Source organism: Bradyrhizobium sp. Ken01, from assembly GCF_055807355.1.
The window spans coordinates 1-52,260 of the sequence record NZ_JBVVPC010000051.1 but is presented as its reverse complement, the minus strand read 5'-3'; the positions used below and the strand labels follow the sequence as shown (position 1 = coordinate 52,260).

Genomic DNA, 52,260 nt, shown 5'->3' with positions numbered 1-52,260 from the left:
TGCCGAGGAAGAAGGCGCCGCGGACGTTGGGGGCGACGAAGATGTAGTCGAGCGCCAGGAGCGCAACCGTAAGCACGGTCGCGACGCGGATGATGTTCAGCGCGTCGGGCAGTGAGATGAAGCGCCATTTCGTCGTGGTCAAGTTGAAGACGAAGAACACGACCACGCTGAAGGCGAGAAAATAGGGCAGGATCTGGATCAGCAGCGGCAGGCGGTCGAAGAAGCCGTCGCCGCCCTCGAACCGCAGATAGAAAGCGGCAAACAGCGCCGCCGTGGTCGCCAGCAGGTCGTGGAGCGCGATCATGAAATTGCGCAAGGTGAGATGCGAAAGACGCGTCATCCGCTGACCGAAAATCCAGTTAGATGCAACCTGATCGCGCTGATAACCCATCTCGGCCGGACATGCCAGTCAAGGCTTGCCAGTCAAGGTTTGCCGGTCAAGCTTGCCGGTCGAGGTTTGCTATCCGCCGCCCGTTCAGGAACCGGCTTCCGCCGGCTTCGCCCCGGCCTGCTGCGCCCGGATCACCATGCCGCCGGCAACGCCGACACCGATGACGTACATCCAGCCCTCGTGGAAGTCGAACAGATGGGAGTTGAACAGCGAGGTGAAGACGTTCTGGACCACGACCAGGAGGCCGACCCAGTTTGCGAGCCCGTCGCCGCGAAACAAAAGCAGATGCAGGATCCAGATGGCGTAAAGAGCGGCGACCCCGATGATGCCCCATTGCACGGCCACGTTCAGCGTCTGGTTATGCGGGTTGCCGATCACCTGGGCGGATGCCTGATACTGAGCGTCGCCCGGCGTCGCGGCACGTTCGAACAATCCGCGCGTCGAGCCCGTGCCGTGCCCCTTGACCGGCGCCTCCGCGAAGAAGCCGAGGGATTTCCGCCAGAATTCGAGCCGCAAGCCTGCCGAGGTCGGCGCGCCTTTTTCGACATAGCGCGTGTAGTCGCTGGCAAAGCTGTCGGCGGTCTTGCGCAATTGCGGCGAAGCCTGCCAGGCGAGAACCGCACCCACGAGCAGGGCGGCGGAGATGATCGCGATGCTGCGCCATCTCAGATGAAGCAACGCAAACACACCGAACAGGACCGGAATGGCGAGGAGCGCGGTGCGCGATACCACCACGAACACCATGTTGGCGAAGAAGGCGAGCGCAAGCGCCGTGAGCAGCGCGGCGATCCAGTAGCGCCTCTCGCGCAGCAACTGCACGATCGGATAGGCGAGCGCGACCGCGCAGAGCGTGAACTCCTGGCTCTGGTCGATGTAGTTCTTGACGAAGATGCCGCGCTCGACGCGGTCGGATTTGAGCGCGAGGTCGGGGTAGAAGGCGACGAGCCAGGACATCACCGACAGCAGCGCGCAGGACACCAGGAAGGCGACGAACACCCAATGTCCGCGCGGCGAGCGCGCAAAATGATAGAGCAGGACCGGCAACACCAGCAGCTTGACGGTCGGATTGACCGCGTAGAAGCGCGCGCCCCAGGCCGCGTCCGACCACAGCGTCCCGACCAGCGCGAGCAGGACCAGCGCAATCGGCGCCGCACAGATCGGACGCTTGAGCGATTGCAGGAACTCACGGACGTCGAGGAACGGCACGAGAGAGAGCAGCATCAGGACATTGAATATCGCCGCAAGAGACGTCGACCATGGCAGCGAGGCCGCAGTCAGGATCGCAAACAGATCGACCGTCTCGGACCAGGCCGCCGGACTGCGCAGACGCCGCCACAGCACCTGGCCGGTCGTCTCCCCGGCGAGCGTCGTCACTTGCCCTCTCCCCGCGCGCGATGAACCAGCGCGGTTGTGCTGAAGCCCTGGAGAATATCGACCAGCACCACCGTCCCGCCCGCGGCCTCGACGACCTCATGGCCGACCACCTGCTCGCGGGTGTAATCGCCCCCTTTGATCAGCGCACTCGGCTTGATGCGGGTAATCAGGTCGATCGGCGTATCCTCATCGAAAATAACGACGAGATCGACGGCTTCGAGCGCCGCCAGCACTTCCGCACGCGCTCGCTCGTCCTGAACGGGGCGGTCGGCGCCCTTCAGCCGCCGGACCGAAGCGTCGCTGTTCAGCCCCACGATCAGCCGGTCGCAGGCGGAGCGCGCCGCAGTCAGCACCTTGACGTGGCCGGGATGCAGGATGTCGAAGCAGCCATTGGTGAAGCCGACGCGCTGGCCTTGCTTCTTCCATTCCGCGAGCTGCGCGTCGAGCGCGCCGGGCTCGAGCACGATCTTCTCCTCGGCCGCGAGATAGGCATGCGGCAATATCTTTCGCTTCAGCTCGGCCGCGCTCACGCTGGCGGTGCCCTGCTTGCCGACGGCGACGGCGGCCGCGGCACTGGCCATGCGGAGCGCAGTGTCCCAGTCCGCGCCGGTGGCGAGCGACACCGCGAGCGCCGCGGCAACGGTGTCGCCGGCGCCGGAGACGTCACGCACCTTGACCGGAAACGCCGGAACGTGAACGGCCTCGCCGTTGCGCGGCACCAGCGTCATGCCGTGCTCGCCTTGCGTGACCAGGATCGCCTCGCAATCGGCGAGCCGCATCACGTCCTCGCTGGCATCGACGATGCTCTGCGGGGTGTCGGCGCGGCTTCGGGTCGCTTCCGAAAATTCCTTGCGATTGGGCGTGAGCAGCGTCGCGCCGCGATAGATCGCCCAGTTCAGGCTTTTGGGATCGACGATCACCGGCTTACCGAGCTTTCGCGCGGCGTCGATTGTGTGCCGGATGACCCGGGCGGTCAGCACGCCCTTGGCGTAGTCGGACAGCAGCACGATGTCGGCGCGCGCGATCTGCGGCAGGATCACTTCGATCAGCTTGGTCTCGATCGTATCGGAAGCAGGCTGTGACTGCTCCCAATCCGCACGCAGCATGTGCGTGGAAAAATGCTCGGAGACGAAACGGACTTTCCGCGTGGTCGGACGCGAGGGATCGCACACCAGCACGCTTTCGATTGCACCCTGCTCCGCAAGCGTCGAGGCGAGCTGCCTGCCCGCATCGTCCTCGCCGACGAGGCCGACGAAGATGCAGCGCGCGCCGAGCGCGGCGACGTTGCGCGCGACATTGCCGGCACCGCCGATATGGATCTCGCTGCGCTGTGCCGCGATGACCGGCGCCGGCGCTTCCGGCGAGATCCGCGACACCTCGCCATAGACGAACTCGTCCAGCATGATGTCGCCGATGCACAGCACCGTGCGGCCCGAGATGGCTTGTGCGAGGGCATCGAAATCGAGAATGGGCGTCGGCATGGTGATGGGCCTCAGCGGAAGCGGTCGGGCCGGTCGAGATAATCCCCGACATAGGTCTTCACCGCGTCCTCGAGCGTCGTGAAACCGCCATTATAGCCGGCGCGGTGGAGGCGATCGACCTTGCTCTGGGTGAAGTACTGGTAGCTGCCGCGGATCTGCTCGGGCATGTCGATGTATTCGATGTTGGGGCTGGCGCCGAGCGCGGCATAGGCAGCCAGCATCAGGTCCCTGAAGCTGCGTGCCTTGCCGGTGCCGACATTGTACAGCCCGGACACCGAGGGCGTTGCCAGCAGCCACATGATCACGCGCACGACATCGTCGACATAGATGAAATCGCGGCGCTGATCACCGTCGGCGATGCCCTCGCGATGCGACTTGAACAACTGCACGACGCGACCCGCTTTGACGTCGTCGAAGCGGCGCGCCAGCACGCTCATCATCGAGCCCTTGTGGTATTCGTTGGGGCCGAACACGTTGAAGAATTTCAGCCCGGCCCATTGCGGCGGCAGCTTCTCGCCGTTCGCTGCGCGCTCGGCGACGGCGAGATCGAACAGCTGCTTGCTCCACCCGTAGAGATTCATCGGCCGCAGTTTCTTCAGCGCAGGCACAGAGCTGTCGTCGTCAAATCCTGCCTCGCCGTCGCCATAGGTCGCCGCCGAGGAGGCGTAGATCAGCGGCACGGCATTCGCCGTGCACCAGTCCAGGAGACGCATCGACAGGCGGAAGTTGGTCTCGAACACCAGGTCGCCATCGGTGGCGGTGGTCGCGGAAATCGCCCCGAGATGGATCACGGCATCGAGCTTGCGGCCCTTCAGCCAGTCCGGCAGCTCGGCCGGCGGCACGATATCCACAAGCTGCCGCTTGGCGAGGTTGCGCCATTTGCCCTCGTTGCCAAGGAAATCACAGACGACGACGTCGCTGCGGCCGGCCTCGTTCAGCGCGGCGACGACATTCGATCCGATAAAACCGGCCCCGCCGGTCACCAGCAACATTCCAACTTCCCTGCCAGATTTTGCCTGCCCGAAGTTTTGCGGCCCGGTTCTGCCCTAGCGCATGATCCGCCAAAGTGTAAGCGGTTTTGGGATTGCCGCTTAGCCGGCTTTACCTGCCGGCCCGGAGCGGCTAACCGAACCGCCATATCAGCGCACCGCGGCCAATTTAACGAATGAACAAAGATTCGCAACTTAGTGGAAATGCAGATCGGAGCGACACGCGCCCGATCCTGATCGTCCCCTACATGTGGATCGGCGATTTCGTCCGGAATCACACCGTCGTGCGGGTCCTGAACGAGCGCTGGCCGAACCGCCCGGTCGATCTGCTCACGACCTCCCTGTGCGCGCCCCTGGTCGATTACATGCCCGGCGTGCGCGATGCGATCGTCTGGGACCTGCCGCGCGGCCGCCTCGCCGTGGGCCGCCAGCTCGGCCTGGCGAAGCTCCTGCGCGAGCGGAACTATGGCACCGCCCTGGTGCTGCCCCGGACCTGGAAGGCCGCCATTGCGCCCGCTTTAGCCGGCATCCCCGAAAGGGTCGGCTTCGTCGGCGAGTTCCGGTTCGGCCTGCTCAACCGCTGGCGCTGGGGCGAAAAGAAATTGCCGCGCTTCATCGACAAGAACGCCGCCCTCGCCCAGCCCGATGGCGCACCTCTGCCGGGGGAATGGCCGGTGCCGCAATTGCGGGTCCCGGCCGAGGACATCGTCCGCTGGCGGCAGGCCAACGGCCTCAGCGCAGGCGCTGCCGTAGCGCTCGCCCCCGGCTCGGTCGGCGTCTCAAAACGCTGGACCTACTATCCCCAGGCCGCTCGCTTGCTCGCCGAGCGCGGCCTCGAGGTCTGGGTTGTCGGCGGCCCCGGGGAAAAGGGCCTCGCCCAGGAGATCGTCGCGGCCGGCGGCGCCGGGACCGCCGGCGGCCCTGGGGTGCGGGACCTCACCGGCAATGATCTGCGCAACGGCGTGCTGGCCATGGCTGCGGCCGGCGTCGCGATCTCCAACGATTCCGGCTTGATGCACATCGCAGCCGCCCTCGGCACGCCGACCATGGGCATCTTCGGGCCGACCAGCCCCTATCTCTGGGCCCCCCTCAACAGCCTCGCCGCGACCGTGGTCCAGGACAAGAGCGTGCTCTCCTGCCAGCCCTGCCAGAGCACGACCTGCAGGATGAACGACCACCGCTGCATGCGAGATATCGCGGCGAGCGAGGTGGTGGAGATTGCGCAGCGGGTGCTGAGTGAGGTGGGAGCAAGGGCTGCGACGTGAAGGCCGTCGAAGCTACGCCGATGATGACATCATGCCAGTGTTTTGCCCGACGAGTCAAACAGATTTCGTAAAATCAGCAGATCATCACGCGAGCAGCCAAGCCGTTGATTTTGCTGTCTCCGGCTACTGTGCATGGGGTTGTTTTCGAGATTTTTTGTTTGCGGGCATAGAAGCGCCGGCTCAAAGCAGCGGCCGATACACCTCGCCGATCCGCGCCGCTTCCGCATCGAGGCTGAACCGTTCGAGCACCCGTGCCCGCCCGCGCTCGCCCATCGCGGTTGCCGTGGCAACATCGCGCATCAGCGGCTCGACCGCTGCTGCCAGCGCATTCGCATCACCGGCGGGGATCAGCACGCCAGTCACACCATCCTCGACCACGAGTTCGGCCGCGCCGGCGCGCGCGGCGACCAGCGCGCTGCCAGCCGCCATCGCCTCGATCAATGTCAGGCCAAAACCTTCGTTGCGCGAGGTGAAGGCGTAGATCGTCAGCCGCTGATACCAGCGCTGCACGTCTTCGATCGGTAGTTCGCCAGTGATGACGATGCGCGATTGCAGGCCGGCGGCCTCGATCCGCTTCTTCAGGTCGTTGGCAAAAACAGTTTGCTCGGGCGTGACCTGGCCGACGATGACAGCGGTGAAATCCGGATAGCGCGGCAGCAGGCGGCACATCGCATCGACGAACACGTCGGTGCCCTTCTGCGCGCGTACCCGGCCGAAGCAGCCGATCGCGTAACGGCCCGGCAGCGCGGTTTCCGCGAAGGCAGCAATGCGGTCGAGCGGCGGCGCATAGACGGCGGTGTCGACGCCATGCGGAATCACCGTCGACTTCACCTTCAGGAACGAGGCCGAAAGATCTGATGTCGCGATGATCGCGTCCATGCGCCGGATCAGCCAGCGCGTGATCCAGCTATGATGGCGCTGTGCCGCCGAGGTGAAGACGAGCTTGAGCGGCCAACCGAGCAAGCGCAACAGCACGCCGGCGATCATCTCGTTGTTGCGGCGCGCGTGCCAGATCACCGGCGCCTTGCGGCGCCACAATCTCAGGAGATCGGAACCGTTCAGGCGCGCGAGCCCCTCCGGCGCGTCGGAGCCGAACCACGCGGCGCGAAACAGCTTTGCCAGCCGCGGCGCCACCATCCGGTTGGTCGCGGTGACCCCGGAATAGCGCCTGTGCAGATTTGGCACGATCACTTCGAGATCGCTTGGGGAATTCGCCACGCCACGCTCCGTTTCGAAAGTCCCTATACGCAACATTAAGCATAGTGACCAGTTCAGCCGCGCCGATACCCACTCTTCACCACGTAAACGTTAGCTTGGAGCGTTGATCGAAGACGGGTGAGATCATGACTGTGCTTGTCACCGGCGGTGCCGGCTATATCGGAAGCCACACGGTTCTGGCGCTGGCGGAAGCCGGCGAGGACGTCGTCGTGATCGACGATCTCTCCACGGGTTTCTCGGCCTATCTGCCCGAAGGCGTGCCGCTGTTCATTGGCGATGCCGGCGACGAGAACCTGGTCGAAGGCGTGATCGCCCAGCACAACATCGAGAGCATCATCCATTTCGCGGGCTCGGTGGTCGTGCCGGATTCGATGCGCGATCCGCTCGGCTATTACCGCAACAATTTCACGACCGCGCGCAACCTGCTCAATGTCGCGGTCAAGCGCGGCATCGACCGTTTCATCTTCTCGTCGACCGCGGCGGTCTACGGCGATCCGGACCAGGTGCCGGTGCCCGAGCATGCGCCGACACGGCCGCTGTCGCCCTACGGTTCGTCGAAGCTGATGACCGAGATCATGCTGCACGATGTCGCCGCCGCCTACGGCATGCAATACGTGACCCTGCGCTATTTCAACGTTGCGGGTGCCGATCCGCGGGCCCGCATCGGCCTTGCCACCGTCGGCGCCACGCACCTGCTCAAGATCGCGGTGGAAGCCGCAACCGGCCAGCGCGCCAAGATCGACGTGTTCGGCACCGACTATCCGACCCCGGACGGCAGCTGCATTCGCGACTTCATCCATGTCACGGACCTGTCGCAGGCCCATCGCTCGGCGCTCGCCTATTTGCGCAACGGCGGCGCCTCGACGACGCTCAATTGCGGCTATGGCCGCGGCTACTCGGTGCTGGAAACCATCGACGCGGTACGCCGTGTCTCGGGCCGCAGCTTCGCCGTGCAATACGCCCCGCGCCGGCCCGGCGACATCATGACCATGGTCGCGGACACCAGCCGCATCCGCGGCCTGCTCGACTGGAAGCCGCAATACGACGACCTCGAGACCATCGCCGCCCATGCGCTGGCGTGGGAGGAAAAGCTGTTCCGCGAGCGCCACGGCGAGCTCCGCCACGCCGCCTCGGCCTAGATTCCATTCCAGCGCAAGCCCTTAATTGGGCTTGAAAAGCGCCGGCTTAGCGGGCACAGAGGCCGTTCGATCCCTGACGCGCGGGCAGGCTTATTCCTGTGCCGTCAATGGACTGCGGATGGCTCAGTTTCCAAAGAAAATCACCGACGATCCCTATGCGGCAGCGGTCCTGATTCGCCGCCTGGTCACGGAACAGGGGATCATCTATTGGCGGCGCTATCTCGTCGCCTTCGCGCTGATGGCGCTTGCCGCCGGGTCGACCGCGGGCGCGACCTACGTGCTCGGCCAGGTCATCAACCAGGCCTATGTCGACAAGAACATCCCGGGCATCGCGATGTTCTCGGGCATCACGGTGATCCTGCTCTTCATCAAGGGCGTGGCGACCTACGGTCACATGGTGATCCTGACCAAGATCTCCAACGCGATCCTCGCCACCAACCAGCGTCAGCTGTTCGCCAAGCTGATGCGCGAGAGCGTCGGCTTCTTCTCCGAGCGGCATTCGTCGGAATTCCTGGCGCGGCTGACGGCCGGCGCAAAGTCCATCACCGATGTCCTCAACATGCTGGTCAATGCGGTCGGGCGCGACCTCATGATGTTGCTCGCCATGATCGGCGTGATGGTGTGGCAGGATCCGGTGATGTCGTTCATCGGCCTCGTCGCGGTGCCGCCGGCGATGCTGGTGCTACGCAAGCTGGTCAAGCGCATCAAGGGCCTCGCCTACAACCAGTTCACCGGTACCGCCGACATTCTCGAGACGATGCAGGAATCGCTGCAGGGCATCCGCACGGTCAAGGCATTCACGCTCGAAGACACCATGCAGACCCGCATCGACGAGAACATCGCGATCGTCGAGCGCAACGCCAACAAGATGGCCCGCGTCGCCAACCGCTCCAATCCGCTGATGGAGATGCTGGGCGGCTTCGCGGTTGCCGGCTGCCTGCTTTATGGCGGCTACAGTGTGGTCGCGCTCAACGCCACGCCCGGCGCGTTCTTTTCCTTCATGACCGCCTTCCTGATGGCGACCGAGCCGGCCAAGCGGCTGGCGCGGCTCAACATCGACCTCAACAGCCAGCTCGTCGGCGCCCGCATGCTGCTCGAAGTCGTCGACAGCCCCGCGAGCGAGCATTCCGACGACGACAAGCCGGCGCTGAAACTGTCGACTGCGCGCATCGAGCTGCGCGACGTCAGCTTCTCCTATCGCAACGGTGAGACCGTCCTCAACCGCATGAGCTTTGTTGCCGAGCCCGGCAGGGTCACAGCATTGGTCGGCCCGTCCGGCGGCGGCAAATCGACCGTGCTGGGATTGCTGCTGCGCTTCTACGAGGTGACGCAAGGCGACATCGTGATCGACGGCCAGTCGATCGGCGCCGTCTCGCGAAAATCGCTGCGGGCCCAGACCGCCTATGTGGGACAGGACGTCTATCTGTTCCGCGACACCATCCGCAGCAACATCGCCTTCGGCCGCGCGGGCGCGACCGAAGACCAAATCATCGATGCTGCGAAAGCAGCCTGCGCGCATGATTTCATCATGGGATTCCCGCTCGGCTACGACACGCCCGTCGGCGAGCACGGCACGCAACTGTCCGGCGGCCAGCGCCAACGCATCGCGGTCGCGCGCGCGCTGATCAAGAACGCGCCGATCATCCTGCTCGACGAAGCCACCGCCGCGCTCGATTCCGAGTCCGAGCGGCAGGTGCAGGAGGCGATCGAGCATCTCTGCCAGAGCCGCACCACCATCGTGATCGCGCATCGCCTGCACACCATCATGCACGCCGATGCGATCCTGGTGGTCGAGGGCGGCGAGATCGTCGAGCAGGGCCGGCATGACGAGCTGCTGCGCCGCGGCGGCCGCTACGCCTCGTTCTTCCGCCTGCAACATCACGACGCCGGCGCTCTGGCGCCGATCAGCGCAACCGCATAGAGTTCCTTTCACCTCACGAGCAGCGAGATCGCACCATGAACGCCGCCTCCTACGTCATCCCGCTTCCGACCCAGGCTTCGCTTCCCGTCGTCGGAGAAAACGGCCGTTATCCCGTGCGCCGCATCTGGTGCGTCGGCCGCAACTACCTCGAGCACATCCGCGAGATGGGCAATGACGAGCGCGCGCCGCCGTTCTTCTTCGCCAAGCACGCCGACATGCTGGTGCCCGATGGCGCCACCATTCCCTATCCGCCGCTGACCAAGGATCTCCATCACGAGGTCGAGCTGATCGTCGCAATGAAGAGCGGCGGCCTCAACATTCCCGCCGACAAGGCGCTCGACCATGTCTACGGCTATGCCGTCGGCATCGACTTGACCCGCCGCGACCTCCAGATCGCCTCGCGCAAGAAGGAACGTCCGTGGGAGGTCGGCAAGTCGTTCGACTATTCGGCGCCCTGCTCTGCGGTGCAGCCGGCATCCAAGATCGGCCATCCTGCCAAGGGCAAGATCTGGCTCACGGTCAACGGCAAGGAAGCGCAGAAGGGCGACCTCACCGAGCTGATCTGGAATGTGCCCGAGATCATCTGGCAGCTCTCGCAGCAGGTGAAGCTCGCCGCCGGCGACATCATCATGACGGGCACGCCGGCCGGCGTGTCGCAGCTCCAGCCCGGCGACAAGCTCGAATGCGGTGTCGACGGCGTCGGCACGCTGAAGGTCTCGATCGGCCAGCCGGAGTAAGGCTTACGGCGGCTCGAAATAACGAGGCCCCGGACATGTCCGGGGCCTTTTGCATTTTGATGACGGACGATGCCGATCTACCAGGCCTTCACCGGCCGATTGGCGTGGCTTGCCTGCGGCACACCGCGATTGAGCGACATGTGGGAATGCACGCACAGCCAATCATCGCCATGTCTTGAAAACACCATCGTGGCCCGGCCGGGGCGCGGAAACGCGCTGCCGTCGGGATGATAGCCCGTGCTCGTCCACGGCACGATCACGGTCGCCATCGCGCCATCGGGAGACGCCAGGATCGAGGCCTGGTCGATGACGAAACGGAAGTCGGCCGTTTTCGGCCAGACGTTGTCCCATTGCGTGGCGACCCATTGGTCGAGGCCAGGAATGACGTCGTTGTGCGTGCCGAAGGCCAGCACATCCGGATGGAAGAGCGGCCGCGCCGAAGCATAGTCGACCTCGCGGACATAGCCCGCGAAGGTCTCCAGCCAGTGGAGAAAGAACTGCGTGATCTCGGTATTCGCGGTCGGCAAGGAGGCCATCGCCTGCTCCATGTTCGGCAACTCAATCACGGCAATCTTTGTTGCCATGAGGCGAACCGTCCAGCAAGATATGAAGAGCACCGGTGGAGATCGACGACGAACCGGGCCGATTTCATGGAGCCAGACTCATGAGACGCCTTCTCCTGCTTGCAGCCACGCTTATCGTCTCGTGCAACGTTGCCGGCGCGCAGTCCAGTCAGCCCTATGCCGGCCTCGAGCAGCGGCCCATCAAGGCGCTGTCGCAGCAGCAGATCGACGATCTGCGAGCCGGACGTGGTATGGGTCTGGCGCTTGCCGCCGAGCTCAATGGATATCCCGGTCCGAGCCATGTTCTCGAGTTCGGTGATCGGCTTGATCTGACCGCCGATCAGCGCATCCAGGTTCAGCGCCTCTTCGATGCCATGAAGCAAGAGGCGGTCCCGCTGGGTAACAAGCTGGTCGAGCAGGAGACGGAGTTGGACCGGCTCTTCTCCGCCCGCGCCGTGACATCGGAGTCACTCAAGGCGACCCTCGTCGCCATTTCGGAAACCCAGGCAGCGCTCCGCGAAAGCCATCTCAAATATCATCTGTCGACAACAGCCTTGCTCGACCGGAGCCAGATGCAACGATACGCGGAGCTGCGCGGTTACCAACGCCCTGATGGTTCCGAAGAACACAAGCACCATCATTAGACGCGATCACTGCAGTGCCGACAGCACGATGAGGCCGAGGACCAGGGCCGTCAGCGAATACTTGAGCGTGTAGTAGACGTTGCGATTCCATGCCTTGACCTTGCGGCTCGCAAGATGGACCTCGTAGAGCTTGCCGAACACCTCGTTGAGCAGGCCGACGCTCTCGCTGTCGACGTTCTGGGTCGCGGAAGCCTTGACGATGTGATGGCTGACCCAGCGGTTGATCGCGGTCATGAAGCCGTATTTCATCGGACGCTCAACGTCGCAGAACAGGATGATGCGATTGACGTCGGTGGCGTTCTCGGCGCTGTGGATGAAGGTCTCGTCGAACATGAAGGCCTCGCCGTCGCGCCAGACGCATTCGACGCCGTCGACCAGGATGCGGCACTTGTTCGAGTTCGGCGTGACGAGGCCGAGGTGATAGCGCAGCGAACCGGCAAAGGGATCGCGGTGAGCGCCGAGCCTGCCGCCCGGCGGCAGCATCGCAAACATCGCACCGTGCACGCTCGGAATGGAGTTGAGCAGGTCCACCGTCTTCGGGCACAGCGTGCGCGCCGAGGGCAGGAAGTCGTCGTACCATTTCAGGTAAAAGCGCTTCCAGCCGCTCTTGAAGAACGAGTAGAAGCCCCAGTCGTTGTTCTTCGCCGCCGCGCGAATGAAGCCTTCGTCGAACAGGCGAACGGCCTCGTCGCGAATGGTCTCCCAATTTTCGCTGAGGGCTTTCAGCTCCGGAAACTGATCGACCGGGATCACCGGCTTGTTCGGCACCGCCGAGGCCACGTACATCAGCACATTGTAGGGCGCGAGATAGGTCGAGTGGTCGCCCAGCTGGCGCGCGAAGCGCAGCCGCTGCTTGCCGCGGAAATGTACGTAGATCGTCGATGCCGCCAGCACATAGAGAATGACGAGTTGCGGCGCAAAAAGTTGTCTGAACATCTCCCCCGTTCCCCGGTGATTTTACCGGGGACGTGATCTATCCCGACGCGACCCGAGCGGCAAGATATTCACCGGAGGGTTGCAATCACGCTCCGGAGATCAGGGATTGGAAGTTGGAGCCGAAACGAGCCGAATCAGGCCCGTGACAGCGCCTGGAGACCCTTGAAGGTCAGGCGCTTCGGGTCGGTGACGCCGGCGAGATACAGGCGGCGGATGAACGCGATGACGGCGTCGCGGTCGCAATCGGTCAACGCGACGACGGCGTCGACCGCGATTCTCTGGGCTTCCATTGGGCTCACCTCGGCCTTGCAAGTAACCCCGGCCGAGACAGGCTAGGACTCCGCGGTTAATCCGGCGTTAACCGTTCGGGCAGCATGGCCGATTCACCCGAGCGGCCGTATACGCAAAACAACGCATTGGCGGTTGCGATCCTTAGCGGGCGCCGATGCGCTTCTTCAGGAGGGAAACGACGCCGGGTGCGGCGTCGCTCACCGCGGAGGAGACTTTCTTGTGCTGTTCGGGCTCGGCGGCGACGCAGTTGTTCTTGCGCTCGCGATCGATCTGAAGCTGGCGCTTACCACGCGCAAAACACGACGGCGGCGATCAGGAATATTGCATCACGCCATCGTCGATCCGGCCGAACCGCAAGGAGACGATGTCGAGCGCGTAGTTCTGGTAGAGCCGCCACGGCTGCTTCGAGCCTTGCTTCGGCATCTTTGCGACCGAGCGCTGCACATAACCCGAGGTGAAATCGAGCGACGGCTGGGCGGTAATCGTGGGATCGTCGTTATGCGGCATGCACTGCCGGAAATTGTGCCGGTCCATGTAGTTGATCAGCCGACAGACATACTCGCAGGTCAGGTCGCATTTCAGCGTCCATGATGCGTTGGTGTAGCCGAAGGCGGAGGCCATGTTAGGCACGTCGGCATACATCATGCCCTTGTAGGTCAGCGTGTTGGCGAAATCGACGGTACGGCCGTCGACGCTCACCTCCAAACCGCCGACCACCTGGAGCACCAGTCCCGTCGCGGTCACGATGATGTCCGCCGCAAGCTCGCTGCCGTCCTTCAGGCGGATACCATCGTGCGTGAAAGTGTCGATCTCTTTGGTGACCACGGAGGCGCGCTGCTCGCGGATCGCCTTGAACAGGTCGCCATCCGGCACGAGGCAGAGCCGCTGGTCCCAGGGATTGTAGCGCGGCGTGAAATGGGTCGCGACATCGTAGTCGGGACCGAGCGCCATCTGCACGCCCTTGAGAACCAGCCCCTTCACCTTCGCAGGGCGGCGCCGACTGAGCTGGAAGAAGAACATCCCCCACATCACGTTGCGCCAGCGGATCAGGTGATAGGCAAGCCGCGTCGGCAGATTGCGCCGCAATTTGTTGGCGACGGGATCCTGCGCCGGGCGCGACACCACATAGGTCGGCGAGCGCTGCAGCATGGTGACCTGCGCGGCCGTCTTGGCGAGCTCTGGCACCAGCGTCACCGCGGTCGCGCCCGAGCCGATCACGACGATGCGCTTGCCCGCGCAGTCGATGTCGTCGGTCCATTTCTGCGGATGCACGATGCGGCCGGCGAAATCCGCGACGCCCGGAAACTCCGGCGTATATCCCGCCTCGTATTTGTAATAGCCCGAGCACATGAACAGGAAATTGCAGGTGAAGCGCACGATTTCTGCCAGGCCCTCGCCGGTGACGCGCTCGGCCTCGACGGTCCAGCGCGCCTCACTCGTCGACCACGCCGCGCGCTTGACACGATGGTGGAAGCGGATGTGCTTCTCGATGCCGTTCTCGGCCGCGGTTTCGCGAACGTAGTTGAGGATTTGCGCGCCATCGGCGATCGCCTTCGGATCGGTCCACGGCTTGAAGGAATAGCCGAGCGTGAACATATCGCTGTCGGAGCGGACGCCGGGATAGCGAAACAGATCCCAGGTGCCGCCGATGCAGTCACGGCCTTCAAGAACGACGTAGGTCTTGCCCGGGCATTTGGTCTGAAGATGATAGCCCGCTCCGATGCCGGATAGGCCGGCACCGACGATCAGCACGTCGAAATGGTCTTGAGCCATTGCTTCCTCCGCCGCCAAGGATTGTCAGACCGGGATCATTGCTCGTCAACTGGCAATCGGCCCTGACACGACCACGACGAGACACGTGCGTCGCGCTCGATACAACAAAGCCCCGGATCGCTCCGGGGCTTTGCGTCGATAATAGATACGATCAGCGGATCAGTAGCGGTAATGGTCCGACTTGTACGGACCTTCCTGTTTGACTCCGATGTAGTCGGCCTGGTCCTTGCGCAGCTCGGTGAGCTTGACGCCGATCTTGGCGAGGTGCAGGCGCGCGACCTTTTCGTCGAGCGACTTCGGCAGCACGTAGACTTCCTTCTTGTACTTGCCGTCCTTGTTGTTGGCGAAAAGCTCGATCTGCGCCAGCGTCTGGTTGGTGAAGGAGGCCGACATCACGAACGACGGATGGCCCATCGCATTGCCGAGGTTCACGAGGCGGCCCTCCGACAGCATGATGATGCGGTGCTTGTCGGGGAACTCGATCTCGTCGACCTGCGGCTTGATGTTGGTCCACTTCAGGTTACGAAGACCCGCGATCTGGATCTCGTTGTCGAAGTGACCGATGTTGCAGACGATGGCGCGATCCTTCATCGCGCGCATGTGCTCGATCGTGATGATGTCCTTGTTGCCGGTCGCGGTGACGAAGATGTCCGCGCGGGGCGCGGCGTCTTCCATCGTCACGACTTCATAGCCTTCCATCGCCGCCTGCAGCGCGCAGATCGGATCGACTTCGGAGACCATGACGCGGCAGCCGGCCTGGCGCAGCGAGGCGGCCGAACCCTTGCCGACGTCGCCGAAGCCCGCAACCATCGCGACCTTGCCGGACATCATCACGTCGGTGCCGCGGCGAATGCCGTCGACCAGCGATTCACGGCAGCCATAGAGGTTGTCGAACTTCGACTTGGTGACGCTGTCGTTGACGTTGATGGCCGGCCATAGCAGCGTGCCGGCCTTCTGCATGTCATAGAGACGATGCACGCCCGTGGTGGTCTCTTCGGAAACGCCCTTGATGCTCTTGGCGATCTCGGCGAAGTAGCCCTTCGGCTTCTCCTTGAGCTGCTTCTTCAGAAGCGCAAAGAAGACCTCCTCTTCTTCCGAACCCGGCTTGTCCAGGAACTTGGTGTCGCCGTTCTCGGCGCGCAGACCGAGATGGACGTACATGGTGGCGTCGCCACCGTCGTCGAGGATCATGTTCGGGTGACCGCCGCCGTGCCAGTCGAACAGCTTGGCAGTGTAGTCCCAGTATTCGGTAAGGCTCTCACCCTTGACGGCGAACACCGGAATGCCGGCGGCTGCGATCGCCGCCGCGGCGTGGTCCTGCGTCGAATAGATGTTGCAGGAGACCCAGCGGATGTCGGCGCCGAGCGCTGCCAGCGTCTCGATCAGCACGCCGGTCTGGATCGTCATGTGCAGCGAGCCGGCGATACGCGCGCCCTTCAGCGGCTGCTTCGGGCCATACTCTTCGCGGGTGGCCATCAGGCCGGGCATCTCGGTCTCGGCGAGCGAGAGCTCCTTGCGGCCGAAATCGGCGAGCGAAATGTCCTTGACGATGTAATCGGTGAAGCCGGGCTTCGCATTCATTGCGGGCGTCCTGTTGTTGAATTGGTCGATCCGGGTCGCCCTGGAGAGGCGAACCCGGAATCTCGATGCGATGGATTAAGAATTCCGGGCTCGCCACTGTCGCGGCGCCCCGGAAATGACGTCGGCGATCAGACCGCGCGCTTGAGCGCTTCGACGAGATCGGTCTTCTCCCAGGAGAAGCCGCCCTCGTTGTCGGGGGTACGGCCGAAATGGCCGTAGGCGGAGGTGCGCGCGTAGATCGGGCGGTTGAGATCGAGATGGCTGCGGATACCACGCGGGGTGAGATCCATCGCCTTGGCGGCGGCCTTCTCGAGCTCAGCCTCCGACACCTTGCCGGTGCCGTGGGTGTCGATGTAGATCGACAGCGGACGCGCCACGCCGATGGCGTAGGCGAGCTGCAGCGTGCAGCGATCCGCAAGACCGGCCGCGACGATGTTCTTGGCCACGTAGCGTGCCGCATAGGCGGCCGAGCGGTCGACCTTGGTCGGATCCTTGCCGGAGAACGCACCGCCGCCGTGCGGGGCCGCGCCACCATAGGTGTCGACGATGATCTTGCGGCCGGTCAGGCCGGTGTCGCCATCAGGACCGCCGATGTAGAACTTGCCGGTCGGGTTGATGTGCCAGATGGTCTTCGCCGTAATCCACTCCTTCGGCAGCGCCTCGCGCACATAGGGCTCGACGATGTCGCGAATCTGCTTGGACGAGATGTCCTCGACCAGATGCTGGTGCGACACCACGATCTCGCGCACGCCGACCGGCTTGCCGTTCTCGTACTGCACCGTGACCTGGCTCTTGGAGTCCGGGCCCAGCACCTTCTCACGGCCGGAGTGGCGTGCTTCGGAGATAAGGCGCAGGATCTTGTGGGCGTAGAAGATCGGCGCCGGCATCAGATCCGGCGTCTCATTGGTGGCGTAGCCGAACATGATGCCCTGGTCGCCCGCGCCCTCTTCCTTGACTTCGCCCGGCTGCAGCGCATCGACGCCCTGCGCGATGTCGGCGGACTGCGGATGCAGCAGGATCTCGATGTCGGCCTTCTGCCAGTGGAAACCTTCCTGCTCGTAACCGATGTCCTTGATCGCGGCGCGCACGACACCTTCGATCTGCTCGTTGGTGACGGATGCGGGACCGCGGGTCTCACCGGCGATCACGACCTTGTTGGTGGTCGCGAGCGTTTCGCAGGCGGCACGGATTTGCCAGGGATCGATGCCTGCTTTCGGTCCTTCGCGGTAGAACAGATCGACGATCTCGTCGGAGATCCGGTCGCACACCTTGTCCGGATGGCCTTCGGACACGGACTCGCTGGTGAAGAGATAGGACGCGCGCATCAGTAACCCCTTGTTCCGCCGCTAGCTGGCGGGCGTTGCGATATTTAGCTTTGAATGATGTCAATCACGCCGGCGCGAGATGACGTAGGATTCGTCGAGAAACCAGAGCCCATTGTACTTTCGCAGCACGTCCCTGGCGGCATCCAGAGTGCGGCCGTTTTGAGTCATTTCCGTCAACCGGTCGTCCTCAATCTGAGCCACATACACCGCCGCATTCCAGGCTGCAAAGGCCGTCGAGGTTCCGATAGTGCCCGTCACCTCGTTGGGCAGCGCTTCCATATCATACCTGAAGATCGAGCGGTTATCTGCGTAAGCATTAAAATTTAGGTCGCGGCCCACCGAGCCGAGCTCGTACTTCACCGCGCGCAATAGCTCATGACGGCTCACCGAGAAAGGATTTTCTCCGGGCCAGATCGCCTGGATCATCTCCATGCCCGGATCTTGGCCGTGGGAGTGAATACCGATCAGGCGGCCGCCTGCCCGCAAAGCCCGCGCCAGGGGCGCAATGATCCGTTTTGCCCTAAAATTGACCGAGGACAGCGCGCGGTATGGCTGGGATGCAATAACGAGGTCGAAATTGGCCTCGGCCTGGCCCGGCCGTGGAATGGTCGAATCGAGCAGAAACCGCTGGTCTTCACGGTAGAGCACCAGCACGACAGGCCGCTCATAGAGCGGCATTCCCGTGCGCGGGCTGACCGCCGCGCGCCAGTTCTGCTCCAAAAACGGCTTCAACTCCGCGATCTGCGTCTCGAACTCGCCCGAGGAAGCCCCCCGCAGGGGAACCTCATGCCAAACGGTCGCGGCGGCCGCCGCGGGCGATGCCGGCGTGAGCCAGGGCGCCTCCGCGTAGAGCATGTTGGTAAAAACGAACACCGAGGCCGGATGCTCGAAAATGCGATCCGGCACCTTGTCCAGCGTCAGGCGGAGGTCCTCAAGACTGAGCTCCTTGCCGGCGACGTAGAACGGCATGTGCGGAAAGCGCTGATGCATCGAGCGCAGCACGCGCGCCAGCACCGTGCCGTCGCCAACGCCGGCATCGAACACGCGCAGCGCCGGCGGCCGGGGATGGATGCTGGCAAGCTCCAGGGCCACGCGCTCGGCGACCACCCGCTTCTCACTGCAAGTGTGGACGAACAGCAGGTATTTCTGGCGATTCTCGAAAAAGCGGAAATTGCCGCGCGGATCGCGCTTTTCCGGCGGCACCTGAAGCCCCCGGGGCGGAGGCACGCCGCCGGCCATCGATGCGGCCATGTAGGCCTGAATCCGGTCCAGGGTGTCGATCGTGATGCGCTTGCCCTCGCGCAGGCGGTGCACGAGCTTCCCATCGTTCACCGCGCGCCGGCCGAACGTCGACTCCGCCATGTCCGCCTTACGGCAGAACTCGGTGATTTGGCTCAGGATTTCGTCATTCTTCATGAAGTGGGACGCAGTGGGCAGAAAGGTTGGGTAATGCCTCCTAACAAAATCTGCCCACCAAGGGAATAGGGATAGAGCCGCCCCCGTTTGCCATGTGCACAACAGCGAGGCCGTGAACCACCTTCCCCTGCCGGGCAACAAACAGACGCCTCTCCTCTACGGGACCACCGCCAATGCGTCGCCTGCTCGTCGCGCTCTGCCTGCTCGCCGCAACCCTGTGGTCGGCGCCCGCTTTTGCGCAGGCGCGCAACCAGCTTGGGCCGCTCTGCACCACCGACACCACGCCGGCAGACCAGATGATCGACGCCTGCAGCAAGATCATCGCGCTGAGGGTGTTCAAAGGCGAGCAGCTCGCGACGGTCTACTTCTGGCGCGCGGTGGGCTGGAATAAGAAGGGCGATTACGCCAAGGTCATCACTGACGCCACGGAAGCGGTCCGGCTCCATCCGAGCCAGGCCGTCTACAACCTGCGCGGCTCGGCGTATTACGACAAAGGCGACTACGAGATCGCGGTCGCCGATTTCGACGACGCGCTGAAGCTGGGCCCGCCGAGCGGTATCATCTTCCACAATCGCGGCAATGCCTGGCGCGGCAAAGGCGATTACGCCAAGGCGATCGCCGACTACGACATGTCGATCAAGGCAAATCCAAAATCGGCGTTCTCGTTCCAGAACCGCGGTATCGCGAAGGAGGCACTTGGCGATCTCGACGGCGCGCTGACCGACATCAACCAGGCGATCCGGCTCGACCCGACACTGCCGCAGCCGCTGATCAACCGGACCGCGATCTGGCGTGTCAGAGGCGATTACGATCGCGCGATTGCCGACGGCAGTGAAGCGATTCGGCTCGCGAAGGACAAGCCGCCCGTCAACATCATGACGCCGCCGAACAGCGTGCTGATCTCGGGCTACACCCATCGCGCGCTGGCCTATGAGGCGAAAGGCGATTACGCGCACGCGAGCGACGACTACAAGGCTACGCTGGCGATCGCGGCGTCCGATGCCGGCAGCAAGGCCAATCAAGCCACCGCAAAGGTGCGGCTGTCGCTGATCACCGACGCAAGCGCACCGATCCCGCGCGATGCGCCGTCACCGACGACCGAGCCGGCAAAGACAGCGGTTCCCCAGCAGACCGGTGCCGCGCCGCTCCCCTCGCCTGCTCCGGCCGCGCGCGGCACGCGCATGGCGCTGATCATCGGCAACGGCGCCTATGCGCATGTCAAGGCGCTGCCCAATCCTCCCAATGACGCGCGCGCCGTCGCGAAGAGCCTGCGCGATATCGGCTTCACCGTGTCGGAAGGCGTCGATCTCGACCGCGCGGCGATGCAAAGAATGACGCGTGACTTCTTGCGGGAGGCGGCGCGGGCGCAGGTCGTGGTGGTCTACTATGCCGGCCACGGTGTGCAGGTCGACGGCCGCAACTATCTCATTCCCGTGGACGTCGAACTCAAGCCGGGCGCGAGGATGACGGACGCGATGATCGACATGGACACGATCATGGCCGGCCTCGACGACCAGGTCCGCACCAACATTTTGATCTTCGATGCCTGTCGCAATAATCCGATGGCACAGCAGGTCGCATCGGCCGGCACCAACCGCGCCATCGAAGCTGCCTCGGGCCTCGCGGCGCCAACGAGCCTGGGATCCGGCGCGACGCTCGGCGCCGGCACGCTGATCGCGTTCGCCACTGCGCCGGGCCAGGTCGCGCTCGACGGCGAAGGTGCCAACTCGCCGTTCTCCGCCGCGCTCTCCCGCCATCTCGGCACGCCCGGCCTGGAAGTGCAGCAGATGCTGACACGTGTGCGGGCTGAGGTGGTGTCGACCACGAAGAACAAGCAGGTGCCGTGGTCGAACTCGTCGCTGCTGGGCGAAGTTTATCTGGCGGAGAAGTGAGAGCGTCGTTTGCGCCCCGCTTGTCAGGGGCGCGGTGCCACCCGCCACTCGTTCGGTGTCATCGCCCGGCTTGACCGGGCGATCCAGTAATCCGAGATAGCGAGAGATGCGGAAAAGCTGCGGCGTACTGGATTCCCCGCCTGCGCGGGGAATGACAGCGGAGCAAAGAGGCTCAATTGCCCCACACTTCCTTCGCGATCTCCACGGCGAGGCTGAGCTTGGCCCACTGCTCCTCTTCGGAGAGAACGTTGCCCTCTTCCGTCGAGGCGAAACCGCACTGCGGGGAGAGTGCGAGTTGCTCCAGCGGGGCGAACTTGGCGGCTTCCTCGAGACGGCGCTTGATCGCGTCCTTGTTCTCGAGCTCACCGAACTTCGAGGTGATGACGCCGACCACGACGACCTTATTGCCCTTGGGCAGGAAGCGCAGCGGCTCGAAGCCACCGGCACGGTCGCTGTCGTATTCGAGGAAATAGCCGTCGTAATTGGTGCCGGCGAGCATGGTCTCGGCAACCGGCTCGTAGCCGCCTGAAGAAATCCAGGTCGAACGGAAATTTCCGCGGCAGACATGCGTCGTCACCACCATGTCGGCGGGCTTCTCGGCCAGCGCGTAGTTGATGACGCGCGCATAGATCTGCTGGAGACCCTCGGGATTGTCGCCGCGCTCGCGTGCCTTCTGCAATTCGTCCGGCGAGCAGAGATAGGCCCACACGGTGTCGTCGAACTGGAGATAGCGGCAGCCGGCGTCATAGAACGCCTTCACGGCCTTGCGGTAGGTCTTGCCGAGATCTTCGTAGAAGGCGTCGAGATCGGGATAGACGTCCTTGGAGATCGCCTTGCGGCCGCCACGGAAGTGCAGCACCGCCGGCGACGGAATCGTCATCTTGGCGGTGACGTGGGCCTGGTCGGCGACCTTCTTCAGGAAGCGGAAGTGATCCAGCATCGGGTGGTCATCGGGGAAATCGAGTTTGCCGATCACGCGCACCGCGTCGTGCCGGGTCTCGACGCCCGCGAACTGGATGCCGGTGTCGGGGTGGAACATTTCGCAGCCGGTGAGCTTGGCCAGGAAATCGAAATGCCACCAAGAGCGGCGGAATTCGCCGTCGGTTGCGAGCTTCAGGCCGAGCGAGGCCTGCTTATGCACGACCTTCTCGATCTCCATGTCCTCGATCTTGCGCAGATCGTCGGCCGAGATCTCGCCCTTCTCCAGCCTGGCGCGGGCTTCCTTGATCTTGGCGGGACGCAGGAGGCTGCCGACCTCGTCGGCGCGGAAGGGGGCTTTGGTTCGCTGCATTCTTAAACTCCCGTGAATTTTTTAGTGGGCCGCCGCCCCTGCAACGCCGAGGTGGCGCTCGAGGACCGACGGGTCGGCCTTCAGCGCGGCGCTCGGGGCGTCGTGGACGATCGTTCCGCGCTCCAATATCACAACACGGTCTGCCAGCCCCAGAATCTTTTGGGCATTCTGCTCGACGATGATCGAGCAGATGCCGCCGGCCCGCGTGATGGTCCCGATCGCCTTCAAGAGCTCGTCGACGATAATGGGGGCAAGGCCCTCGGTCGGCTCGTCCAGGAGGAGCACTTTCGGATTGAGGGTCAGCGCGCGGCCGATTGCCAGCATCTGCTGCTCACCGCCGGAGAGCTGGTTGCCAAAATTGCTCCGCCGCTCCTTCAGCCGCGGGAACATCTCGTAGACCCTCTCGACGGTCCAGGGACCGGGCTGGGCCACTGCGGACATGTTCTCCTCCACCGTGAGCGAGCGGAAGATGTTGCGCTCCTGCGGCACCCAGCCGATCCCGGCGCGGGCCCGCTGGTCGGGCCGCAAGGTGGTGACGTCGGTACCGGCCAGCCCGACAGTGCCGGAGAAGCGCCGGGTGACGCCGACGATCGAGTTGATCAGCGTGGTCTTGCCGGTGCCGTTGCGCCCCAACAGCGCCAGCACCTGGCCTTCGGCAAGACGCAGCGACATGTTCGGCAGCACCACGGCTTCGCCGTAGCCGGCGCGAAGCGAGTCGATCGCGAGCAGGTCAGACATTGACCGCCTCCTCGCCGAGATAGACCGCCTTGACCTGCGCGTCGCGCGCGACCTGCTCGGGCGGGCCTTCGGTGAGCAGGGCGCCGGAGACCAGGACGGAGATGCGGTCGGCGAAGGAGAACACGAGGTCCATGTCGTGCTCGATCAGCAGCACGGTCACGTCGCGCGGCAGGCTGCCTACGACGGCGAGGATGTCGTGGCGCTCGCTCTCGGGCACGCCGGCGGCGGGCTCGTCCAGCAGCAGCACGCGCGGCTTGGCGGCGATCGCCACCGCGATCTCGAGCAGGCGCTGCTTGCCATAAGGCAGCGTCACCGTCTGTTCGTTCATCGCATCGAGCAGGTGGAAGCGCGTCAGGAGGTCGGCGATCTCGCCGTTGACGTCGCTGCGCGTGCCCATCCGCCGCCACCAGTCGCCGCCATGGCCGAGGCGCTCGGAGACAGCGAGACCGATGGTTTCGAGCGGGGTCAGGTCGGGATAGAGCTGGTTGATCTGGAAGGTGCGCGACAGGCCGCGCAACACGCGCGTGTGCACGGGCAGATCGGTGATGTCCTGGCCTTCGAGCAGGATACGGCCCGAGTTCGGCTTGAGCACGCCGGTGAGCTGGTTGATGACCGTGGTCTTGCCGGCGCCGTTCGGGCCGATCAACGCGTGGCGGGCACCTTGTTCGATCTTTAGCGACAAGTCGCGGGTGACACGCAGACCGCCGAATTGCTTTTCGAGATTTTGGGTTTCGAGCGCGATGGTCATGCGTCGCTCTCCGGCACGGCGACGACGGCCTTGCGCCCGGCTATCTGCTTGATGACCAGATTGGGCAAATACAGCATCCAGCGATGCAGGCGCTGGCGGCCGACCAGGACGATCACGACCAGCACGAGGCCTATCCAGAACTGCCAATATTGCGGGGTGATGGTCGAGAACAATTCCTGGAGCATACGAAATAGCACCGCGCCAATCAGCCCGCCATAGAGATAGCCGGTGCCGCCGATCACGAGCACCAGCATCAGGTCCGCCGAGCGCTCGAAGGAGAACACGTCGAGCGAGGCGATCGCGGTGGTCTGGGTGAACAGCGCGCCTGCGATGCCGGCATAAAATGCCGCGAGCGTGTAGATCGCAATCAGGCGGCGGTTGACGGGGATGCCGATGGCGGCCGCGCGGAGCGGGTTGTTCTTGATCGCCCGCAATGACAGACCGAACGGCGAGTGCACGACGCGGCGAGCGAACAGGAACAACAGAAACAGAACGGCGAGCGAATAGAAGAACCCGGTCTTGCCGAACATGTCGAATGGGATCTCGCCGAAGATCGGCTGCATCTCGATACCCTGCAGACCGTCGGTGCCACCGGTGATGTTGGAGAAACGTTCGGCCAATGCCTCAAGCAGCAACGCGATGCCGAGCGTCACCATCAGCCGCGTCAGATCGACGCCGCGGATCACGAGGAAGCTGGTGGCGAAGCCGAGCACCATCGCGACAAGGCCGGCGACGACAAGCGCAAGCACGGGCTCATTGATGATCCCGTGCAGCGCAAGAAGCCCGGCGGCGTAAGCGCCGACGCCGAAGAAGGCGGCATGGCCGAGCGAGACGATGCCGGCGTAGCCGAGGATCAGATCGAGCGACATCGCAAACAGCGCGAGCCGCAGGATATCCGTCATGATCAGGTAGCGCGTAGGAAATACGAAGCCGCAGGCCAGCACGATCAGCCAGAAAGCGGCCTCGCCATAGTGCCAGCGTGCCTGGCGCTGGGCGTGATAGCCGACGTCGGAGGAGGCGCTCATCGGGGAACTCAACGCGCGGCCGTGCGGCCGAACAGACCGTTCGGGCGCCAGATCAGGATCACGATCATCATGGTGTAGATCACGAAAGGTCCCATCTTCGGGACGTAATATTTGCCGGCGACGTCGCCGATGCCGAGCAGCAGCGACGCCAGAAACGGGCCGGTGATCGAGGACGAGCCGCCGACGGTGACCACGATCAGGAAGTAGATCATGAACTTCAGCGGAAAGTACGGGTCGAGGCCGAGGATCTCGGCGCTCAGCGCGCCGCCGAGACCGGCCAGGCCGCAGCCAAAGGCAAATGTGAAGGCGAACACCTGCGGGACGTTGATGCCAAGGCCGCTCGCGGCGCGGGGATCGTCGACCGCGGCGCGCAGGCGGCTGCCGAACCGCGTCTTCGCCAGCACCATCTGGAGCGCAATGGTGAGCAGCCCGCAGATCACGATGATCATCAGCCGGTAGCGGCCGATGCCGACGCCGAACACGTCGAACTGGCCCTGGAGCGCGGTCGGCAAGTTGATGAAGACCCGCGACGAGCCCTGGATGTAATCGACCGCCGCGACCGACATGAAAGTCAGGCCGATCGTGAACAGCACCTGATCGAGATGGCCGCGCGCATAGAGGTGTCGGTACAACGTGCGCTCGAGGACGATGCCGATCGCAGCAGAGGAGACGAAGGCAAGCGGCAATGCAGCGAAGAATGGCCAGCCCATCCGGTTGACCAGCACCATGCAGACATAGCCGCCGGCCATGGCGAAGGCGCCATGGGCGAGGTTGACGAAGTTCATCAAGCCGAGCGTGACCGCGAGCCCGCAAGCCAGCACGAACAGCAGCATGCCGTAGGCAACGCCATCGAACAGGTTGGTGAGGATTGAGGTCATCGAGGGTCGATAATCATCTCAAGTGTAACCGAGGGCCATGCTGCGCTCCCTCTCCCGCTTGCGGGGGAGGGCTGGGGTGGGGGTGCCTCCGCAATGAACGCTCCCAATGTGGAGAGAGCCCTCACCCGGCGCTTTGCGCCGACCTCTCCCGCAAGCGGGAGAGGTGCAGCGAGTTCGGGGCACGCGCCGCGCAAACGACACGACCTTATTTCTTGGTCTTGCCGAGATCCTTGACGGCCTCGAAGGTCGCGAACTCGACGTTGTAGAGCTCGCCGTCAACCTTCTCGACCTTCCGGATGTAGATGTTCTGCACGATGTCGCGCGTCTCGGGGTCGATCGAGATCGGCCCGCGCGGGCTCTCCCACTTCTGGCCCTTCATGGCTTCGACCAGCTTGGTGCCGTCGGTGTCGCCATTGGTCTTCTTCAACGCTTCGTAGATCAGGTGAATGCCGTCATAGCCGCTCACCGCCATGAAGCCCGGCCGGTTTCCGTACGCCTTCTTGTAGGCCGCGACGAAATCCTTGTTCATCTGCGAGGGATGCGCCGCCGAATAGAGGTGCGCGGTGACCGTGCCCAGCACGGCGTCGCCCATGTTGTTGAGGAGGTCGTCGTCAGTCACGTCGCCCGGTCCGATCACCTTGATGCCGGCCTTGTCGAGTCCGCGTTCGGCATACTGCTTCATGAAGTTACCGCCCTGGCCGGCCGGCACGAACACGAAGATCGCGTCAGGCTTGGCATCCTTCATACGCTGGAGGAACGGTGCGAAATCGGGATTGGCAAGCGGCGTCTTCACCTCTTCGACCACCTCGCCGCCACCGGCGGTGAAGTTCTGCTTGAAGAAGTTGAGCGCGTCATTGCCCGGCGCGTAGTCCGAAGTCAGGGTCGCCACCTTCTTGATGCCGTTTTTCACCGCCCAGTCGGCGATGATGGTGGAGGACTGCGCCAGCGTAAAGCTGGTGCGCACGATATAGGGCGAGCGCTCGGTGATGATGGAGGTGCCGGCTGCCATCACGACTTCCGGAATCTTGGCTTGCGTGGCCAGCGGCGCCGCAGCGAGCGCGGCCGGCGTCACGCCGAAACCCGCAATGAAATGGACCTTGTCGTTGACGATCAGCTCCTGCGCGGCGGTCTTGGTCTTGTCGGGAATCGCAGCATCGTCCTTGAGGATGATCTCGATTTTCTTGCCGGCGACGGTGTCGCCCTTCTGCTGCATGTAGAGCTTGATCGCGTTCTCGATCTGCTTGCCGGTCGAGGCCTGGCCGCCGGTCATCGGCAGGATCAGGCCGACCTTGACGCTGTCCTCGGCCTTGACCGGAGCGATGGCCACCAGGCCCGCGATGGCGGTAGCTGCTGCGGCCCAAACAGTCGTACGAGACAGTTGTTTGCGTTCGAACATCAGATGTCCCTCCCCTTCATTCCTGATCTCTTGTGCGCCGGACCGAGTGCCCGGTCCTTGCCTTAAGTCGAGCTCACGCACGCGTGATGTCGCGCGCCACATGGCGTCTTTCGCGCCCTTATTGTCAATCGGACGTTTGGCGACCATTCGGCGCAAGCCGAGCCTTCCGATTGCCGACGGCAGAAGCGATATCGGGTCACGTCCGGGTAACCCCGGCATCACGATTGCGGCCGCGATCTTTTGTACGATTGTACAAACAAAATGGACCTGTCAACGAAAAAGCCCTATCTCCGATCAAACCACTTTTGTCGCGAGCTCTTGCCGCAGTCTAGAAACGCTGTCAGCCGGGTGGATGGAGGATTTCGCCTTTTGTTTGCAGAATTTGAACATCGGCAAGGCCTGGGTCGGCACAACCCGGTATCAAATTACCTACCTCGAATAAGTCTATTTTACCTTGTTGAAGGCTACTCTCCCGACGACAGCCTAACCTGGCGTCCAACACGACTGACCTCGCCTCCGTACAATGCCCAGATCCGCCCGTTCCCTCCTGATCCTCCTCGCGCTCTCCGCGGGTCTGTCCGGCTGCGGCACCGTCAACGAAAAGCTCTCGTCCGGCATGGGCGACTACGTCCCGCAATGGGCCGGCGGCTTGCCGGCGGACGCCCCGCCGCGGGCGGGCACGCCGCAATACGATGCCTTCATGAAGGAGCGCGAGCGCAAGCGGCTGATGCCTGCAGCGGATCGCGAAAAGGAAGAGCAGGCGCAAAAGGGCGCAACGGGCTCAGCGTCCGGCGCTGCGGTGCGTTAAGTCGCGCCCCCTCGCCGCTTGCGGCGAGAGGTGGGGACAAATCAATCCACGAACACCACGGTCTTGCGGCCGTTGAGGATGACGCGGTCGTTGAGATGGTAGCGGATCGCGCGCGCCAGCACGCGGCGCTCGATGTCGCGGCCCTTGCGGACGAGATCCTCAGGCGTGTCGCGATGGCTGATGCGCTCGACGTCCTGGTCGATGATCGGGCCCTCGTCGAGGTCGCGCGTGACGTAATGCGCGGTGGCGCCGATCAGCTTGACGCCACGCTCATGAGCCTGGTGATAGGGTTTTGCGCCCTTGAAACCCGGCAGGAACGAGTGGTGGATGTTGATGCAGCGTCCCGACAGATTTGCCGAGAGATCGTCGGACAATATCTGCATATAGCGGGCGAGCACGACGAGATCGGTCCCGGTCTTGGCGACGAGATCGAGGATCTGCGCCTCCTGCTCGCGCTTGGTCTCTCTCGTAACAGGCAGATAGTGGAACGGAACCCCGCCGAAATCGAGCCCGTCATAGACCTCGCGCGGATGGTTGGAGACGATTGCGGCCAAAGTCATCGGCAGCTCGCCGGTGCGCCAGCGATAGAGGATGTCGACCAGGCAGTGGTCGGACTTCGACACCAGCAGCATCACCTTGCGATGCGCGGCCCGATCGCGCATCTGCCATTCCATGCCGAAACGCTCGGCGATCGCCGTAAAGCCGGTCTGGAGCGCCGACAGCTCCACCGCGAGATCGGCGGCGGTGAACACCACCCGCATGAAGAACTTGTTGGTCTCGGTGTCGTCGAACTGTTGGGCGTCGAGGATGTTCTGTCCGGAATTCGCCAGGAAGGTCGACACCGCCGAGACGATGCCGGGACGATCCGGACAGGACAGGGTCAGGACATATTGATGATCTGGCATGGTGTTTGAAACAATGGGCCTTGATGAAGGTTTGGGCAACGGCTGCGGAACGCCCCGCGATTTGCGCCTGCTCTATCACCGACCCCACCTTGCGCCAATCCCGACCGTGGAGTCAGGATGAACGCACCATTGCTTTGACTGACCGGAGTAGGCTCATGGCCGACCGCTTGAACGGCACCCGCATCCTGATCCTGGAAACGCGCGAGGAGGCGCAGTTTTCGAAGCTGCTGGCCGAGCAAGGCGCCGAGGTCGTGCAATGCCCGATGTTCACCATCCAGGATGCACCGGACCCCGCCCCGGTCGACGCCTGGATCCGCCGCGCCATCGACAAGCCCTTCGACGATCTGGTGTTGATGACCGGCGAAGGGCTGCGGCGGATCATGAAGCTCGCCATCGCGCGAGGGCTCGACCAGGCTCTCGTGGCGGCGCTTGCCAGATCACGAAAATTCACCCGTGGCCCGAAACCCGGCAAGGCACTGCGCGAAGTCGGGCTCGAGGCGCAGCAGACCACGGAGAAGCCGACCACCGAGGGCGTGATCGAGATGCTGGGCACTCTCGATTTGAAGGGGCACCGCCTCGGCCTGCAGCTCTATCCCGAGAAGGATCACAGCGCGCTGACCGGTGCGCTGTCGGCGCAAGGTGCCGAAGTCGATACCGTGCTGCCCTATGCCTACGATTCCAAGGCGGCGGATGCCAGCATCGTCGCCGCCATCGACGACATGGCCGAAGGGCGGATCGATTCCATCGCGCTAACCAATCTCGGCCAGGTCCGACGGCTGATCGAAGCTGCGAGAGCGCACGGCAGCGAGGCGAAGCTGCGCGCGGGTTTCGAGCGCACCTTGATCGCCTCGGTGGGGCCGGCTGTCTCGGGCGAGCTCGCCGCGCATGGCCTGCGCACCGACGTCTCGCCGCCTGAGGAAGCCTATTTCATGCGGCCCTTGATCTCGGCCATGGCGGCGGCGCTGGCGGAGCGGAAGCGAGCTCCTGCGCATTGATCGCGCTTCGTCGGCGAGCATGGCACTATGCGGCAGCGCCGATTGACACCGGGATCGTCGGGGTTACCCTGCGAGCAGAAAAACGAATAACAAAGGGCAGGGAATCGCCGTGATACCCGTCGTCGAGAGTTGAGCACGACCATACGTCTTTCCGCGCTCGCGCCATTCCGCATCCGCAACTATCGCTTCCAGTGGCCGTCCGATCTGCTCACCTCCTGGGCATTCGAGATCGAGACGCTGGTGCTCGGCTGGTACATCATGGTCGAGACCGGCTCGGTGCTGCTGCTCACCGTGCTTGCGTCGCTCCAGTTCGTCGGGACGTTGGTGGCGCCGGTGTTCGGGATGATCGGCGACCGCGTGGGTCATCGCGATCTCCTGGTCGCGATGCGTCTTGCCTATATGGTGCTCGCTTCGACCATCATGACTCTGGCACTGACCGGTCACCTGACACCGCCAAGCGTCATGATCATCGTCGCGATCATGGGCCTGATTCGCCCCTCTGACCTCGGCGTTCGCGGCGCGCTGCTTGCCGAGATCATGCCGACCGAGCAACTGGTGGGCGCCATCAGCGTTGCGCGCACGACCCAGGATAGCGCGCGCATCGCCGGCGCGTTGACCGGTGCCGGGCTGTTCGCCGTCCTCGGCATTGGCCTCGTTTACGTGGTGATCGTCTGCCTCTATCTCGCGGCCGCGCTGCTCATGCTGTGCCTGACCCGGCCAAAAAGGACCATTGTCACGACTCATCTTCCGGCAGACAGCCGCGCTGTTTCGAGATTGCTGGGCGATTTGAAGGAAGGGATCGTCTACGCCTGGAATGGACCGGGAATGCGCGCGGCGCTGTGCGTCGCCTTCCTGGCCAATCTGACCGCATTTCCCTTCACCGGCGGATTGCTGCCCTACATCGCGCGGGAGATCTTTCATACCGACCAGACCGGCCTCGGTTATCTCTCGGCGAGCTTCGCCGTCGGCTCGCTGATCGGCTCCATCACACTCAGCCTCGTCAGCGGATTGCGCATTGCCCGGCTCCTGATCGGCGCGACGCTGGCCTGGTACGCCATGCTGCTGGTGTTCGTCGAGATCAGGACCATGCCAGTGGCGATGGCCTGCCTCGTGCTCGCCGGCATCGCCCAGAGCATGTCGATGATATCAGCTGCCGTGATCCTGATGCGGACGGCCAGCGCACACCTTCGTGGCCGCGTCATGGGCGTGCGTATGATGGTGATCTACGGCCTGCCGCTCGGATTGCTCGCGGCCGGCAGCTTGATCGACATCATCGGTTATTCCGCGACGGGGTCGCTCTATGCCGTATCGGGGTTCATCGCAATGATGGCGATCGCGGTGCGCTGGCGCGCGGACCTCTGGCCGGTGCACGCCCCCGCCAATACGCGATGACGAACGAGGAACTCTAGTCCCCGTAACCCCGCAACCGCTCGATATCGAGGATGGTGACGCCGCCATATTCGAGCCGCAGCAGCCCCTCTTTCTCCAGCCGGTTCAGCGCACGGTTGGCATTCTGGCGGGACATGCCGGAAAGCGCGCCGATCTCTTCCTGGGTGATCTCCAGATGCGCGGTGGATTCCGGATAGAGGATCGGATTGAACAGCGAGGCGATGCTGCGTGCAAGCCGCGCGGTCGCATCCAGCGTGCGGTTGACTTCGAGCATGCCGATGAACTGGCCGAGCCGCTCGTTGAGCTGGCGCACCAGGAAGCGGTTGAAGCCGACGCTGTTCTCGAACAGCCACATGAAGGCGCTGCGCTCCATCAGTGCGACGCGGCTGTTGCGCAGCGCGACCACGTCATAACGGCGCGGCTCGTTCTTGAGCACGCTGCCCTCGCCGAACCAGGCCCCTGCCGTCAGCCCGGCAAGACTCGTCTCCTTGCCGTCGCGCGAGACTCCGCCCATCCGGGCAAGGCCGAAGACCATGCCGGCCCAATAGTCGAACGTATCGCCGCGCATGAAGACGGTCTCGCCGGTGCCGTAGGACCGCTCCGTGATCCCGCCACGAGCGACCGCGATCTCCGCTTGCGTGAGCTCGCGCGACCAGGCAGCGACGCGCTTCAGTTGATCCTCTGAAATCATGATCCCGAAGCCAGCCGCACCGTTCGTCACTCCTGTTCTGCTGCAATGCAGCATGACCGTTTCGGCTACCATCCGACGAAAGACGGAGGTTGCTTCCACCCGAAAACTTTGTCGCAGAATTGTCAGGCGGGAGACATTTCAAAATAGCGCTTTCCCCTATTGAGGACCACCTCGGGCGATGCGGCTTTTGATCCCAAGCGGGAACGAGAGTGGTGCGGCTCCGGTCGAGACCATCTGCTGCATGGCCTCACCGGCACGGTCGTACTAGGATCGCACGACAGGAACGGAAAGAGCGCCACTGAATGCGCCATCACCGGGAGGGATCTGTTTGGTGGCTACCAGTCTTGAAGTGCGCGGCGTGTCCTTGCGATTCGGCGGCGTTCGTGCGCTGAGCGATGTCGGCTTCGCCATCAGGGAAGGCGAGCTGTTCTCGATCATCGGCCCCAACGGCGCCGGCAAGACCTCGATCGTGAACTGTATTTCCGGCCGCTACAAGCCGACCGAAGGCCAGCTGTTCTACCAGGGCCGCGACATCACCGGCCTGACGCCCAACGCGCGCGCTTCGCTCGGCATCGGCCGCACCTTCCAGAACCTGGCGCTGTTCCACCACATGAGCGTGCTCGACAACGTCATGGTCGGCCGCCATCACCTCCTGAAGAACAATTTTCTCACGGGCTCTCTGTACTGGCTCACCGGCGCGCGCAAGGAAGAGCTCGAGCACCGCCGCAAGGTGGAAGAAATCATCGATTTCCTCGATCTCCAGTCGGTACGAAAGGCGCCGGCCGGCACCCTCTCCTACGGCTTGCGCAAGCGCGTCGAGCTCGCTCGCGCCATGGCACTGGAGCCGCGCCTCATTCTCCTCGACGAGCCGATGGCCGGCATGAACTTCGAGGAGAAGGAGGATATGGCCCGCTACATCGTCGATCTCAACGAGGAGTTCGGCATGACCGTGGTGATGATCGAGCACGATATGGGCGTGGTGATGGACATCTCCCACCGCGTCATGGTGCTGGATTTCGGCCGCAAGATCGCCGAGGGCGATCCGGCCGCCGTGCTCGCCGATCCCCACGTCAGGCGCGCCTATCTCGGCGAAGAGGACGAGGTGCTGGTCGATCCTGACGATGCTCCGCCGGCGCAGGAGAGCGCGGCATGATGGATTACGCAGGCCGCGTCGCGCAGGCCAATACCTATCCCAAAATGCTTCGGCTGAATGCGAAGGAGCACGGCAACGAGATCGCGCTCCGAGAAAAAGATCTCGGGCTATGGCGCCCGTTCACCTGGAACGCCTACCAGACGCGGGTGCGCGATTTCGCGCTCGGCCTCATCGAACTGGGCCTTGGGCGTCAAGACGTTATAGGCATCATCGGCGACAACCGGCCGGACTGGGTCGCGGCGGAAATCGCAACCCACGCGATCGGCGGATTGAGCCTCGGGCTCTATCGCGACGTGCTCGACGAAGAAGCTTCGTATCTCCTCAACTATGGCGAAGCGCAGCTCGTCTTTGCCGAGGACGAGGAGCAGGTCGACAAGCTGCTCACCCTCGCCGACCGCGTCCCAAAGCTGAAGCACATCATCTATTCCGATCCACGCGGGATGCGGAAATACGATGATCCGCGCTTGATGTCGGCGGAGACGTTTGCCGAACTCGGCCGGGCGCGGGCTACGCGCGAACCGGAGCTTTACGACCGGCTGGTGGACGCGACCAAGGGCGAGGACGTCGCAATCCTCTGCACGACGTCAGGCACCACCTCGCATCCAAAGCTCGCAATGCTCGCCGCCGGTCGCGTGCTCGGCCATTGCGCGACCTACCTCGCTTTCGACCCGAAAGGGCCGGACGACGAGTACGTGTCGGTGCTGCCGCTGCCCTGGATCATGGAACAGGTCTATGTACTCGGCAAAGGCCTCTTGTGCCGGATGAAGATCAACTTCGTCGAAGAGCCCGAGACCATGATGAACGATCTGCGCGAGATCGCACCGACGTTCATCCTATTTGCGCCGCGCGTTTGGGAATCGATCGCCGCCGACGTTCGCGCCAGGGTGATGGACGCAACGCCGTTCAAGCAGCGCCTGTTCGACATCGGCATGAAGAGCGGGCTTGCCGCGCTCCGACAGGGCGAGCGTTCCGGCTTTGCCGACGCGATCCTGTTCCGTGCATTGCGCGACCGCCTCGGATTCACCCGGCTGCGTTCAGCCGCAACCGGCGGCGCGGCACTCGGGCCCGAGACATTCAAGTTCTTCCAGGCCATGGGCGTGCCCCTGCGCACGCTCTACGGCCAGACCGAGCTGCTGGGGGCCTACACGCTGCATCCCGCGGGCAAGGTCGATCCCGACACCACGGGCGTGCCGATGGCCGACAGCATCGAAATCCGCATCGACAATGCCGACGTTCACGGTGTCGGCGAGATCGTGGTGCGGCATCCCCACATGTTCCTCGGCTATTACAAGAACCCGGAGGCGAGCGTCGCCGACATCAAGGACGGCTGGATGCTATCGGGCGATGCCGGCTATTTCAACGACGACAAGCAGCTCGTGGTGATCGACCGCATCAAAGACCTCGCCGAGACCTCGCGCGGCGAGCGCTTCTCGCCCCAATTCATCGAGAACAAGCTGAAGTTCTCACCCTATATCGCCGAAGCCGTGGTGCTGGGCTCGGGGCGCGACGCGCTCGCCGCAATGATCTGCATCCGCTACTCCATCATCTCGAAATGGGCGGAGAAGAACCGGCTCTCGTTTACGACCTACAGCGACCTGGCCTCGCGACCCGAGGTTTATGCGCTGCTCAAGAAGGAAGTCGATACCGTCAACGCGACTCTGCCGCCGGCACAGCGCATCTCGCGCTTCCTGTTGCTCTACAAGGAGCTCGACGCCGACGACGGCGAGCTCACCCGTACGCGGAAAGTGCGCCGCAGCGTCATCAACGAGAAATACGAAGGCATCATCGACGCGATCTACCGCGGCCAGGCCGACATCCCCGTGGACACCGTGATCCGGTTCCAGGACGGCACCACACAGCGCGTACGAACAACGCTGAGGGTCGTGGACCTGAGCGGGCACGGGCACATGGCGGAGGCCGCGGAGTGAGCCAGTCTACCGTCGCAAACGGTGCTGCCCTTCGCCTCTCCCCGCGTGCGGGGAGAGGCCGGAGCGCGTCAGCGATCCGGGTGAGGGGGAGCCTCCGCGAGGGCGGTGACGATCGTTTCGAGAACGCCGACCAAATTGCTCGAAACGTCGTTATTCCAGAAGCGCAGGATCCGATAGTTGCGGTCGATCAGCCATTTATCCCGCGCTGCGTCGTGCGCACTGTCGGCGTGTTGACCACCATCCACTTCAATGACCAGGCGAGCTTCGCGGCAAATGAAGTCGACGGTGTACGGCCCGATCGGCTCCTGCCGGACGAATTTGTAACCGTTCAGCCTAGGGGCGCGCAGTCGATGCCAGAGTTTTCCTTCCGCGTCCGTCAACGCGGCCCGCAGGCTTCTTGCGCGCCCGGTCTTGGACTCATTGGCACCGCGCATGCGGAGGCTCCCCCTCACCCGCCGCGCGTAACGCGCGTCGGCCTCTCCCCGCAAGCGGGGAGAGGCGGAGGACAGCATATCACATGAACACCGCCTTCCTGATCCAGCTCCTGGTCAACGGCCTCGTCGTCGGCACCCTCTATGGCGTGGTCGCGATGTCGTTCGTGCTGATCTACAAGGCCACGCAGGTCGTCAATTTCGCGCAGGGCGAGCTCTTGCTTGTCGGCGCCTGGGTGTGCTGGACCTTGCTCGCGAAATACCAGGTGCCGTTCTGGATCGGCATGCCTATGACGTTGGTGTTCATGTTCGTGTTCGGCATCGCGGTGCAGGTCCTGATCCTGCGGCCGATGATCGGCGAACCCATCATCTCGGTCATCATGGTGACGATCGGCCTGTCCACCGTGCTGCAGGCGACGCTTAAATGGATGTTCGGCGTCAATCCGCAGCCATTCCCGCGCGTGTTCGAGAGCCAGTCCGTCAGCCTGTTCGGGCTTCAGATCCAGACCGTCTACGTCATGAGCCTCGTCGTCTCGATCGCGATGATGATCGGCATGGCCTGGTTCTTCCGCGCCTCAAAATACGGGCTTGCGATGCGCGCCACCGCGTTCAACCAGCAGGTCGCGCAATCGCTCGGCATTTCCGTGAAAAGCGTGTTCGCGATGGCTTGGGCGATCTCCGCAACGGTCTCGGCGGTGGCGGGCGTCGTCGTTGCGGTCGTGAACGGCGTATCCTCGGGCCTTGCCGCTTACGGCATAAAAGTGTTTCCGGCGGCGATCCTCGGCGGGCTCGATTCCGTCGGCGGCGCCGTGCTCGGCGGCATCATCATCGGATTACTCGAGAACATCGCGCAATATGTCGACAGCGAATACTTGCACTGGGGCAATCTCTACGAGATCGCGCCGTTCTACGTCCTCATCATCGTGCTGATGATCAAGCCCTACGGCCTGTTCGGCACCCACGACATCGAACGGATCTGATACATGGCCGGTCCCGCGCTCATCCCTGCTGGTGATTTCCGCACCTCTTACGCGGCCGACACCACGATCTTTCCGACCACGACCAGCCGCAATTTTGCGATCACCGGCGTAGTACTGCTCTGCCTCGTGCCGCAATTCCTTGGCGGCTATTGGCTCAGCATCCTGATCCAGATCGGCATCTTCTCGATCGCCGCGCTTGGCCTCAACATTCTGGTTGGCTTCACCGGCCAGATTTCGATTGGCCATGCCGCGTTCTTCCTGCTCGGCGCCTTCACGTCTGCCTACATCTCCAACGGCACATCGATCCCGGTGTTCTTCGCGATCCCCCTCGCGGGCGTCGTCACTGCGCTGGTCGGGCTGATCTTCGGCATCCCGGCGGCGCGGCTGAAGGGGCTCTACCTCGTGATCGCCACGCTCGCCGCGCAATATATCCTGCTCGACTTCTTCTCCCGCGCGGAGTGGTTCACCGGCGGCTCGGTGCCGGCCAGCGCCAATCCGTTCTCGATCTTCGGCTACACCCTGCGCGGCGACAGGCAATATTTCTACGTCGTACTCGCCTACGTAGTTGCAAGCTACGTCCTCGTCACCAATTTGATGCGCACCCGCGACGGCCGCGCGCTGGTGGCGATCCGCGACCATTATCTCTCCGCGGAGATCATGGGCATCAATCTCACCAAGTATCGCACGTTGTCATTTGGGCTCGCCGCCTTCTTCGCTGGCATCGCCGGCGCGCTCTATGCGCACTACCAGCTCGTGGTGTCGCAAGAAGGTTTCGGCATCGAACGCTCGATCCTGTTCCTCGCCATGATCATTATCGGCGGCACCGGTTCGATCATGGGCACGCTGATGGGCACCGCGTTCGTGGTGCTGCTGCCCGAGACGATGGAGTTCCTCAGCGTGACGCTGAAGGGCGGCGCGATCGACAAGGCGCTGTCGCTCAACAACAACATCACCTTCCTGCGCGAGATCGCGATCGGGGTGATCATCATCGCGTTCCTGATGTTCGAGCCGGACGGGCTCGCCCATCGCTGGCGACAGATCAAGGCGTATTGGAAACTCTACCCGTTCTCGCATTGAGCGCGGGCAACTCTCTGACCAACAAATAAACAGGAGGAGGCAACCAATGAAGACAAAATCCCTTTTGAGCACCGCTTCGCTCGCCCTGGCGATCGCCGCATTCTCGTCAGGCGCGCAGGCGCAGATCGCGATCGGGCATCTCGCCGACTATTCCGGCGGCACGTCCGACGTCGGTACGCCCTACGGCCAGGCCGTCGCCGACACCTTCGCCTGGGTCAACAAGAACGGCGGCGTGGGCGGCAAGCAACTCAACGTCGACACCAACGACTATGGCTATCAGGTGCCGCGCGCGATCGCGCTCTACAAGAAGTGGTCGGCGCCGGACTCCAAGGTCGCGGCGATCATGGGCTGGGGTACGGCAGACACCGAAGCGCTGACCGGCTTCCTGGCACAAGATAAAATCCCCGACCTCTCCGGCTCCTACGCCGCCGCCCTCACCGATCCCGAAGGCGTCAGCGGCAAGGCCAAGCCCGCGCCCTACAACTTCTTCTATGGTCCGAGCTATTCGGACTCGCTGCGCGCGATGCTGATGTGGGCCGCCGAGGACTGGAAGGCCAAGGGCAAGTCCGGCAAGCCGAAATTCGTCCACATGGGGGCCAACCACCCCTATCCGAACGCGCCGAAGGCCGCCGGCGAAGCCATGGCGCAGGAGCTCGGCTTCGAGGTGCTGCCGCCGCTGGTGTTCGCGCTCGCGCCGGGTGACTACAGCGCGCAGTGCCTGAGCCTGAAATCCTCGGGCGCCAACTACGCCTATCTCGGCAACACCGCCGCGTCCAACATTTCGGTGATGAAGGCCTGCAAGACCGCCGGAGTCGACATTCAGTTCATGGGCAATGTCTGGGGCATGGACGAGAACGCCGCAAAGACCGCGGGCGATGCCGCCGACGGCGTGATTTTCCCGCTGCGCACCGCGGTGAGCTGGGGCGGCGATGCGCCCGGCATGAAGACGGTGATGGAGATCTCGAAGATGTCCGATCCCACCGGCAAGGTCTATCGCCCGGTGCACTACATCGCGGCGGTGTGCTCGGCGCTCTACATGAAGGAGGCGATCGATTGGGCCGCCAAGAACGGCGGCGCCACCGGCGAGAACGTCGCCAAGGGCTTCTACCAGAAGAAGGACTGGGTGCCATCAGGCATGGAAGGCGTCTGCAATCCCTCGACATGGACCGACAAGGACCACCGCGGCACGCTGAAGGTCGATCTCTACCGCACGAAAATTGCGGGCGCGACCGACGGCGACCTCAACGACCTCATGGCCAAGGGCGCGATCAAACTCGAGAAGGTCAAGACCGTGCAGCTGCCGCGCAAGCCGGAATTGCTTGGGTGGTGAGCTTGGCGCTCACCTTACGCACAAATGTCATCCCCCGCCTTGTGCGCAGTGCGCACTGGAGCGGGGGATCCAGTACGCCGGGGCCTTTCCGTGAGTCTCAGGCGTCTCTGGAATACTGGGTCGCCCGGTCAAGCCGGGCGACGACAGCGGAGTATGAGGCATGACCGAAATTCACGAAGCAGCAGCTCGCCCCTCCCCGACCGTCCTATCCGCGTCGCCTCTCCTCGCCGTGCGCAACATCGAGGTCGTCTATGACGATGTCATCCTGGTGCTGCGCGGTCTCAGCCTGGACGTGCCCAAGGGCGCGATCGTGGCGCTGCTCGGCGCCAACGGCGCCGGCAAGTCGACGACGCTGAAGGCGATCTCCGGGCTGCTCAAGACCGAGGACGGCGAAGTCACGCGCGGCGAGATCCTGTTCGAGGGCGAGCGCATCAACGGCATCGATCCCGACAAGATCGTCCGCCGCGGCATCTTCCAGGTGATGGAGGGCCGGCGCATCGTGGCCGACATGACCTCGCTGGAAAACCTCAAGCTTGGCGCCTTCACCCGCAGGGACCGCGAGGTCGGCGCCGATCTCGACATGGTCTTCAATTATTTCCCGCGCCTGAAGGAGCGCACCGGTCTTGCCGGTTATCTCTCCGGCGGCGAGCAGCAGATGCTCGCGATCGGCCGCGCGCTGATGGCGCGCCCGAAGATGATCCTGATGGACGAGCCCTCGATGGGCCTGTCGCCGCTGCTGGTGAAAGAGGTGTTCTCGATCATCCACAAGATCAATCGCGACCTCGGCGTCACCATTCTTCTGGTTGAGCAGAACGCCCGCGCTGCGCTGTCGGTGGCAAGCCACGGCTACATCATGGAGCAGGGCAAGGTCGTGCTTTACGGCACCGCGGACGAATTGCGCGACAACGAGGACGTCAAGGAATTCTACCTCGGCGGGGCCGGCGACCAGCGCAAGAGCTTCAAGAACCTCAAGAGCTTCAAGCGGCGCAAGCGCTGGCTTTAACCTTCCAATACCTGCTCCGCTTCCGTGACTGCGCAGAGAACATGATAGAACGACGACGCAGGAATGGTGTCGATCAGCGATTTGCCGTCGCGCTCGAACTGGTCGTACCAGCCGCCCCGCACGGGATGGCTGAGATAATGGCGTTCGAGCCGCGCCAGCGCCATGCGCGCCTCGTCCGCCGCGCCCGGCTCGCCGGATTCGGCCTGCGCGATCCACGCCTTCGCAATCTCGGTTTGCGGCCACAGCCGGCGCGTAGTGCGGCGCATGTTACCGGCGTCGTCACCCTCGTCGATCAGGCAGCCGGTGGCCTCGTCGCGATAGCGCAGCGCGGTTTCCAGCAGCTCGGCGCGCCGCTGTCCGGTCGGGCAGCCCGTGATGCGTTCGAACCCCTTCAGCAACCAAACCCATTCCGCCTGGTGGCCGGGCTCGATGCTGACCGGCGCGATCTTCGACCAGTCCTCTTCGAAATATTCGCCGAGCGCGCGCGTCCGCTTGTCATAGAGATTGGCGAGGAAAAGCGCGAAGAACTCGCCGGCACGGTTCTGGAACGACAAATCGTGGGTCGCGTCGAAGCACGCGATCATCGCCTCGAACAGATGCATATGCGGGTTCTGCCGGCGCGGCAGCGAGACCGGAAGGCCTTCGTGCACGCCGCCGTGCGGCGAGCGCAGATGGCCATCGAGGAAGGCGAGCAGCGCATCGATCTCGGCGCGAATTTGTGCGTCCTGATCGAGCGCATAGACGGTCGCGAGCGCAAACAAGATGAAGGCGTGGTCGTAGGCATCGCGCCGGCCGTCCAGTACCGCGCCTTCCGACGTCAGCCGGTGCACGTAGCCGGGCCGGCCGTCGGGCTCCTTTGCTTTGGCGAGCAGATGCTCCAGCCCCTTGAGCGCGATGGCGCGCCCCTCAGGGTACCAGCCCATCTGCGCAGCCTTAGCGTAGCACCAGATCTGGCGGGCCTGCACGAACACCCGGCGCGGCGCGGTCACGTCCGCCGTGCCGTCGCGGTGCAGCCGATCGATGAAACCACCCGCGCCATGGTCCCAGCCGATCGTCGACCAGAGCGGCAGCGCCTCGTCGATCATGCGGCGCTTCAGGCGCGCGACGACGTCCGCCGCCTCGTCCGCCGCACTGATTCCCTCGTCCGCCATCGCGTCCTCTTCAAACCTCGCCAATGGCCGTCTGATACCCATGCCGGCGGCGGCGCGCAACGGATGCCAACCCGGAAAGATGAACCATGACCGCCCATTACGACGCCCTCGAGACGCGCGAACAAGCCGCGCGCGAGGCCGATCTGTTCTCCCGCCTGCCAGGCGTGCTGCGCTCTGCGATGACCGCGCCCGCCTATGCCGATCGGCTGAAAGGCGTCGATCCGGCTACCGTGACCTCCAGGGCGGCATTGGCGGGCCTGCCGGTGCTGCGCAAGTCGGAACTGCCGGCCCTGCACAAGGCCTCCACGCCCTTCGGAGGGTTCGTCGCGGCGGCGCCCGGCTCGTTCGCCCGCCTCTTCACCTCTCCCGGGCCGATTTTCGAGCCGGAGGGGCGGCAGGCCGACCCCTGGCGCGGCGCACGGGCGCTGTTCGCGGCCGGGTTCCGGCCCGATGACATCGTGCTCAACACCTTCAGCTACCATCTCACCCCCGGCGGCTTCATCTTCGATGCCTCGGCCCGCGCGCTGGGTTGCGCCGTGATCCCGGCTGGTCCAGGGAATACCGAGCAGCAATTCGAGCTGATCGAGGCCTACCGTCCCGTCGGCTACAGCGGCACGCCGGACTTCCTGAAGATCTTGCTCGATGCTGCCGCAAGCTCGGGCCGCGACGTCTCCTCGATCAAGCGCGCGCTGGTCTCGGGCGCCGCCTTCCCGCCCTCGCTCCAGGCCGAGATCAAGGCGCGCGGCATCGATGCCTACCAAGCCTTTGGCACTGCCGATCTCGGCCTCATCGCCTTCGAGACCAGCGCGCGCGACGGCATGGTCGTGAACGAGGATCTCATCATGGAGATCGTCAAGCCTGGGACCGGCGATGCTGTGGCGCCCGGCGACGTCGGCGAGATCGTCGTGACCTCACTGGACCCGCACCATCCCTGGATCCGGCTCGCTCTCGGCGACCTCACCGCGGCAATGCCGGGCACCAGCCCCTGCGGGCGCACCAACATGCGCATCAAGGGCTGGATGGGCCGCGCCGACCAGACCACCAAGGTCAAGGGCATGTTCGTCCGCCCCGAGCAGGTCGCCGAGATCGGCAACCGCCATTCCGCGCTCGGAAGATTACGCCTCGTCGTCACCCGCCAGGGCGAGGCCGATGCAATGACGCTGAAAGCGGAGACGGCGGCCGCGAACGACGCGTTGCGCGAGGAGATTGCAGGCACCTTGCGGGCAGTGACGAAACTCGGAGGCGAGGTTGAATTGGTGAGACCCGGCGCGCTGCCGAACGACGGCAAGGTGATCGCGGACGAGCGGTAACCCGTTGAGATTTTGGCCGTATATCAACTTTCTTCTCGTCCGCGTCCCAAACGAGCGCCAGCTTGTTTTGCGAACTTTGCAACTTTGTCGCGCAGCAACAGAAGTTTCAATTCAATGCGAAGGCCTCACTTCTTCGCAGTTTTCATTGCCATCGTAAAAATGGCACCAGAGGTTTCCTTATCTTCCAGATGGTTCAGCACGTCCCTGTTTCCCGTCCGGAAATCGATCGGCCCAGGCACCCACCATTTCTCCGTCGAAGTACTCTGCGGATTGATGGCTCCGTTGCTGTCCGGCTCGTGATCGATCGTGACGCTCGAGCTCGTTGCTTGGGGCGCCTGTACGGCCAGCATTTTCGGCGGAGCTTTGTGTGTGCCGAGCAGCTCTTTTGATGCTTTGACCTGCACAAGCCGTTTAGTGACCGTCAAAATCCGTTCATCCAGCCGTCCCATTCGGTCTTCTTGCATCTCGAGTTTGAACGGGTCCACATAAGTGGTGATCTCGGAAGGCCCTTCCACCACCTCACCCACTTTCAGATTCTTCAAGTATTCAGAGATGGCGGCGCCCCAAGTGGCTTCCTTCTCAGCGTCAGTGGGGCGCGGGACCCAATGGACGATAGCTTTGGCATAGTGTTTGTGCTTCTTAAGAAGCGTTTCGACCTTCTTAACCGTGTCGGCCAGAGCGAACTCAGGCGCCATGGCTTGAAGCGCGGCGCGTAGCGGCACCCGGTCGTTAGATGCTTGGACACTATCGATATGAGCTTGCAACAACTGGTCGTCGTGTTGCCTTACTCGCTTTTGACGCCACATGAGATCAATCAAGCGACCGACCAGCATTTCCTCAGTGGGCCCGCTCGGATACCACTCCGCTCTCGTTTCTGAGACAAGCTGATTGTAATCGCGGCGGCTTTCGTGGGGGAGCAACACCGCGCGTGAATAGGCGCCGTGTTTCAGGGCATTAGTGGAACGCGTTTTCTTAGGCGACACGATGCATCCTCTCAACAGATCATCATTTGCCCCGGTCCTCCACCAAGTTCGCCGAGGCACGTGTCGTATGCAAGTGGATGTTGATGCGAGCATGATAGAAGTTGGGGACGACATTCGTTTGGGCCCATTTCGCCTTGTTAAGGACCCGCGCCAGATACAGACTGATTCGCTTGTTGAGCTGACTACCTAAAAGTCTAGGCGCCTCTTGATGCTCCACATCAACAAGATCGCAAAATCTCTCGACGAAAGACGCAGTCTGCTCGCAGCAGCACGCCGAGAATTGGAAGCGCAACTTGAACCGCTCGACGCAGGCGCGACACTACCCGTTGCGATTAGGCTTTCCGCGGCTGTCCTTGACCGTCGGTGTAGCGCTTCCATCGTCGAGAGCCTCGAACTGTACGAAATGCTGGTGATCGACCCGTATATTTTGGGAGTGCAGATAAGGGCTGTGTCAAATCTTGTCCGAGCCCAAACGCGACTTGCGGCGGAACATCAACTGATCAGTGCGATGGTCAAGAATGTGCTCACATCAGCCGGCAGGTCGGCCCGCATTGAAGCGAACTGAGGTCGCCGACAAGCCGTCGGACATTCCAGCGCCCTCTTTTTGGAGGATCGCGCGATGACGGCAGAAAAGGGCGGCACCAGAAAGCGAATCGCCAAAAGAGCGCCGCAGACTGCCCCCGTCGCAAAGCCGTCGCGCAACGCGCCGCGAGCTACGCCAGTCGCAAAGCTCGCGCCGGCAAAGCTGCTTGCCTCCGAAGATCTGTCCCAGTCGATCATCTATCGCATCCGGCGGGCTCAGCTTTGGGTCTTCAAAGATGTCAGTCGGCGGCTCGCCGCCTTTAAGATCAGCCCGTCGCAATTCTTCGTGCTGTCCGTGATCGAGGCTAATCCCGGCGTCAATCAGCTCGCCATCGCGCAATCGTTGTCGATTGAGCGCGCAGGGCTCGGAAGGCTGGTGGACAATCTTGAGCAGCCCGGTCTGGTGCAACGCTCCGCCTCAGCCGTCAATCGCCGCTATTACGTGCTCTGTTTGACCGATACCGGCGCCGCACTGTTGAGCCGCTTGCGGCCGGCAATCCCCGAAAGCGAGAAGGCGCTAGCCGGAATGATTGGACCGCGCTCCTTCCGCGAATTGCAACGGGCTCTGGATCGGATGCGGGATCCCTGAAGAAGCGTGCACGCAAACTTTCCGCACCAACCGACCGCGGGCATTCCAGGTAAGAAAGCGGTACAACCTCCAAGGCGAGGAAAGTAAATGAGATAGCGGGGTCTCAGCCTTCTCTCACCCCCAGAGCATGATCAGGTAATAGACGCCAACCGCAACCAGCACGTTGATGGCAACTATTAGCAATAGATCGGCAGGCATGATCGGTTTTGGCGTATCCATCGCGGGCCTCGCAATGGAATAATGCTAGCGGGATTTCGACGCCCCGGAGCGTTCACAAATTGTAGCCGGAGCGAGTTCCGCGGCTAGTGTTGCGTTAGCGCTTCAGCCGGTTCCCACATCATCGCCGGTGTCGCGCTACGGCGATCCTCACCAGTCGCTTTCAAAGCGGCTAAGGCAAAATAGGCAGTGAGAGCCAGAGCAACCGCGGCCAAAGCAGAACCGAGTTGGGTCATCGGTCGGCCTCCCCCTCATGGTCTTGTCCCAGAGAAGCACCTTCAATCTGAGTCGGCACTACTGACGGCTGCAAATCTAGAGGTTTGCGCGCACAATCCACAGGTGGCAAGGTGATCATCTACCTGATCTCGGCGGAGGCCTCAGCCTCAACGTCAAGAACCGCCTTGCAACCGGCGCGGCCTCTGTTCGACGCGACCAGGCCAATTCCGAGTCTTGCCAATCGCCTCCACTCATCAGCACGTGAGCCTTTGGGATTGCAACCAACCCGAACACTGGGGAACGATTAATCGCAACGTCGCCAAAAGGGCTGCTTCTCTCATCCTGCAGCAACGACCTGAAGGACCCTGAAGGCGGCCCAATGCGGCTTGCTTTCTTGCTGCGGGTCACTTTCGATGATCCAGTTCTCTAACACCTTTCGCTAACCAAACTAATTCGTTGAGGGCAATCAGCGAATCGCACAACCGACGCTCATACGACCTTTACATGATTGCTCGTATAGGCTGATCACAGCATGAGGCTCCAATATCTGGTCCTCGCCATTCCGGTTCTCGTCGCAGGCAGATCCTTGGTCTCCGTGTTCGGGGTCTATTTGAACCAAGCTGACACATTCAATCGCCTCACCATGAATGCAGCGAACATCTGGGTGTTGGCTGGGGGAACGCCGTACACGATCGGAGTCGCCGTCGGCATGGTGCTCGCGGCGGCGAGCGGGCTCGCCTTGTCGATCTTCATCGCGCGCTCTCAACGGGCGGGGCCGGAGTTCATTCTGCTCGCCGCATGTGTATCGCTGATGCTCATGCCGTATCTGCTCCCGAAGATGCACGAGCGGTACTTCTACGCGTTCGAGCTTGCGTCGATTGCGTTGGCCTGCCTCAATCCGCGCTATCTGCCCTTCGCGGTGATTGCTCAGGTCGATGGTGTGTTATCCTATCTCGCGTTCGAAAGCGGAATCGTCCTGGGCGTGCTGCCGGCGGCACTCTGCAACAGCCTTCTCGTGTACTACCTCGTGCTTGATCTTTGGCGCGGCGAACGTGGATTTCGCTTTCCGAGGCTTGCCTGGCTCGGCTTCATCGTGTCGACCGCGGGATTGTTCTCCTATCTGGTCTTCGAGGGGCCCGGGTGGAACATGTCTCCCGCCTACCTGATCGTCACAGGTCTTGCCACGGCCATGACGGTGCTGCTCCTCAAAGAGTCGCAGCGCGCCTCGAGCAGCGGTCAAGATGCAGTAAGGTCTGACGTCGCGTGAAGCTTGAGCCGCCTTTCAGGCTAGGCAGCGTGAGGTCCGCTTTGGGCCGGGCCGACCGCAAGCTTTTAATCACTCAGCTCAGTCAACTAGTGCCTCGCTGCGGGTCCCGCGGTTGGCAGATGACAGCCGTCACGCCATCGATAAAAGCTTGACACTCAGCGTGGGTCTTGAACGTGCCCTTGTACTTCCCGAATAGGAAGACGGTCCGGCCGTGACCCTTTCCGAAAAAGTATTGGCCGACGTGTCCGCCCGCTTCGTCTTTGAGCTCAATGCTACCAAGGCTTTGCGCTGACTTGAGGTCTGTCTCGGGTAGCTTGATCCGCACATCTGTCTCCGCGATTCAGGCCGGCTCCGAAATCCTAGCATGAACTGCGCGGGCTCCACACGTAGCGGCAAAATTGGCTAGTCGCCTCTTAGGGGACGCGCATCTAAGTACTGTTAGCGGCTAAAGCGTCAACCGGCGAGCCTACCAGATCATCGCTTCGCCGCGTTGCCTGCCAATTCCATCGCCAAATCCAGAGCTGCAACCCCAATTTGATCCAAAGAGTTAGATTTGCAGCGCCGGTCCATCCAAGCGACGATCGCGGTGAAATCGCCCCCGCCGACAATTTCCCTCTCGGCACCCACATTTAGCCCGCTGACGAAGCCCACGACCCAGGATTCAAACGCCGCCTTTACGACCGGGCTCTTCTTTCTATTCATCCACGCGGTACACGATTGCGAGCCGGCGCCGACGATCGTTGATCCGGCGTTCACGCACGTTATCGGCACAAGTAGCATCACCAAAACTGCGAGCAATCGTTTCATCTTTTCCTCGAACCGAGAAACTGTTACTTCCAGCGAGGCAATATCTAACAATTGCTTATGCCAGCTTGCACGCTGCTCGGCAAAGAGGCCGCTCAGCTCTCTCGAGGCAAGCGTTTATTGCCTGCGATCCGCGGGGATTCCAGTTTGGGCTCTCGGAAGTTGCCGTCATTTGCGGTTTGCCGAAATACTGCTTGCTCCGTCGGGCAAAACAGGAGTTTATAGGGTGCTGGTCCTGCGAAATTGAAGGAGCAGCCGGATGGCAGAGGAACTCCAAGCATCTAGCGAGCTGTCGAAGATCGCCCGGCTCAACGGCGACTTCAGACAAAATTACGGCATTCTCCTCGGCGCATTTCTGTATCTGAGATCGATCAGCGCAGCGCGGGGGCGATCCTGGCTTTGGGCTGGCCTGGCATCGGTCATCTGCTCAGTTGTGCTGAACTGGGTCGGCAAGCATATCTCTTCGTGATCTGGTTGGTGACGCCTCGCTCTCGATTTCCGGCTTACCGTTGCCCCACAATCGACGACGACGTGCGAGCAATCGTGACCAAAGTGGCGACCCTGACATAAGGGCTGTACGAGGCAACTGCGCGATGGTGCGTCAGAACATGTTCGCCGCGTCTGGTGATTGGATCGTCTCTGCTGATTGGCTTGTTTAACTGGTGAGTAAATGGCTATGGACGAACTGCTGAAGATTCCCGCCCCCGAAAAGGTAGCCGCGTATCCCCGCTGCGTTCGCCGCTTCGATGTCGGTGAACTTATCGCCTATGAGAAAGCTTCGATCAGAATCAACCGGGAAGCGATTCATGATCTTTGTGATCATGCCGGGCTCGGGCTTTCGACAGGTGCACGAAGTACGATAAATCTCAACGCTTGCCTCAGGATGATGCGGACAATACTCGAACGCATCTACGTAAGCGCCAATTTTTGCCAGCTCCTCTGACATCCAGATATGAAGAGCTCTGATATCGGCTTCCTTGTACAATCCCCTAGCAACTCCTGACTGGTTCGTGACTACGAAGGAAAAATATCCGGCGTCATTGACGGCCTTCACGGCTTCCCGCGCGCCTGGCATCCACCTGAATTTAGCTCTCTCGTAGAGATAGCCTGTGTCCTCGTTGAGGACGCCATCCCGGTCGAAAAAGACGGCGGGTATGTTCATTTATGGACTCTCTTGCACTGCGCCGAGCACGCGTCGACGCGACCGACTTGCGCGAGCTACCTGCGAGGAGCCGGTTCGAAGCAGCTTCCGCGCGTTCGCCATCGAGCTCACAAGAAAATAGGCAGTGCGGTATGCTAGCCCGGTCCCTTGCGCAAGCGGACACCAGGACCGCTGCTTTCATCCCCAATAAACTCGACCCCAGCGGAAGTAAGCGCCCCCACAATTTTTGTCCCTGTATCTGTACGTCCCCCAAGCACGCCCTCCGACGCTTCCAAACGCTTGATTGTTGGCACCGAGACCTCCGCAGCAGCCGCCAAGACATCTTGTGACCAGCCCAAGAGTGCGCGCGCCGCCTTAATTTGCCGAATTGATACTTTTAGTATTGACATCCGCTTCGATCGTAATGATACTTTTAGTATCAACACTTCGTTGATTGCAGAATGAGGATTACAGCTATGAGTACTCTTGCCAAGCCGGCAATCGAACGCCGCTCCTTCATTGGCGGTTCCGACGCGCGCATCATCATGGGGGAAGACCAAGACAAGCTCACTCGGCTCTGGCGGGAGAAACGAGGTGAAGTCGAGGCGGTGGATTTGAGTGGTGAGCTGATCGTTCAACTTGGGACTATCACAGAGGACCTGAACCGGACTTGGTACGAGCGAACCAGCGGCAACCGGGTTGAAGACGTTCAGAGAAGGGTCAGACATCCAGTACACAAATGGATGGGAGCGACGCTGGACGGGCGTGTGCAGGGGAGCGGGGCCGTCTTCGAAGCCAAGTTTATGCTGCCCTGGAATTTCTCTGAGGAAGGGGCCGCGGAAAAACACATGGCTCAGTTGCAGCACAACATGTGGGTTGTGGCAGCACGCTCGGCAGTTCTTTCCATCATCACAGGCGGCGGCAAGTGGGTCGAGATCACCGTTCACGCCGACCCGCTTTACCAGCACCTTTTGCTAACCGCGGAAAAGAAGTTCTGGCGGTGCGTCCAAACCGGCGAGCCGCCTGTCCTGTTCAACATCGAGTCTCCGCGCCCGAGACTCGAGGCCGTCAAGATCGTCGATATGGCGACGTCAAACTCCTGGTCTGAGCTGGCTGTTAGCTATCTTCGTACCCGCGAGGCGCACGGCGAGCATGAACTCGCCAAGGCCGAGCTCAAGAAGCTCGTTCCTGAGGATGCCAAGGAAGCTGTTGGACACGGCATCAAGGCCAAGCGTTCGAAATCAGGCGCGATCAGCTTGGAAGCTCTGCGGGTGGAGGTCGCTTATGCATCGGTCCAGTGAGCACATAGGTGCCCTCGCTGCGGCCTTGGCGAAGGCCCAGGCTGTGCTGACCAACCCCGAAAAAACCCTGACGGCGACAATCCGGTCCCCCTTCCCGCGGGAGGGCGATAGGATTTTCCGCTACGCCTCCTTGGCATCCGGCTTGGACATTGTCCGAAAGACATTGAGCCAGCAGGAGATCGCAACCGTCCAGACCACGCGTATCGAGCAGATCTCAGGTCTGATCCACCTTACGACGCTGCTGGCCCATGCTTCCGGGGAATGGATTTCCTCTGACCTGCCGGTCTGCGCAGCAAAGGACGTCGAGGCCCCGCATCGCATGGGCGCGTCCTTGACCTATGCCCGCCGCTACGCCCTGTTCGCTTTGGTCGGCATTGCCGGTGAGGACGACCTCGATGCCCCCGATGCAATCGCCGGCCCCCCCACGGCCCCCCCGCCGCAGATGGCTCAAGACCGCAAGGGGAAGATGGCGAAGGCGGTGCTGAACAGACCGGTGGTCTTGGAGCCTCAGCAATCCGCTGAGCTACGGGAGCGGCTCCTGACCCAGCTGGCGACCTCAGGGGACGGCGGCGACCTCCTGGCCTGGGCCAAAGCCAGCCTTCCGCTGAAGAACACGCTACTGGAGGCCGACGCTCGTGCGCTTGAGGCGGTCTATCAGATGAGGTTCGAAGAGGCGGATCGGTCAGATAGCGAAGCGGATATGCCACAGTACCAAGCTGAGGGCACCCTGGGACTGTCACCCGCGAAAGAGATTTCCCAACCTGAAGCCACTAGCTCAGGCCCACCCCCCGGGGAGCCGGAAGATCAGGGCAGGATGACCCTCGCCTTCCCCAAGGAGCCTCCGCGCAAGCGAAGCAAGGCCCACCTTGCTTTTGTCCGGGCACAGCCTTGCCTCGTCTGCAAGCAGTCCCCGTCGGACGCCCACCACCTCAAGTTCGCTCAACAGCGAGCATTGGGGCGCAAGGTCAGCGACGAATTCACTGTCCCGTTATGCCGCTCTCACCATCAGGCTCTCCATCGGCATGGCAACGAAAAGGCATGGTGGTTGGATATCCAGATATCGCCCTTGCCTGTTGCCGGCGAGTTGTGGGCGGCGAGTCCCATCCATGACCCCGCTCAGACGAACGTGGCCACTTTTGACCCCTCATTGCAGGCCGGGCTGGAGGTCACAGGTCAATGAACGGCCTTTCAGCAACGCCTCACCGCCGGCCAAGCTTGTCGAGAGAGCACGGTAGATCAATGTCCGCTCTACCGACCGAAAAGGACTTTAGCAGCAGTCCTCAACGCGCGGGTGCGTCGGGCACGCGAGCGCGGCACTGAGTCTATAAACCGGCAAATCAGGATGAGAGATACAGCGCGATAGCGATGAATAAAACGAAGCCGATCACGATAGTAGCCAGGCAACGAAGTTGGTGGCTTTCAAAGGGTCCCCCTTGAAGACCTCTCTCCGCTTCCGATGCGAAAATTGTGAGCATTTGCGAGCTGCTGCGCCTCCAGCTCTGCAGCCGCCCGTCGACAATCTTCGGCGACCTTTAGCAGCCCGACACGCTCAAGATCCATTTTCGCAGACTCGGCCTCGCTAGTGCATATTCTTTCGAGACGACGGAACTCTCGAAGATCCTTGTTCATGCGACGCCGCAAATCCATCTCGACCTCCCGTAGTAATATTATACCATCGCCCGAACCGAGTTGGGAAGGATTAATCGCTTGGCCGAATGATCGTTCCTATCTCAGCCACGCTGCAATTCCACGTCAACCCAGAAAGCACCCTGTCGGTTCGCCAAAGGACACGCAGATCGGCGCCATCGTCTCCGCCTTTGCTGGCAAGTTCTGTCCACATCGGGTATCAGCGCCGTCAGGTTGCACCTAACTGGATTTTCGTCGGTCAGCGGATGACGCGTCTTTCGCATCTTACCTCGCGCAATTTCCTGATCGCGCTCCACGACCTGCTGGCGACCGGGGCGGCGCTGTTCGCCGCCTTCTATCTGCGCTTCGAGGGCGGCGACGGCTTCTTCGACCGCCTGCCCCTGCTGATCCAGATCCTGCCCTATTTCCTCGCCTTCAGCGTGGTCGTGTTCTTCGTCTTCAACCTGACCACGACGAAATGGCGCTTCATCTCGCTGCCCGACGCGCTGAACATCATCCGCGTTGCGACCGTGCTGACGGTTGCACTCCTGGTGCTCGACTACATCTTCGTCGCCCCCAACGTCCGCGGCGCCTTCTTCCTCGGCAAGGTGACGATCGTCCTCTACTGGTTCCTCGAGATCTCCTTCCTCAGCGCGTTGCGCATGGCCTACCGCTATTTCCGCTATACGCGGGTTCGGCGCCACGCCCGCACCGGGGATGCCGCGCCGACGCTGCTGATCGGCCGCGCTGCGGATGCCGAGGTGCTGTTGCGCGGAATCGAGAGCGGGGCGATCAAGCGCATCTGGCCGGTCGGTGTGCTGTCGCCGTCGAGTGCCGATCGTGGCCAGTCCATCCGCAACGTCCCGGTTCTCGGCGGCGTCGAGGACATCGAGGATGTCGTCGCCGACTTCGCCAAGCGCGGCAAGGCGATCGCGCGCGTCGTGATGACGCCGACGGCATTCGAGCCGGAGGTCCATCCCGAATCGATCCTGATGCGGGCGCGCAAGCTCGGCGTGATCGTGAGCCGCATGCCCTCGCTCGAGAGCGGCGATACGCCGCGGCTCACGTCCGTCGCCGTCGAGGACCTGCTGCTGCGACCGAGCGAGACCATCGACTATGCGCGGCTCGAGGTCCTGATCGAGGGCAAGGCGGTTATCATCACCGGCGGCGGCGGCTCGATCGGTTCCGAGATCTGCGAACGCGTCGTCACGTTCGGCGCCGCGCGTCTTCTGATCGTGGAAAATTCCGAGCCGGCGCTCTACGCGATCACGGAAACGCTCGCGGCGCTGGGCACCGCTGCTTCGATCGAAGGGCGGATCGCCGACATCCGCGACCGTGAGCGCATCATGCGCCTGATGGCCGAGTTCAAGCC

General features: G+C 62.8%; 48 protein-coding genes and 1 pseudogene. 23 read left to right on the top strand and 26 right to left on the bottom strand.

Annotation, left to right across the window (positions count from 1 at the left end; all coding sequences use genetic code 11):
* From AC0L3S_RS33110 to rfaD, 4 genes and pseudogenes are all read right to left on the bottom strand, one after another.
* Positions 1-340: pseudogene (locus AC0L3S_RS33110) on the bottom strand (capsular biosynthesis protein); the annotation flags it as partial.
* Positions 341-475: 135 nt separating this feature from the next.
* Positions 476-1,765 carry an O-antigen ligase family protein gene (locus AC0L3S_RS33105; RefSeq protein WP_473283922.1) on the bottom strand — a complete coding sequence of 430 codons (1,290 nt, stop codon included), beginning with the start codon at positions 1,763-1,765 and terminating at the stop codon, positions 476-478.
* Entirely contained in the window at positions 1,762-3,246 is a 1,485-nt protein-coding gene (gene rfaE1, locus AC0L3S_RS33100) for a D-glycero-beta-D-manno-heptose-7-phosphate kinase (protein WP_473283920.1), read from the bottom strand. The genes AC0L3S_RS33105 and rfaE1 overlap by 4 nt, the downstream gene beginning before the upstream one ends.
* Positions 3,247-3,257: 11 nt before the next feature.
* Entirely contained in the window at positions 3,258-4,238 is a 981-nt protein-coding gene (gene rfaD, locus AC0L3S_RS33095; protein WP_473283918.1) for an ADP-glyceromanno-heptose 6-epimerase, read from the bottom strand.
* 173 nt (positions 4,239-4,411) lie between these two features.
* Here rfaD and waaF point away from each other — a divergent pair, with 173 nt between their 5' ends.
* Positions 4,412-5,500: a lipopolysaccharide heptosyltransferase II gene (gene waaF, locus AC0L3S_RS33090; protein ID WP_473283916.1), complete on the top strand. Its 1,089-nt coding sequence runs from the start codon at positions 4,412-4,414 to the stop codon at positions 5,498-5,500.
* 180 nt (positions 5,501-5,680) lie between these two features.
* Here the strand turns inward: waaF and AC0L3S_RS33085 are convergent, their stop codons facing one another.
* On the bottom strand, positions 5,681-6,718 hold the full coding sequence (locus AC0L3S_RS33085; RefSeq protein WP_473283913.1) for a glycosyltransferase family 4 protein: 1,038 nt from the start codon (positions 6,716-6,718) through the stop codon (positions 5,681-5,683).
* A gap of 125 nt (positions 6,719-6,843) precedes the next feature.
* On the opposite strand from AC0L3S_RS33085, the gene galE reads away from it, so the two are divergent.
* The 3 genes from galE to AC0L3S_RS33070 all read left to right on the top strand — a co-directional run bounded on the left by galE (position 6,844) and on the right by AC0L3S_RS33070 (position 10,515).
* A complete protein-coding gene (galE, locus tag AC0L3S_RS33080; RefSeq protein WP_473283911.1) occupies positions 6,844-7,857 on the top strand; it encodes a UDP-glucose 4-epimerase GalE in 1,014 nt (337 codons plus the stop codon).
* A gap of 118 nt (positions 7,858-7,975) precedes the next feature.
* Entirely contained in the window at positions 7,976-9,778 is a 1,803-nt protein-coding gene (locus AC0L3S_RS33075; protein ID WP_473283909.1) for an ABC transporter ATP-binding protein, read from the top strand.
* 35 nt (positions 9,779-9,813) lie between these two features.
* Positions 9,814-10,515, top strand: a complete 702-nt coding sequence (locus AC0L3S_RS33070) for a fumarylacetoacetate hydrolase family protein (RefSeq protein WP_473283907.1) — start codon at positions 9,814-9,816, stop codon at positions 10,513-10,515.
* A gap of 77 nt (positions 10,516-10,592) precedes the next feature.
* Here the strand turns inward: AC0L3S_RS33070 and AC0L3S_RS33065 are convergent, their stop codons facing one another.
* Complete coding sequence (locus AC0L3S_RS33065) at positions 10,593-11,051, bottom strand: YybH family protein (RefSeq protein WP_473283924.1); 459 nt, start codon at positions 11,049-11,051, stop codon at positions 10,593-10,595.
* A gap of 128 nt (positions 11,052-11,179) precedes the next feature.
* On the opposite strand from AC0L3S_RS33065, the gene AC0L3S_RS33060 reads away from it, so the two are divergent.
* On the top strand, positions 11,180-11,722 hold the full coding sequence (locus AC0L3S_RS33060) for a Spy/CpxP family protein refolding chaperone (RefSeq protein ID WP_473283905.1): 543 nt from the start codon (positions 11,180-11,182) through the stop codon (positions 11,720-11,722).
* A gap of 6 nt (positions 11,723-11,728) precedes the next feature.
* On the opposite strand, the gene AC0L3S_RS33055 is transcribed toward AC0L3S_RS33060, so the two are convergent.
* The 6 genes from AC0L3S_RS33055 to AC0L3S_RS33030 all read right to left on the bottom strand — a co-directional run bounded on the left by AC0L3S_RS33055 (position 11,729) and on the right by AC0L3S_RS33030 (position 19,044).
* Positions 11,729-12,658: an aspartyl/asparaginyl beta-hydroxylase domain-containing protein gene (locus tag AC0L3S_RS33055; protein ID WP_473283903.1), complete on the bottom strand. Its 930-nt coding sequence runs from the start codon at positions 12,656-12,658 to the stop codon at positions 11,729-11,731.
* A 134-nt stretch (positions 12,659-12,792) separates the two neighbouring features.
* Positions 12,793-12,948 carry a hypothetical protein gene (locus AC0L3S_RS33050; RefSeq protein ID WP_007612486.1) on the bottom strand — a complete coding sequence of 52 codons (156 nt, stop codon included), beginning with the start codon at positions 12,946-12,948 and terminating at the stop codon, positions 12,793-12,795.
* 313 nt (positions 12,949-13,261) lie between these two features.
* A complete protein-coding gene (locus AC0L3S_RS33045) occupies positions 13,262-14,722 on the bottom strand; it encodes a flavin-containing monooxygenase (protein ID WP_473283901.1) in 1,461 nt (486 codons plus the stop codon).
* A gap of 159 nt (positions 14,723-14,881) precedes the next feature.
* Complete coding sequence (gene ahcY / locus AC0L3S_RS33040) at positions 14,882-16,303, bottom strand: adenosylhomocysteinase (RefSeq protein ID WP_007601979.1); 1,422 nt, start codon at positions 16,301-16,303, stop codon at positions 14,882-14,884.
* A gap of 128 nt (positions 16,304-16,431) precedes the next feature.
* Positions 16,432-17,628: a methionine adenosyltransferase gene (gene metK, locus AC0L3S_RS33035; protein WP_027519009.1), complete on the bottom strand. Its 1,197-nt coding sequence runs from the start codon at positions 17,626-17,628 to the stop codon at positions 16,432-16,434.
* Positions 17,629-17,688: 60 nt separating this feature from the next.
* A complete protein-coding gene (locus AC0L3S_RS33030) occupies positions 17,689-19,044 on the bottom strand; it encodes a hypothetical protein (protein WP_018457294.1) in 1,356 nt (451 codons plus the stop codon).
* 173 nt (positions 19,045-19,217) lie between these two features.
* On the opposite strand from AC0L3S_RS33030, the gene AC0L3S_RS33025 reads away from it, so the two are divergent.
* A complete protein-coding gene (locus AC0L3S_RS33025; RefSeq protein ID WP_473283899.1) occupies positions 19,218-20,936 on the top strand; it encodes a caspase family protein in 1,719 nt (572 codons plus the stop codon).
* 172 nt (positions 20,937-21,108) lie between these two features.
* Here the strand turns inward: AC0L3S_RS33025 and AC0L3S_RS33020 are convergent, their stop codons facing one another.
* The 6 genes from AC0L3S_RS33020 to AC0L3S_RS32995 form a co-directional block, all read right to left on the bottom strand.
* The gene (locus AC0L3S_RS33020) at positions 21,109-22,227 is read right to left on the bottom strand and encodes a cobalamin-independent methionine synthase II family protein (RefSeq protein ID WP_275169917.1); all 1,119 of its coding nucleotides are present in this window, start codon (positions 22,225-22,227) and stop codon (positions 21,109-21,111) included.
* Between the two features lie 21 nt (positions 22,228-22,248).
* Positions 22,249-22,965, bottom strand: coding sequence for an ABC transporter ATP-binding protein (locus tag AC0L3S_RS33015; protein WP_473283897.1), 717 nt, complete (start codon positions 22,963-22,965; stop codon positions 22,249-22,251).
* Positions 22,958-23,713: an ABC transporter ATP-binding protein gene (locus tag AC0L3S_RS33010; RefSeq protein ID WP_473283895.1), complete on the bottom strand. Its 756-nt coding sequence runs from the start codon at positions 23,711-23,713 to the stop codon at positions 22,958-22,960. The genes AC0L3S_RS33015 and AC0L3S_RS33010 overlap by 8 nt, the downstream gene beginning before the upstream one ends.
* Entirely contained in the window at positions 23,710-24,738 is a 1,029-nt protein-coding gene (locus AC0L3S_RS33005) for a branched-chain amino acid ABC transporter permease (protein WP_473262032.1), read from the bottom strand. The genes AC0L3S_RS33010 and AC0L3S_RS33005 overlap by 4 nt, the downstream gene beginning before the upstream one ends.
* Before the next feature lie 8 nt (positions 24,739-24,746).
* Positions 24,747-25,616 (bottom strand): branched-chain amino acid ABC transporter permease, encoded by an 870-nt coding sequence (locus tag AC0L3S_RS33000; protein WP_473262030.1) that lies wholly within the window; start codon positions 25,614-25,616, stop codon positions 24,747-24,749.
* A 205-nt stretch (positions 25,617-25,821) separates the two neighbouring features.
* Positions 25,822-27,012 (bottom strand): ABC transporter substrate-binding protein, encoded by a 1,191-nt coding sequence (locus AC0L3S_RS32995; RefSeq protein WP_473283893.1) that lies wholly within the window; start codon positions 27,010-27,012, stop codon positions 25,822-25,824.
* Between the two features lie 523 nt (positions 27,013-27,535).
* Between AC0L3S_RS32995 and AC0L3S_RS32990 the strand changes: the two genes are divergently transcribed.
* On the top strand, positions 27,536-27,820 hold the full coding sequence (locus AC0L3S_RS32990) for a hypothetical protein (RefSeq protein ID WP_247290188.1): 285 nt from the start codon (positions 27,536-27,538) through the stop codon (positions 27,818-27,820).
* 41 nt (positions 27,821-27,861) lie between these two features.
* Here the strand turns inward: AC0L3S_RS32990 and purU are convergent, their stop codons facing one another.
* Positions 27,862-28,725 carry a formyltetrahydrofolate deformylase gene (gene purU, locus AC0L3S_RS32985; RefSeq protein WP_456769068.1) on the bottom strand — a complete coding sequence of 288 codons (864 nt, stop codon included), beginning with the start codon at positions 28,723-28,725 and terminating at the stop codon, positions 27,862-27,864.
* 155 nt (positions 28,726-28,880) lie between these two features.
* On the opposite strand from purU, the gene AC0L3S_RS32980 reads away from it, so the two are divergent.
* Both AC0L3S_RS32980 and AC0L3S_RS32975 read left to right on the top strand, forming a co-directional pair.
* Positions 28,881-29,720 (top strand): uroporphyrinogen-III synthase, encoded by an 840-nt coding sequence (locus AC0L3S_RS32980; protein WP_473283891.1) that lies wholly within the window; start codon positions 28,881-28,883, stop codon positions 29,718-29,720.
* A 129-nt stretch (positions 29,721-29,849) separates the two neighbouring features.
* A complete protein-coding gene (locus AC0L3S_RS32975) occupies positions 29,850-31,112 on the top strand; it encodes an MFS transporter (RefSeq protein ID WP_473283888.1) in 1,263 nt (420 codons plus the stop codon).
* A 13-nt stretch (positions 31,113-31,125) separates the two neighbouring features.
* On the opposite strand, the gene AC0L3S_RS32970 is transcribed toward AC0L3S_RS32975, so the two are convergent.
* Entirely contained in the window at positions 31,126-31,800 is a 675-nt protein-coding gene (locus AC0L3S_RS32970) for a Crp/Fnr family transcriptional regulator (RefSeq protein WP_035975127.1), read from the bottom strand.
* Between the two features lie 331 nt (positions 31,801-32,131).
* Between AC0L3S_RS32970 and AC0L3S_RS32965 the strand changes: the two genes are divergently transcribed.
* Together AC0L3S_RS32965 and AC0L3S_RS32960 are read left to right on the top strand one after the other, a co-directional pair.
* A complete protein-coding gene (locus tag AC0L3S_RS32965) occupies positions 32,132-32,953 on the top strand; it encodes an ABC transporter ATP-binding protein (RefSeq protein ID WP_473283885.1) in 822 nt (273 codons plus the stop codon).
* On the top strand, positions 32,950-34,881 hold the full coding sequence (locus tag AC0L3S_RS32960) for an AMP-binding protein (RefSeq protein ID WP_473283882.1): 1,932 nt from the start codon (positions 32,950-32,952) through the stop codon (positions 34,879-34,881). The genes AC0L3S_RS32965 and AC0L3S_RS32960 overlap by 4 nt, the downstream gene beginning before the upstream one ends.
* A gap of 68 nt (positions 34,882-34,949) precedes the next feature.
* On the opposite strand, the gene AC0L3S_RS32955 is transcribed toward AC0L3S_RS32960, so the two are convergent.
* Positions 34,950-35,315: an endonuclease domain-containing protein gene (locus AC0L3S_RS32955; RefSeq protein ID WP_473283879.1), complete on the bottom strand. Its 366-nt coding sequence runs from the start codon at positions 35,313-35,315 to the stop codon at positions 34,950-34,952.
* Positions 35,316-35,398: 83 nt separating this feature from the next.
* On the opposite strand from AC0L3S_RS32955, the gene AC0L3S_RS32950 reads away from it, so the two are divergent.
* From AC0L3S_RS32950 to AC0L3S_RS32935, 4 genes are all read left to right on the top strand, one after another.
* Entirely contained in the window at positions 35,399-36,292 is an 894-nt protein-coding gene (locus AC0L3S_RS32950; RefSeq protein ID WP_007612526.1) for a branched-chain amino acid ABC transporter permease, read from the top strand.
* 3 nt (positions 36,293-36,295) lie between these two features.
* Positions 36,296-37,369, top strand: coding sequence for a branched-chain amino acid ABC transporter permease (locus tag AC0L3S_RS32945; protein ID WP_473283875.1), 1,074 nt, complete (start codon positions 36,296-36,298; stop codon positions 37,367-37,369).
* 46 nt (positions 37,370-37,415) lie between these two features.
* Positions 37,416-38,699 (top strand): ABC transporter substrate-binding protein, encoded by a 1,284-nt coding sequence (locus tag AC0L3S_RS32940; RefSeq protein ID WP_473283872.1) that lies wholly within the window; start codon positions 37,416-37,418, stop codon positions 38,697-38,699.
* 160 nt (positions 38,700-38,859) lie between these two features.
* Positions 38,860-39,702: an ABC transporter ATP-binding protein gene (locus AC0L3S_RS32935; protein ID WP_473283869.1), complete on the top strand. Its 843-nt coding sequence runs from the start codon at positions 38,860-38,862 to the stop codon at positions 39,700-39,702.
* Here the strand turns inward: AC0L3S_RS32935 and AC0L3S_RS32930 are convergent.
* A complete protein-coding gene (locus AC0L3S_RS32930; protein ID WP_473283865.1) occupies positions 39,699-40,853 on the bottom strand; it encodes an AGE family epimerase/isomerase in 1,155 nt (384 codons plus the stop codon). The genes AC0L3S_RS32935 and AC0L3S_RS32930 overlap by 4 nt on opposite strands.
* An 86-nt stretch (positions 40,854-40,939) precedes the next feature.
* Here AC0L3S_RS32930 and AC0L3S_RS32925 point away from each other — a divergent pair, with 86 nt between their 5' ends.
* Entirely contained in the window at positions 40,940-42,163 is a 1,224-nt protein-coding gene (locus tag AC0L3S_RS32925; RefSeq protein WP_473283862.1) for a phenylacetate--CoA ligase family protein, read from the top strand.
* Between the two features lie 125 nt (positions 42,164-42,288).
* Here AC0L3S_RS32925 and AC0L3S_RS32920 read toward each other — a convergent pair whose 3' ends face one another.
* A complete protein-coding gene (locus AC0L3S_RS32920) occupies positions 42,289-43,146 on the bottom strand; it encodes a hypothetical protein (protein WP_473283859.1) in 858 nt (285 codons plus the stop codon).
* A 208-nt stretch (positions 43,147-43,354) separates the two neighbouring features.
* On the opposite strand from AC0L3S_RS32920, the gene AC0L3S_RS32915 reads away from it, so the two are divergent.
* The 3 genes from AC0L3S_RS32915 (at position 43,355) to AC0L3S_RS32905 (ending at position 46,016) form a co-directional block, all read left to right on the top strand.
* Positions 43,355-43,711: a hypothetical protein gene (locus AC0L3S_RS32915; RefSeq protein ID WP_473283856.1), complete on the top strand. Its 357-nt coding sequence runs from the start codon at positions 43,355-43,357 to the stop codon at positions 43,709-43,711.
* 54 nt (positions 43,712-43,765) lie between these two features.
* Complete coding sequence (locus tag AC0L3S_RS32910) at positions 43,766-44,317, top strand: MarR family winged helix-turn-helix transcriptional regulator (protein WP_473283853.1); 552 nt, start codon at positions 43,766-43,768, stop codon at positions 44,315-44,317.
* A gap of 1,018 nt (positions 44,318-45,335) precedes the next feature.
* Positions 45,336-46,016, top strand: coding sequence for a hypothetical protein (locus AC0L3S_RS32905; protein WP_473283850.1), 681 nt, complete (start codon positions 45,336-45,338; stop codon positions 46,014-46,016).
* A 474-nt stretch (positions 46,017-46,490) separates the two neighbouring features.
* Here AC0L3S_RS32905 and AC0L3S_RS32900 read toward each other — a convergent pair whose 3' ends face one another.
* Positions 46,491-46,823 (bottom strand): hypothetical protein, encoded by a 333-nt coding sequence (locus AC0L3S_RS32900; RefSeq protein ID WP_473283847.1) that lies wholly within the window; start codon positions 46,821-46,823, stop codon positions 46,491-46,493.
* 256 nt (positions 46,824-47,079) lie between these two features.
* On the opposite strand from AC0L3S_RS32900, the gene AC0L3S_RS32895 reads away from it, so the two are divergent.
* Positions 47,080-47,289, top strand: coding sequence for a hypothetical protein (locus tag AC0L3S_RS32895; protein ID WP_473283845.1), 210 nt, complete (start codon positions 47,080-47,082; stop codon positions 47,287-47,289).
* Positions 47,290-47,475: 186 nt separating this feature from the next.
* On the opposite strand, the gene AC0L3S_RS32890 is transcribed toward AC0L3S_RS32895, so the two are convergent.
* The gene (locus AC0L3S_RS32890; protein ID WP_473283842.1) at positions 47,476-47,982 is read right to left on the bottom strand and encodes a D-glycero-alpha-D-manno-heptose-1,7-bisphosphate 7-phosphatase; all 507 of its coding nucleotides are present in this window, start codon (positions 47,980-47,982) and stop codon (positions 47,476-47,478) included.
* 134 nt (positions 47,983-48,116) lie between these two features.
* Positions 48,117-48,371 carry a helix-turn-helix domain-containing protein gene (locus AC0L3S_RS32885; RefSeq protein ID WP_473283839.1) on the bottom strand — a complete coding sequence of 85 codons (255 nt, stop codon included), beginning with the start codon at positions 48,369-48,371 and terminating at the stop codon, positions 48,117-48,119.
* A gap of 66 nt (positions 48,372-48,437) precedes the next feature.
* Here AC0L3S_RS32885 and AC0L3S_RS32880 point away from each other — a divergent pair, with 66 nt between their 5' ends.
* The 3 genes from AC0L3S_RS32880 to AC0L3S_RS32870 all read left to right on the top strand — a co-directional run.
* The gene (locus tag AC0L3S_RS32880) at positions 48,438-49,262 is read left to right on the top strand and encodes a YqaJ viral recombinase family nuclease (protein WP_473283837.1); all 825 of its coding nucleotides are present in this window, start codon (positions 48,438-48,440) and stop codon (positions 49,260-49,262) included.
* Positions 49,246-50,442, top strand: coding sequence for an ERF family protein (locus AC0L3S_RS32875; protein WP_473283835.1), 1,197 nt, complete (start codon positions 49,246-49,248; stop codon positions 50,440-50,442). The genes AC0L3S_RS32880 and AC0L3S_RS32875 overlap by 17 nt, the downstream gene beginning before the upstream one ends.
* A 712-nt stretch (positions 50,443-51,154) precedes the next feature.
* Positions 51,155-52,260, top strand: a 1,106-nt coding sequence (locus AC0L3S_RS32870) for a nucleoside-diphosphate sugar epimerase/dehydratase (protein ID WP_473283832.1), incomplete at its 3' end; no start/stop codon positions are given.

Coding starts and splice junctions, on each gene's coding strand:
- rfaE1 (WP_473283920.1), bottom strand. CDS start 3,246: ATGCCGACGCCCATTCTCGATTTCGATGCCCTCGCACAAGCCATCTCG.
- rfaD (WP_473283918.1), bottom strand. CDS start 4,238: ATGTTGCTGGTGACCGGCGGGGCCGGTTTTATCGGATCGAATGTCGTC.
- waaF (WP_473283916.1), top strand. CDS start 4,412: ATGAACAAAGATTCGCAACTTAGTGGAAATGCAGATCGGAGCGACACG.
- galE (WP_473283911.1), top strand. CDS start 6,844: ATGACTGTGCTTGTCACCGGCGGTGCCGGCTATATCGGAAGCCACACG.
- AC0L3S_RS33075 (WP_473283909.1), top strand. CDS start 7,976: ATGGCTCAGTTTCCAAAGAAAATCACCGACGATCCCTATGCGGCAGCG.
- AC0L3S_RS33070 (WP_473283907.1), top strand. CDS start 9,814: ATGAACGCCGCCTCCTACGTCATCCCGCTTCCGACCCAGGCTTCGCTT.
- AC0L3S_RS33065 (WP_473283924.1), bottom strand. CDS start 11,051: ATGGCCTCCTTGCCGACCGCGAATACCGAGATCACGCAGTTCTTTCTC.
- AC0L3S_RS33060 (WP_473283905.1), top strand. CDS start 11,180: ATGAGACGCCTTCTCCTGCTTGCAGCCACGCTTATCGTCTCGTGCAAC.
- AC0L3S_RS33055 (WP_473283903.1), bottom strand. CDS start 12,658: ATGTTCAGACAACTTTTTGCGCCGCAACTCGTCATTCTCTATGTGCTG.
- AC0L3S_RS33050 (WP_007612486.1), bottom strand. CDS start 12,948: ATGGAAGCCCAGAGAATCGCGGTCGACGCCGTCGTCGCGTTGACCGAT.
- AC0L3S_RS33045 (WP_473283901.1), bottom strand. CDS start 14,722: ATGGCTCAAGACCATTTCGACGTGCTGATCGTCGGTGCCGGCCTATCC.
- ahcY (WP_007601979.1), bottom strand. CDS start 16,303: ATGAATGCGAAGCCCGGCTTCACCGATTACATCGTCAAGGACATTTCG.
- metK (WP_027519009.1), bottom strand. CDS start 17,628: ATGCGCGCGTCCTATCTCTTCACCAGCGAGTCCGTGTCCGAAGGCCAT.
- AC0L3S_RS33030 (WP_018457294.1), bottom strand. CDS start 19,044: ATGAAGAATGACGAAATCCTGAGCCAAATCACCGAGTTCTGCCGTAAG.
- AC0L3S_RS33025 (WP_473283899.1), top strand. CDS start 19,218: ATGCGTCGCCTGCTCGTCGCGCTCTGCCTGCTCGCCGCAACCCTGTGG.
- AC0L3S_RS33020 (WP_275169917.1), bottom strand. CDS start 22,227: ATGCAGCGAACCAAAGCCCCCTTCCGCGCCGACGAGGTCGGCAGCCTC.
- AC0L3S_RS33015 (WP_473283897.1), bottom strand. CDS start 22,965: ATGTCTGACCTGCTCGCGATCGACTCGCTTCGCGCCGGCTACGGCGAA.
- AC0L3S_RS33010 (WP_473283895.1), bottom strand. CDS start 23,713: ATGACCATCGCGCTCGAAACCCAAAATCTCGAAAAGCAATTCGGCGGT.
- AC0L3S_RS33005 (WP_473262032.1), bottom strand. CDS start 24,738: ATGAGCGCCTCCTCCGACGTCGGCTATCACGCCCAGCGCCAGGCACGC.
- AC0L3S_RS33000 (WP_473262030.1), bottom strand. CDS start 25,616: ATGACCTCAATCCTCACCAACCTGTTCGATGGCGTTGCCTACGGCATG.
- AC0L3S_RS32995 (WP_473283893.1), bottom strand. CDS start 27,012: ATGTTCGAACGCAAACAACTGTCTCGTACGACTGTTTGGGCCGCAGCA.
- AC0L3S_RS32990 (WP_247290188.1), top strand. CDS start 27,536: ATGCCCAGATCCGCCCGTTCCCTCCTGATCCTCCTCGCGCTCTCCGCG.
- purU (WP_456769068.1), bottom strand. CDS start 28,725: ATGCCAGATCATCAATATGTCCTGACCCTGTCCTGTCCGGATCGTCCC.
- AC0L3S_RS32980 (WP_473283891.1), top strand. CDS start 28,881: ATGGCCGACCGCTTGAACGGCACCCGCATCCTGATCCTGGAAACGCGC.
- AC0L3S_RS32970 (WP_035975127.1), bottom strand. CDS start 31,800: ATGATTTCAGAGGATCAACTGAAGCGCGTCGCTGCCTGGTCGCGCGAG.
- AC0L3S_RS32960 (WP_473283882.1), top strand. CDS start 32,950: ATGATGGATTACGCAGGCCGCGTCGCGCAGGCCAATACCTATCCCAAA.
- AC0L3S_RS32955 (WP_473283879.1), bottom strand. CDS start 35,315: ATGCGCGGTGCCAATGAGTCCAAGACCGGGCGCGCAAGAAGCCTGCGG.
- AC0L3S_RS32950 (WP_007612526.1), top strand. CDS start 35,399: ATGAACACCGCCTTCCTGATCCAGCTCCTGGTCAACGGCCTCGTCGTC.
- AC0L3S_RS32945 (WP_473283875.1), top strand. CDS start 36,296: ATGGCCGGTCCCGCGCTCATCCCTGCTGGTGATTTCCGCACCTCTTAC.
- AC0L3S_RS32940 (WP_473283872.1), top strand. CDS start 37,416: ATGAAGACAAAATCCCTTTTGAGCACCGCTTCGCTCGCCCTGGCGATC.
- AC0L3S_RS32935 (WP_473283869.1), top strand. CDS start 38,860: ATGACCGAAATTCACGAAGCAGCAGCTCGCCCCTCCCCGACCGTCCTA.
- AC0L3S_RS32930 (WP_473283865.1), bottom strand. CDS start 40,853: ATGGCGGACGAGGGAATCAGTGCGGCGGACGAGGCGGCGGACGTCGTC.
- AC0L3S_RS32925 (WP_473283862.1), top strand. CDS start 40,940: ATGACCGCCCATTACGACGCCCTCGAGACGCGCGAACAAGCCGCGCGC.
- AC0L3S_RS32915 (WP_473283856.1), top strand. CDS start 43,355: ATGCTCCACATCAACAAGATCGCAAAATCTCTCGACGAAAGACGCAGT.
- AC0L3S_RS32910 (WP_473283853.1), top strand. CDS start 43,766: ATGACGGCAGAAAAGGGCGGCACCAGAAAGCGAATCGCCAAAAGAGCG.
- AC0L3S_RS32900 (WP_473283847.1), bottom strand. CDS start 46,823: ATGAAACGATTGCTCGCAGTTTTGGTGATGCTACTTGTGCCGATAACG.
- AC0L3S_RS32895 (WP_473283845.1), top strand. CDS start 47,080: ATGGCAGAGGAACTCCAAGCATCTAGCGAGCTGTCGAAGATCGCCCGG.
- AC0L3S_RS32890 (WP_473283842.1), bottom strand. CDS start 47,982: ATGAACATACCCGCCGTCTTTTTCGACCGGGATGGCGTCCTCAACGAG.
- AC0L3S_RS32885 (WP_473283839.1), bottom strand. CDS start 48,371: ATGTCAATACTAAAAGTATCAATTCGGCAAATTAAGGCGGCGCGCGCA.
- AC0L3S_RS32880 (WP_473283837.1), top strand. CDS start 48,438: ATGAGTACTCTTGCCAAGCCGGCAATCGAACGCCGCTCCTTCATTGGC.
- AC0L3S_RS32875 (WP_473283835.1), top strand. CDS start 49,246: ATGCATCGGTCCAGTGAGCACATAGGTGCCCTCGCTGCGGCCTTGGCG.